This window comes from Pseudomonas sp. GW821-FHT05D12, from assembly GCF_059419825.1.
In genome coordinates, this window is sequence record NZ_JBWKSN010000008.1 from 270,488 (window position 1) to 327,248 (window position 56,761).

Annotated in this window: 46 protein-coding genes and 1 pseudogene (1 of these 47 only partly in view); 23 read left to right on the top strand and 24 right to left on the bottom strand. The window is 63.0% G+C overall.

Going from position 1 to position 56,761, the window contains the following annotated elements:
* Window positions 1–1,864: the 3' portion of an alpha-ketoglutarate dehydrogenase gene (gene mdeB, locus AC07SI_RS17405; RefSeq protein ID WP_495006167.1), read on the top strand. It extends 815 nt beyond the left edge of the window; only the last 1,864 of its 2,679 coding nucleotides appear in the window; the start codon falls outside the window, past its left edge; its stop codon occupies window positions 1,862–1,864.
* A gap of 48 nt (window positions 1,865–1,912) precedes the next feature.
* Here mdeB and AC07SI_RS17410 read toward each other — a convergent pair whose 3' ends face one another.
* Window positions 1,913–2,401, bottom strand: coding sequence for a DUF1289 domain-containing protein (locus AC07SI_RS17410; RefSeq protein WP_106804105.1), 489 nt, complete (start codon window positions 2,399–2,401; stop codon window positions 1,913–1,915).
* Window positions 2,402–2,639: 238 nt separating this feature from the next.
* On the opposite strand from AC07SI_RS17410, the gene AC07SI_RS17415 reads away from it, so the two are divergent.
* Window positions 2,640–2,939, top strand: a complete 300-nt coding sequence (locus tag AC07SI_RS17415) for a putative quinol monooxygenase (RefSeq protein WP_065906690.1) — start codon at window positions 2,640–2,642, stop codon at window positions 2,937–2,939.
* A gap of 63 nt (window positions 2,940–3,002) precedes the next feature.
* Here AC07SI_RS17415 and AC07SI_RS17420 read toward each other — a convergent pair whose 3' ends face one another.
* Complete coding sequence (locus AC07SI_RS17420; RefSeq protein ID WP_005788524.1) at window positions 3,003–4,253, bottom strand: ribonucleotide-diphosphate reductase subunit beta; 1,251 nt, start codon at window positions 4,251–4,253, stop codon at window positions 3,003–3,005.
* Between the two features lie 271 nt (window positions 4,254–4,524).
* Between AC07SI_RS17420 and AC07SI_RS17425 the strand changes: the two genes are divergently transcribed.
* The 5 genes from AC07SI_RS17425 to AC07SI_RS17445 all read left to right on the top strand — a co-directional run bounded on the left by AC07SI_RS17425 (window position 4,525) and on the right by AC07SI_RS17445 (window position 9,624).
* On the top strand, window positions 4,525–5,001 hold the full coding sequence (locus AC07SI_RS17425) for a GNAT family N-acetyltransferase (protein WP_495006168.1): 477 nt from the start codon (window positions 4,525–4,527) through the stop codon (window positions 4,999–5,001).
* A gap of 104 nt (window positions 5,002–5,105) precedes the next feature.
* Window positions 5,106–5,618 carry a formaldehyde-activating enzyme gene (fae, locus tag AC07SI_RS17430; RefSeq protein ID WP_065906694.1) on the top strand — a complete coding sequence of 171 codons (513 nt, stop codon included), beginning with the start codon at window positions 5,106–5,108 and terminating at the stop codon, window positions 5,616–5,618.
* A 10-nt stretch (window positions 5,619–5,628) separates the two neighbouring features.
* Complete coding sequence (locus AC07SI_RS17435) at window positions 5,629–6,663, top strand: aldo/keto reductase (protein WP_065906695.1); 1,035 nt, start codon at window positions 5,629–5,631, stop codon at window positions 6,661–6,663.
* Window positions 6,660–8,093 (top strand): NAD-dependent succinate-semialdehyde dehydrogenase, encoded by a 1,434-nt coding sequence (locus tag AC07SI_RS17440; RefSeq protein WP_495006169.1) that lies wholly within the window; start codon window positions 6,660–6,662, stop codon window positions 8,091–8,093. Before AC07SI_RS17435 ends, AC07SI_RS17440 begins: the two co-directional genes overlap by 4 nt.
* Window positions 8,094–8,247: 154 nt before the next feature.
* Window positions 8,248–9,624, top strand: a complete 1,377-nt coding sequence (locus tag AC07SI_RS17445) for an MFS transporter (RefSeq protein WP_120448429.1) — start codon at window positions 8,248–8,250, stop codon at window positions 9,622–9,624.
* Here the strand turns inward: AC07SI_RS17445 and AC07SI_RS17450 are convergent.
* The 6 genes from AC07SI_RS17450 to AC07SI_RS17475 form a co-directional block, all read right to left on the bottom strand.
* Window positions 9,571–10,446: a LysR substrate-binding domain-containing protein gene (locus AC07SI_RS17450; protein ID WP_495006170.1), complete on the bottom strand. Its 876-nt coding sequence runs from the start codon at window positions 10,444–10,446 to the stop codon at window positions 9,571–9,573. The genes AC07SI_RS17445 and AC07SI_RS17450 overlap by 54 nt on opposite strands.
* 141 nt (window positions 10,447–10,587) lie before the next feature.
* Window positions 10,588–11,757, bottom strand: a complete 1,170-nt coding sequence (locus AC07SI_RS17455; protein WP_120448430.1) for a hypothetical protein — start codon at window positions 11,755–11,757, stop codon at window positions 10,588–10,590.
* Window positions 11,758–11,841: 84 nt separating this feature from the next.
* Window positions 11,842–13,482 carry a dipeptide ABC transporter ATP-binding protein gene (locus AC07SI_RS17460; RefSeq protein ID WP_262134689.1) on the bottom strand — a complete coding sequence of 547 codons (1,641 nt, stop codon included), beginning with the start codon at window positions 13,480–13,482 and terminating at the stop codon, window positions 11,842–11,844.
* Between the two features lie 2 nt (window positions 13,483–13,484).
* A complete protein-coding gene (locus AC07SI_RS17465) occupies window positions 13,485–14,321 on the bottom strand; it encodes an ABC transporter permease (RefSeq protein WP_120448432.1) in 837 nt (278 codons plus the stop codon).
* Complete coding sequence (locus AC07SI_RS17470; RefSeq protein WP_201144220.1) at window positions 14,318–15,271, bottom strand: ABC transporter permease; 954 nt, start codon at window positions 15,269–15,271, stop codon at window positions 14,318–14,320. Before AC07SI_RS17470 ends, AC07SI_RS17465 begins: the two co-directional genes overlap by 4 nt.
* Before the next feature lie 49 nt (window positions 15,272–15,320).
* Complete coding sequence (locus AC07SI_RS17475; protein WP_495006171.1) at window positions 15,321–16,964, bottom strand: ABC transporter substrate-binding protein; 1,644 nt, start codon at window positions 16,962–16,964, stop codon at window positions 15,321–15,323.
* A gap of 256 nt (window positions 16,965–17,220) precedes the next feature.
* Between AC07SI_RS17475 and AC07SI_RS17480 the strand changes: the two genes are divergently transcribed.
* Window positions 17,221–18,153, top strand: a complete 933-nt coding sequence (locus AC07SI_RS17480) for a LysR substrate-binding domain-containing protein (protein WP_495006172.1) — start codon at window positions 17,221–17,223, stop codon at window positions 18,151–18,153.
* Window positions 18,154–18,257: 104 nt separating this feature from the next.
* On the opposite strand, the gene AC07SI_RS17485 is transcribed toward AC07SI_RS17480, so the two are convergent.
* Both AC07SI_RS17485 and AC07SI_RS17490 read right to left on the bottom strand, forming a co-directional pair.
* The gene (locus AC07SI_RS17485; protein ID WP_065906717.1) at window positions 18,258–19,562 is read right to left on the bottom strand and encodes an ATP-binding protein; all 1,305 of its coding nucleotides are present in this window, start codon (window positions 19,560–19,562) and stop codon (window positions 18,258–18,260) included.
* Complete coding sequence (locus AC07SI_RS17490) at window positions 19,559–20,299, bottom strand: response regulator (protein ID WP_065906718.1); 741 nt, start codon at window positions 20,297–20,299, stop codon at window positions 19,559–19,561. Before AC07SI_RS17490 ends, AC07SI_RS17485 begins: the two co-directional genes overlap by 4 nt.
* A gap of 237 nt (window positions 20,300–20,536) precedes the next feature.
* On the opposite strand from AC07SI_RS17490, the gene AC07SI_RS17495 reads away from it, so the two are divergent.
* From AC07SI_RS17495 to AC07SI_RS17515, 5 genes are all read left to right on the top strand, one after another.
* Entirely contained in the window at window positions 20,537–21,571 is a 1,035-nt protein-coding gene (locus AC07SI_RS17495) for an isopenicillin N synthase family dioxygenase (protein ID WP_495006173.1), read from the top strand.
* A gap of 13 nt (window positions 21,572–21,584) precedes the next feature.
* Entirely contained in the window at window positions 21,585–22,379 is a 795-nt protein-coding gene (locus tag AC07SI_RS17500) for a MetQ/NlpA family ABC transporter substrate-binding protein (RefSeq protein ID WP_065906720.1), read from the top strand.
* Entirely contained in the window at window positions 22,376–23,122 is a 747-nt protein-coding gene (locus tag AC07SI_RS17505; RefSeq protein WP_495006174.1) for a methionine ABC transporter ATP-binding protein, read from the top strand. Before AC07SI_RS17500 ends, AC07SI_RS17505 begins: the two co-directional genes overlap by 4 nt.
* Window positions 23,119–23,784 carry a methionine ABC transporter permease gene (locus tag AC07SI_RS17510; protein ID WP_106804093.1) on the top strand — a complete coding sequence of 222 codons (666 nt, stop codon included), beginning with the start codon at window positions 23,119–23,121 and terminating at the stop codon, window positions 23,782–23,784. Before AC07SI_RS17505 ends, AC07SI_RS17510 begins: the two co-directional genes overlap by 4 nt.
* A gap of 140 nt (window positions 23,785–23,924) precedes the next feature.
* Window positions 23,925–25,004 (top strand): sigma-54 interaction domain-containing protein, encoded by a 1,080-nt coding sequence (locus tag AC07SI_RS17515; protein ID WP_106804092.1) that lies wholly within the window; start codon window positions 23,925–23,927, stop codon window positions 25,002–25,004.
* Here AC07SI_RS17515 and AC07SI_RS17520 read toward each other — a convergent pair.
* The gene (locus AC07SI_RS17520; protein ID WP_106804091.1) at window positions 24,982–26,391 is read right to left on the bottom strand and encodes an aminotransferase-like domain-containing protein; all 1,410 of its coding nucleotides are present in this window, start codon (window positions 26,389–26,391) and stop codon (window positions 24,982–24,984) included. The two genes, AC07SI_RS17515 and AC07SI_RS17520, sit on opposite strands and share 23 nt — an antisense overlap.
* 123 nt (window positions 26,392–26,514) lie before the next feature.
* Between AC07SI_RS17520 and AC07SI_RS17525 the strand changes: the two genes are divergently transcribed.
* The 3 genes from AC07SI_RS17525 (at window position 26,515) to AC07SI_RS17535 (ending at window position 29,566) form a co-directional block, all read left to right on the top strand.
* Window positions 26,515–27,147, top strand: coding sequence for a LysE family translocator (locus AC07SI_RS17525; protein ID WP_495006175.1), 633 nt, complete (start codon window positions 26,515–26,517; stop codon window positions 27,145–27,147).
* An 82-nt stretch (window positions 27,148–27,229) separates the two neighbouring features.
* Window positions 27,230–28,288, top strand: coding sequence for a diguanylate cyclase (locus AC07SI_RS17530; protein WP_495006176.1), 1,059 nt, complete (start codon window positions 27,230–27,232; stop codon window positions 28,286–28,288).
* Between the two features lie 48 nt (window positions 28,289–28,336).
* Window positions 28,337–29,566 (top strand): M20/M25/M40 family metallo-hydrolase, encoded by a 1,230-nt coding sequence (locus AC07SI_RS17535; protein ID WP_106804088.1) that lies wholly within the window; start codon window positions 28,337–28,339, stop codon window positions 29,564–29,566.
* Window positions 29,567–29,742: 176 nt separating this feature from the next.
* Here the strand turns inward: AC07SI_RS17535 and AC07SI_RS17540 are convergent, their stop codons facing one another.
* The 5 genes and pseudogenes from AC07SI_RS17540 to AC07SI_RS17560 all read right to left on the bottom strand — a co-directional run bounded on the left by AC07SI_RS17540 (window position 29,743) and on the right by AC07SI_RS17560 (window position 35,446).
* Window positions 29,743–30,051, bottom strand: a complete 309-nt coding sequence (locus AC07SI_RS17540; RefSeq protein ID WP_495006177.1) for a contact-dependent growth inhibition system immunity protein — start codon at window positions 30,049–30,051, stop codon at window positions 29,743–29,745.
* A pseudogene (locus AC07SI_RS17545) lies at window positions 30,048–30,599 on the bottom strand (RNase A-like domain-containing protein); the annotation flags it as partial. The pseudogene AC07SI_RS17545 and the gene AC07SI_RS17540, both read right to left, overlap by 4 nt.
* Window positions 30,481–31,143: a hypothetical protein gene (locus AC07SI_RS17550; RefSeq protein WP_495006192.1), complete on the bottom strand. Its 663-nt coding sequence runs from the start codon at window positions 31,141–31,143 to the stop codon at window positions 30,481–30,483. The pseudogene AC07SI_RS17545 and the gene AC07SI_RS17550, both read right to left, overlap by 119 nt.
* Before the next feature lie 110 nt (window positions 31,144–31,253).
* Window positions 31,254–34,337 carry an efflux RND transporter permease subunit gene (locus AC07SI_RS17555; RefSeq protein ID WP_495006178.1) on the bottom strand — a complete coding sequence of 1,028 codons (3,084 nt, stop codon included), beginning with the start codon at window positions 34,335–34,337 and terminating at the stop codon, window positions 31,254–31,256.
* A gap of 2 nt (window positions 34,338–34,339) precedes the next feature.
* Complete coding sequence (locus tag AC07SI_RS17560; RefSeq protein ID WP_495006179.1) at window positions 34,340–35,446, bottom strand: efflux RND transporter periplasmic adaptor subunit; 1,107 nt, start codon at window positions 35,444–35,446, stop codon at window positions 34,340–34,342.
* 101 nt (window positions 35,447–35,547) lie between these two features.
* Here AC07SI_RS17560 and AC07SI_RS17565 point away from each other — a divergent pair, with 101 nt between their 5' ends.
* The 7 genes from AC07SI_RS17565 (at window position 35,548) to AC07SI_RS17595 (ending at window position 45,167) form a co-directional block, all read left to right on the top strand.
* The gene (locus AC07SI_RS17565) at window positions 35,548–36,753 is read left to right on the top strand and encodes a multidrug effflux MFS transporter (protein WP_495006180.1); all 1,206 of its coding nucleotides are present in this window, start codon (window positions 35,548–35,550) and stop codon (window positions 36,751–36,753) included.
* 76 nt (window positions 36,754–36,829) lie between these two features.
* Window positions 36,830–37,696, top strand: coding sequence for a pirin family protein (locus tag AC07SI_RS17570; protein WP_495006181.1), 867 nt, complete (start codon window positions 36,830–36,832; stop codon window positions 37,694–37,696).
* A gap of 166 nt (window positions 37,697–37,862) precedes the next feature.
* Window positions 37,863–39,308: a mechanosensitive ion channel domain-containing protein gene (locus tag AC07SI_RS17575; RefSeq protein WP_315413323.1), complete on the top strand. Its 1,446-nt coding sequence runs from the start codon at window positions 37,863–37,865 to the stop codon at window positions 39,306–39,308.
* A gap of 122 nt (window positions 39,309–39,430) precedes the next feature.
* Window positions 39,431–40,855, top strand: coding sequence for an aldehyde dehydrogenase (aldA, locus tag AC07SI_RS17580; RefSeq protein ID WP_106804081.1), 1,425 nt, complete (start codon window positions 39,431–39,433; stop codon window positions 40,853–40,855).
* 142 nt (window positions 40,856–40,997) lie between these two features.
* Window positions 40,998–42,311, top strand: a complete 1,314-nt coding sequence (locus tag AC07SI_RS17585) for an MFS transporter (RefSeq protein ID WP_495006182.1) — start codon at window positions 40,998–41,000, stop codon at window positions 42,309–42,311.
* 1 nt (window position 42,312) lies between these two features.
* Complete coding sequence (locus AC07SI_RS17590; RefSeq protein ID WP_065909902.1) at window positions 42,313–43,530, top strand: mandelate racemase/muconate lactonizing enzyme family protein; 1,218 nt, start codon at window positions 42,313–42,315, stop codon at window positions 43,528–43,530.
* A gap of 26 nt (window positions 43,531–43,556) precedes the next feature.
* Window positions 43,557–45,167, top strand: coding sequence for a GMC family oxidoreductase (locus AC07SI_RS17595; protein WP_495006183.1), 1,611 nt, complete (start codon window positions 43,557–43,559; stop codon window positions 45,165–45,167).
* A 198-nt stretch (window positions 45,168–45,365) separates the two neighbouring features.
* On the opposite strand, the gene AC07SI_RS17600 is transcribed toward AC07SI_RS17595, so the two are convergent.
* The 8 genes from AC07SI_RS17600 to AC07SI_RS17635 all read right to left on the bottom strand — a co-directional run bounded on the left by AC07SI_RS17600 (window position 45,366) and on the right by AC07SI_RS17635 (window position 56,471).
* Window positions 45,366–46,154, bottom strand: coding sequence for an ABC transporter ATP-binding protein (locus AC07SI_RS17600; protein ID WP_065909916.1), 789 nt, complete (start codon window positions 46,152–46,154; stop codon window positions 45,366–45,368).
* A gap of 11 nt (window positions 46,155–46,165) precedes the next feature.
* Complete coding sequence (locus AC07SI_RS17605) at window positions 46,166–46,927, bottom strand: ABC transporter permease (RefSeq protein ID WP_495006184.1); 762 nt, start codon at window positions 46,925–46,927, stop codon at window positions 46,166–46,168.
* A gap of 8 nt (window positions 46,928–46,935) precedes the next feature.
* Entirely contained in the window at window positions 46,936–47,688 is a 753-nt protein-coding gene (locus tag AC07SI_RS17610; RefSeq protein WP_120448455.1) for an ABC transporter permease, read from the bottom strand.
* 214 nt (window positions 47,689–47,902) lie between these two features.
* Entirely contained in the window at window positions 47,903–50,368 is a 2,466-nt protein-coding gene (locus tag AC07SI_RS17615; RefSeq protein WP_495006185.1) for a TonB-dependent receptor plug domain-containing protein, read from the bottom strand.
* 150 nt (window positions 50,369–50,518) lie between these two features.
* On the bottom strand, window positions 50,519–52,759 hold the full coding sequence (locus tag AC07SI_RS17620) for a TonB-dependent receptor (protein WP_495006186.1): 2,241 nt from the start codon (window positions 52,757–52,759) through the stop codon (window positions 50,519–50,521).
* A 329-nt stretch (window positions 52,760–53,088) separates the two neighbouring features.
* Window positions 53,089–54,147, bottom strand: a complete 1,059-nt coding sequence (locus AC07SI_RS17625) for an ABC transporter substrate-binding protein (protein WP_495006187.1) — start codon at window positions 54,145–54,147, stop codon at window positions 53,089–53,091.
* A gap of 102 nt (window positions 54,148–54,249) precedes the next feature.
* Entirely contained in the window at window positions 54,250–55,299 is a 1,050-nt protein-coding gene (locus tag AC07SI_RS17630) for an ABC transporter substrate-binding protein (protein WP_495006188.1), read from the bottom strand.
* A 20-nt stretch (window positions 55,300–55,319) separates the two neighbouring features.
* Window positions 55,320–56,471: an LLM class flavin-dependent oxidoreductase gene (locus AC07SI_RS17635; RefSeq protein WP_495006189.1), complete on the bottom strand. Its 1,152-nt coding sequence runs from the start codon at window positions 56,469–56,471 to the stop codon at window positions 55,320–55,322.
* Between the last annotated feature and the right edge of the window lie 290 nt (window positions 56,472–56,761).

Consider the following 56,761-nt stretch of genomic DNA (forward strand, 5'->3'; position numbering starts at 1 on the left):
CCTCGACGGGCCGGTGCGCGGCAACGGGCGCATCATCGACGAACTGGAGGCGTTGTTCGGCGGCGCCGGCTGGAACGTGATCAAGCTGGTCTGGGGTTCGGATTGGGACGCCTTGCTCGCCAAGGATTCCGACGGCTCGCTGGTCGATACGCTGTCGAACACCGTCGATGGGCAATTCCAGACCTTCGCCGCCAAGGACGGTGCCTACAACCGCGAACACTTCTTTGGCCAGAGCGAGGCCTTGGCCAGGCTGGTCGAGGGCATGAGCGACGAACAGATCGACCGTCTCAAGCGCGGCGGCCACGACATGGTCAAGATCCACGCCGCCTACCACGCCGCGCGCCGCGTCAAGGGCAAGCCCACGGTGATCCTCGCCCAGACCAAAAAGGGCTTCGGCATGGGCGAGGCGGGGCAGGGCAAGATGACTACGCACCAGCAGAAGAAGCTTGATCGCGAGGCGCTGATCGCCTTTCGCAATCGCTTCCAGTTGCCGCTGAGTGATGAACAGGCCGAGTCGTTGAGTTTCTTCAAACCCGAGGACGACAGCCTTGAGCTGCGTTATCTGCATCAGCGGCGCAAGGCCCTGGGCGGTTATGTGCCCAGCCGCAGCCAGCTTGCTGCGCCGGTGAGCATCCCGCCCATGGCGGGCTATGCCGGTTTCGCCACAGCGGCCGACGGCAAGGAAATGTCCACCACCATGGCCTTCGTGCGCATGCTCACCCAGCTGCTCAAGGACAAGGCGCTGGGCCCGCGCATCGTGCCGATTGTGGCGGACGAGGCGCGCACCTTCGGCATGGCCAACCTGTTCAAGCAGATCGGCATCTATTCCAGCGTCGGCCAGCGCTACGAGCCGGAAGACATCGGCTCGATCCTCAGCTACCGCGAGGCCACGGACGGGCAGATCCTGGAGGAAGGCATCAGCGAAGCCAGCGCGATCAGCTCCTGGGTCGCAGCGGCCACCAGCTACTCGGTGCATGGCCTGCGCATGTTGCCGTTCTACATCTATTACTCGATGTTCGGTTTCCAGCGCGTGGGCGACCTGATCTGGGCCGCCGCCGACCAGCGCGCCCGCGGTTTCCTGCTCGGCGCCACTGCCGGGCGCACCACCCTCGGCGGCGAAGGCCTGCAGCACCAGGACGGCAGCAGCCACCTCACGGCCGCCACCGTGCCGAATTGCCGCGCCTATGACCCGGCATTTGCCGGCGAATTTGCAGTGATCCTCGACCACGGCATGCGCCAGATGCTGGAGCACGACGTGGACGAGTTCTACTACGTGACCCTGATGAACGAAAACTACCCGCAGCCGAGCCTGCCGGAAGGGGTTGAAGCGGCGATCATCAAGGGCCTGTATCGCCTGCAAGGCACCGCCGGCGCCCAGGTGCGCCTGCTCGGTGCGGGCACGCTGGTGCGTGAGGCGCAGGCTGCGGCGCAGTTGCTGGCAGACGATTGGCAGGTGAGCAGCGAAGTGTTCAGCGTGACCAGTTTCAGCGAACTCGCGCGTGAGGCGCGCGAGGTGGAACGCTGGAACCGCCTGCACCCGCAGGAAGCCGCGCGCACCAGCCACCTCGCGGATTGCCTGCCCACCGGCGCGCCGGTGATCGCGGTGTCTGACTACGTGCGCGCAGTGCCGCAGATGATTGGCTCGTACCTGGACTCGCGCTACACCGTGCTCGGCACCGATGGTTTCGGGCGCAGTGATACGCGGGCGGCGTTGCGCGATTTCTTTGAAGTGGACCGCCATCACCTGGTGCTGGCAGCGCTGACGGCGTTGGTGGAGCAGGGGAGCCTGCAGCCGCAGGTGTGCCAGCAGGCGATTGAGCGGTACGGCCTGCAGGCGGAACGCGAAGCTTCCTGGACCCGCTGAACCTGCAGGAGCCCGGCTGGCCGGGCTCCTACGGGGCAGCGGTGTTGGTCAGAGGGTGGCGATCAGGGCCGGCCCAAACGCTTCTTTCAAGAAAACCGGGGCGATATACCGCTCGTAATGCGCCTCGGACAGCAGGAAAAACTCGCGGTCAATCGCATCGCGCAAATCCGCCAGGCTGCGCTCGCGAAACTCCGGCAGCAGCGCCAGGCCATACGCATCCAGCTTGGAGATCACCCGCGCACCCCGCGCGATCAGCTGGTAGGCCCAGCAATACGGCGACTGATGCGGCATGAAGCGAATCTTGCGGTCTTCCAGCTGCTGGCGCAGGCGCTGCGGGTCAAGCACTTCGAGCTTGCTGGCCATCACCTGCACCAACAGTTGTTCCAGGCGCAGCCACACCGCCTGCTTTTCATCGGCGTTGTAGCCATTCCACTGGATGACTTCATGGTGATAACGCTTGCACCCCCGGCAGACCAGGTCACCGTAGACGGTAGAGCACAGGCCGACGCAGGGCGTCTTGATGGTTTGATTGGGCATAAATAGCGACTGCTTTTCTAATCAAGAAAACGTGGGCTCATTTTCAATCTGGTGATGAAAGTGTTAGCGCGTTTTGTCGGTTTTTCTTTGTGGCTGAGCGGGCAAAGATGGGCGCATTCCACACCGAGTACCGATCATGAAACCCACCCTCAAACCCCTGGGATACTGGCTCTGCGCAGCGATGATTGCCGTTGCGAGCAGCGTCTCCGCAAGTCCGCCCTCTAACGGAGCTACCGTCATGAACAAACCGCTGGTATCGATCGCAGTCCTCAAGGCCAAGCCAGGCAAACAACAGGCGCTCAAGGAAGGCTTGTTGGCGCTGGTGGAGCCTACGCGCACAGAACCCGGCAACCTTGACTATGTGCTGTATGAACTGCGGGACGAGCCCGGCACGTTCTACATGCGTGAAGCGTTCAAGGACCAGGCGGCACTCGATGCGCATTTTGCGACGCCATACTTTCAGCGGTTTGCCGCGACGGCGGATGAGCTGCTCAGCGAGCCGTTGAAGCTGATCTTCCTGGAGCAGGTTTCCAACTGAGGAGCGATGGCGGTCTTCAGGGCGCTATCGCCGACTTGCCGGCGATAGCGTCCACAAGATCAATCAATCCCAGCTCAACGCACCGCCAGTCTGGTACTCGATCACACGGGTCTCGAAGAAGTTCTTCTCTTTCTTCAAGTCCATGATCTCGCTCATCCACGGGAACGGATTCGTCGTCCCTGGATACTCTTCCTTCAACCCAATCTGCGACAGGCGACGGTTGGCGATGAACTTGAGGTAGTCCTCCATCATCGCCGCGTTCATGCCCAACACGCCGCGCGGCATGGTGTCACGCGCGTATTCGATTTCCAGCTGAGTCCCTTGCAGGATCATCTGGGTCGCTTCTTCTTTCATCTCGGCATCCCACAAGTGTGGGTTTTCGATTTTGATCTGGTTGATCACGTCGATACCGAAGTTCAGGTGCATCGACTCGTCGCGCAGGATGTACTGGAACTGCTCGGCGACGCCGGTCATTTTATTGCGACGGCCCATCGACAGGATCTGGGTGAAGCCGCAGTAGAAGAAGATGCCTTCCAGGACGCAGTAGTAGGCGACCAGGTTGCGTAGCAGCTCCTTGTCAGTCTCGACGGTGCCGGTTTCGAACTTCGGATCGGAGATCGAACGGGTGTATTTCAGGCCCCAGGCGGCTTTTTTCGCGACCGATGGGATCTCGTGGTACATGTTGAAGATTTCGCCTTCATCCATGGCCAGCGATTCGATGCAGTACTGGTAGGCGTGGGTGTGGATCGCTTCTTCGAAGGCCTGGCGCAGGATGTACTGGCGGCACTCCGGGTTGGTGATCAGGCGGTACACGGCCAGGACCAGGTTGTTGGCGACCAGCGAGTCGGCGGTGGAGAAGAAGCCGAGGTTGCGCATGACGATGCGACGTTCGTCGTCGGTCAGGCCTTCGGGGTTTTTCCACAGGGCGATGTCGGCGGTCATGTTGACCTCTTGCGGCATCCAGTGGTTGGCGCAGCCGTCGAGGTACTTCTGCCAGGCCCAGTCGTACTTGAAGGGCACGAGTTGGTTGAGGTCGGCGCGGCAGTTGATCATGCGCTTTTCGTCAACGGCGACGCGGGCGGCGGAGCCTTCCAGCTCGGCGAGGCCTTCGGCGACGTCGAGTTTGTCGAGGGCGGCCTTGGCGCGGATGATCGCGGCGGAGTCGTTGGCCGTCACGTTGCGCGCTTCCAGCGCGGCGGCGGCGCCTGCGCCATCCAGGCGGTCCATGTTGGCTTCACTGGCGTGGCCGGCGTTGGCGCCCTTGATCACCGCTGCACCGGTGTCTTCGTTGTCGACTTCATCCCAACTCAGCATTGAAATACTCCTTCCTGGTCTGTTCTGACGGCGTGTGAACCCGTCCAAAAATATGTAATTTGCAGGCTACTAGGCATTGAAATACTGCGCGTAGTGTGGTCGGTAAATATCGATTCTGCACACTATGTAGTGGTCTGTTCTGTTTGTGGGCACACTATATGGTGTGTAACAAAGATGGTCAACGCACAAGATGTACGCTCTTGAGTGGCTGGCGTGACGTGGGTCAGCTATAAAGACCGGCATTATTGACCCGAATCAGGACCTCAAGGGAATGAGTCATTTATTGATCCGCGCCGCCCGTCTGGAAGACGCCGAAGGCATTTTCCAGGTGCATAAAGACTCCGTCGAAAGCCTCTGCCACGCCGATTACGGCCCCACCCAGATCAGCATGTGGCTGGATGGCCGCTCGCCCGAGACGTACCGCGAGGCAATCGTCGCCGGCAATGTGTGGCTGGCCTGCACGGACGTGATCCAGGGGTTCGTGGAAATCGATGGCCACGAAGTCAGCAAACTGTTTGTGCGTGGCCAGGCCGCCGGGCATGGCGTAGGGGCTCGCCTGCTGCGCGAAGCGCTGGCGCGCATCGAAGCCGCCGGTCATGCCAAGGCGTATCTGGAAGCGACCCTCACCGCCGAAAAATTCTATGCCGCGAGCGGCTTTCGCAAGATTGGCGAGGGCACCTTCAGCCGTGGCAACAGCCCGGTTTGCATCGAGATCATCAAGATGGAGCGTGCTTTCCCGGGGGCATGAGAAAAACTCACAGCCCCATGACTTTTAATGGTTACGCCCGCCCTCAGCGCCAGTGCTAAAAAATCGCCAACCAGCTCCCCATAACAACAAAGAGCGTTTGCGAAATGAAAACACTGGATCTGTACATCGGCGAAGGCTTTGAAGGCCCGGGCGTCAACGCGGCCCACATCAATATCCTGATCGGCCCGCGCAACGGCCCGGCCGGCCAGGCGTTCGCCAACAGCCTGGCGTCTCCCAGCCAAGGGCATTGCCCGTTCATGGTGATCGCCCAGCCGAACATCCCGGTCAAGCCCATGACCCTCTACGTCAACAAGGCCGCGATCGGCAGCGACCTGCACGGCAACGCCACCTGGGGCGCGTCCCAGGCCGGGATCGCCAAGGCCGTGCTCGAAGCGTTGCTGGACGGCACCTTGCCGGCCGAGGCCGAAGACGAGTGGGCCATCGTCACCGCCAACTGGGTCAACCCGGCCTGCGACGACCTCGACGCCGTCTACCTGAACAACTACAACGCCTGCCGCACCGCGATCCGTGCCGCCCTCACCGGTACGCCGTACACCGCGCAACTGGCGGACGTGGTCAACCAGATCAGCAACCCTTTCTACACGCCTAAAGCCTGAGGACATCCCCATGCAATACATTCGTTTGGGCAACTCCGGCCTGCAAGTCTCGCGCCTGTGCCTGGGCACCATGAACATGGGCACCCCGGACTGGAAACCGTGGATCTTCGACGAGAAGCAAAGCGAGCCGATCGTCGCCCACGCCCTGGCCAACGGCGTCAATTTCATCGACCTGGCCGACTTCTATTCCGCCGGGGTCGGCGAGGAAGTGGTGGGGCGCATCCTCAAGCGCGTCGCCCGGCGTGACGAGATCGTGGTCACCACCAAGGTCGGCTACGGCACCCGCAGCGGCATCAACGCCAGCGGCCATTCGCGCAAGCACATCATGGACAGCATCGACGCATCCCTCAGCCGCCTGGGCATGGATTACGTCGACGTGTTCATGCTGCATTACTTCGACGTGAACACCCCGGTCGAAGAAACCATGAGCGCCCTCAATGACATCGTGCGCTCCGGCAAGGCGCGCTACATCGGCGTGTCGACCATGCTCACCGGCCAGCTGGCGAAAATTCTCCTGGCCTGCGAACGCAATGGCTGGGTCAAGCCGATCAACATGCAGCTGCAACTGAACTGCGCCTACCGCGAGGAAGAGCGCGAGATGATCCCGTTCTGCCGCGACCAAGGCCTCGGCGTGTCGGTGTTCAGCCCGCTGGCGCGCGGCTTGCTCACCGGCGAGGTGCAATCGACGCGCAACCAGACCGACTTCTTCACCCAGCAGATGTACAGCGACCAAACCTCGTTCGATATCGCCCATTCGGTGCAGCGTGTGGCACGTGCCCGTGGCGTGTCCAACGCGCAGATCGCCCAGGCGTGGGTCGCCAACCATCCAGGTGTCGATGTGATGCTGGTCGGCGCCGACACCACCGCGCAGTTCGACAGCGCGCTGGCCGCCCTCGATACCCAATTGGATGCCGAAGAACTGCATGAGCTGGAACGCAACTACACACCGTGCGATGTGATCAACGACTACACCGCCGGCAAGCGCATCCTGCGTGCGGCCCGTCCGGGCCTGGACCGTTTCAACCTGATCGAGGCCGTGGCATGAACCCGCTGATCCGTACTGGCAACTACATCGATGGCCAATGGTCCAGCGGTGGCCCGACCTACCCGGTGCTCAACCCGGCGAATGGCGCGCTGATCGCCGACGTCCAACGCGCCGGCGCTGAGCACACCGACCTGGCCATCGCCGCCGCCCACCGCGCGTTGCCGGCCTGGCGCACGCTCACGGCCAAGGAGCGCAGCCAGCGCCTCAAGCGCTGGAGCGAGCTGATGCTCAGCCATCAGAAAGACCTCGCGCAGTTGCTCAGCCTCGAGCAGGGCAAGCCCTTCGCCGAAGCCATGGGCGAAGTGGTCTACGCCGCGAGCTTCCTGGAGTGGTTTGGCGAAGAGGCCAAGCGTGCCTATGGCGACGTGATTCCGAGCCACAAGGCCGATGCCCGCATCATCGTGACCAAGGAAGCCATCGGCGTGGTCGCGGCGATCACGCCGTGGAATTTCCCCCTGGCGATGGTCACCCGCAAGGTAGGCCCGGCGCTGGCGGCGGGCTGCACGATGATCCTCAAGCCCTCGGAAGAAACCCCGCTGTCGGCCTTCGCCCTGGCGGTCCTTGCCGAGCAGGCCGGCATTCCGGCCGGTGTGTTCAATATTGTCTCCGGTGACGCCGTGGCCATCGGCGGCGCGCTGCAGGCCTCCAGCGTGGTGCGCAAGCTGTCGTTCACCGGCTCCACGCGCACCGGCAAACTGCTCATGCGCCAGGCGGCGGACACGCTGAAAAAAGTCTCGCTGGAACTGGGCGGCAACGCGCCGTTCATTGTGTTCGACGACGCCGACCTCGACGCCGCCGTCAAAGGCGCGATGGCGTCCAAGTTCCGCAATACCGGGCAGACCTGTGTGTGCGTCAACCGCTTCTTTATCCAGGACGGCGTGTATGACGCGTTCACCACCAAACTTGCCGAGGCGGTCAAGGCCATGCGCGTCGGCAGCGCCCTGGACGGCGACACCGAGCAAGGCCCGCTGATCAACGCCGCCGCGCTGGCCAAGGTTGAAGCCCACGTGGGCGACGCCTTGGAAAAGGGCGCCAAGCTGTTGTGCGGCGGCCGGCGCCATGCGCTGGGCGGCACCTTCTTCGAGCCGACCATCCTCACCGAAGCCCACGGCGAGATGCTGATCGCCCAGGAAGAAACCTTCGGCCCGGTGGCGGCGTGCTTCCGCTTCAGCGATGAAGCCGAGGTGCTGCAGCGCGCCAATGACACGCCCTTCGGCTTGTCGGCCTATTTCTACAGCCGCGACATCGGCCGTGTGTGGCGCATGGCCGAAGGCCTGGAGGCGGGCATGGTCGGCATCAATGAAGGGATCATCTCCACCGAAGTCGCGCCGTTTGGCGGCATCAAGGAATCCGGCCTCGGCCGCGAAGGCTCCAAGTACGGCCTGGATGATTACCTGGAGATCAAATACCTGTTGATGGGCGGGCTGTAGAACCCAGGTTTGCAAACAGCAGAGGTCGACTGTGGGAGCTGGCTTGCCTGCGACAGCGGGACGCCAGCGCCCCATGCTTCGACCGATCCACCGCTCGCACCACAAGGCGCACGCCCACCGTTACTCCATCAAAAACAACAATAGGGAGAACACCATGACCGCCCAACCCGTCAATATCGACGACCTGCCGATCGGCCGCTTTCACCTGAAGATCGCCGGCCTGACCTTCGGCGCGCACTTCACCGATGGCTACATCCTCGGCCTGATCGGTATCGCTTTCACCCTGCTCAGCCCACAGATGCAACTCGACGCCTTGTGGCAAGGCTTGATCGGCGCCTCGGCGCTGATCGGGCTGTTCCTCGGCAGCCTGTTTTTCGGCTGGATCTCCGACACCCTCGGCCGGCAGAAAATCTTCCTGGTCAGCTTTGTGTTGATCACTGTCGCCTCGGTCATGCAGTTCTATGCCGAAACGGCCATGGGCCTGTTGTTGTGCCGCATCCTCATCGGCATTGGCCTGGGCGGTGATTTCAGTGTCGGCCATGCCATGCTGGCGGAGTTCTCGCCGAAGAAACATCGCGGCGTGTTGCTGGGCTCATTCAGTGTGATCTGGACCTTCGGCTACGTGGCCGCAACCTTTGTCGGCACGGCGATGCTCAGCCTGGGTGACGATGCCTGGCGCTGGATGCTGGCGTCCTCGGCGATTCCCGCCGGGCTGATCCTGATCGCGCGTATTGGCACCCCGGAATCACCGCGCTGGCTGATCAACCGTGGGCGCATCGCCGAAGCCCGCGCCATCGTCAAGAAGCACCTCGGCGAACACGTGGTCCTCGATGAAGAACCGTCGACGCAGACCCGCTCGGGCTACGGCGTCCTGTTCAGCCGTGAATACCGCAAGCGCACGGCGTTCAACTGCCTGTTCTTTGTGTGCATCGTGATGCCGTACTTTGCGATCTACACGTTCCTGCCGTCGATCCTGCAGAAGATGGGCCTGTCCCAGGGCTTTGGCACCGAACTGCTGCTCAACCTGCTGCTGATTGTCGGTGCGCTGATCGGCATCTGGTGCACGGTGAAGTTCTCGCGCCGGGGCTTCCTGATCAACTCGTTCATCATCCTCGCCGTCGCGCTGTTCCTGCTCGCGGTGTTGCCGGGCAGCATGGCCTGGCTGATGGTGCTGACCTTCGGCGTGTTCACCCTGGTGTTGTCGGCGGTGAGCAACCTGGTCGGGGTGTTCCCGGCAGAAAGCTTCCCCACCGAAGTGCGTGCCAGCGGCATCGGCCTGGCGACGGCGGTGAGCCGCCTCGGCTCGGCGGTCAGTACCTTCCTGCTGCCGGTGAGCGTGGCCGGCATCGGCTTGAGCCCGACCATGGGCATTCTCTCGGCGATCCTGGTGCTGGGCGCGCTCATTTCCTGGGCCTGGGCGCCGGAAACCAAGGCGTTGACCTTGAGCCAGGCGTGCAAGGCCGAGGCGCCCGTGCCATCAGGGATTGCTGACCTGGCCCAGCCACTGCGTAAACAGCCGAACCTTGGATAAGCCCAGCTTGTCCGGCGCCACATCCAGCCAATAGCCATACGGGCCGATCACCTCCACGGGGGTGATCGGCAGCAGGCTGCCATTGGCCAATTCCCGCTCGATCATCTGCCGGTCGATCACCGCCAGGCCACCGCCTGCCAGCGCGGTATGAATCACCTGGTCGAGGGTGCTGAATTCCAGGCCCTGGTCCGCATCGATGTCCTCCCGGCCCATGGCCGCCAGCCAGTTCTCCCAGACCTTCAAGCGCTTGCCGTCGTGCAGGATATGCAGCAGCGGGGCGCGGCGCAGGTCGGGCGGCTGGCCGTCGCTGAACAGCTCCGGGCTGGCCACGGCGATGTGGCGTTCCATCACCAGCAATTCACTGCTGCAATGCAGCGCCGGTTCCAGGCCGAAGCGGATCTGGCAGTCGATTTCCGCCAGGCTTGCGTGACTGTTTTGATGGGTGACGCTGAGGTTGATGTCCGGGTAGCGCTCGCAAAAGCGCCGCAAGTGCGCGGACAGCCAGCGCGTGGCCCAGGTCGGCGGCGCGACGATGCGCAGGCGCTGGCGCAGGTTGGGCACGCGCACGGCCTGCAGGGCTCGCTCGATATGGTCGAAGGCGTCACTCAGGTGCGGCGAGAGGGCAAAGCCGGCTTCGGTCAGGGCCAGGCCTTGCGGCGTGCGGATGAACAGAGCGACACCGAGGTAGTCCTCCAACTGCTTGATCTGCCGGCTGACCGCACCTTGGGTCACGTTGAGGCCGACGGCGGCCTGGCTGAAGCTGCGGTGGCGGGCGACTTCTTCGAAGACGCGGAGCATGTTGAGGGAGGGCAGTTGGCGCATGAAATGGATTCCACACCGGTTGTTTTTATAGTGCTTTTGGCGGCCTCTTCGCGAGCAAGCCCGCTCCCACATTTTGACCGCGGCGCCGATCAAATGTGGGAGCGGGCTTGCCCGCGAAGGCGTCAGTAATGACGCCGCCTATTAGAAGTAATACCCAATGTTCATGTACAGCTGATTTTCCCATTGGTTACTACCCCCAGCCCCCAAGCTCTGGGTATAGCTGCTCCCACCAATGTACGGATCGTTCTTGCCGATCAACCATTCCGTCGCCACCCACAACTTGCTGACCGAAAACGACGTCCCCAGAATCACCCGCTGCGAGGTCTTGAACTGATCCTCGGATTTATCGAACGCACTGTAGTTGGCATACAGCTTCACCCCACTGACCTGGTCGAACAGGTACTTGCCGCCGACGTCATAACTCAGGTCCGCCACATACAAATTGCCCCGGCTGGCCACGTTGAAGGTGCCGTCATAACCGCCCAACGTGACCACGCTGTCGGTGCCCGCGTTGCGCGGTGACATCTGTTGGCGCGCTGCCTGCAGCTGCAGGCCCCACGGGCCGTTCTTGCCCAGGTAGTGGACGGCTACTGCGTTGCGGCGGCCGTCGTTGCCGGTGTCTTTGTTTTCCAGGGTGGAGGTCAGGCCGGACACGCCGACTTCGGACTTCCAGCCGCCCAGGTCGAGGGCCTTGGCCACGCGCAGCACCACGGTGTTGCGTTCCTGGTTGTCGCTGCCGTCGGCGACGTAGCTGTCGGCGCCGGAGACCACGCTGGAATAGGTCACGCCCTTGCTGGTGCCTTTGCCTTGCCAGGCCGGACGCAGGTAGTAGCCGGCCTGGACGTTCCAGTCGCCGGTCTGCTGCACGTACTTGGCACCGACCTGCTGCACGTCTTCCAGGCCGATCACGTTGCCGAGGGTTTCATAGAAGGTGCTGCCGAAGTACGGCTGCAGCCCGAACGGCACGGTGTTGAGGCCGACTTGCACCTGTTGCTCGGGGTTGAACTTGTAGCCGACCCAGGCGAACTTGGCGAACTGGATATCGCCGTAGTTCTTGGTGTACTGGTAGGGGTACGAGCGCCCGTAGAACCGGTACTGCGCTTCGCCGATCCAGCTATCGGAGTTGTACTTGGCGCTGAGGTACACGGTGTCGAGGCCGAACTTCTGGATGTCGCGGTCCGGGTCATAGTCCCAGCGTGCCCGGATGGCGCCGCCGAGGTCGAGGTTATCGGTGACTTGCACGGCCATGGCCGGCGCCGCGAGGGCGCCGAGCACAGGGATAAGGGTGAAGTAGCGCATCGTTGGTCGCATGGTTTTACTCTCGTTTTTAGTTATTTTTGCCAACAGCAGCCCGTTGCCGCAGCGAACGCTGCGACGCGGGGAAAAGGTTTCAACTCAGTGCGCGGCGGGGCGGATCAGCCGTAGCGGCGGCCCGGCCGCCGGCAATTGCGACGCGCCGGGAGCCGCGGCGAGCAATGCCTGGGTGTAGGCGTTCTGCGGGCGCAGCAGCACCTGTTCGGCGGTGCCGTATTCGACCACCTCGCCCTGGCGCATCACCGCGATGTGGTCGCTGATCTGCGCCGCCACGCGCAGGTCGTGGGTGATGAACAGGATGCTCAGGTTCAACTGCTGCTGCAGCGTGGCGAGCAATTCCAGTACCTGCTTTTGCACCGACACATCCAGCGCCGACACGCTTTCATCGGCGATCAGCACTTCCGGGCGCATCGCCAGGGCGCGCGCAATGCCGATGCGCTGGCGCTGGCCGCCGGAGAACTGCCGAGGCTTGCGCTGCAGGGCGTCGCGCTTGAGGCCCACCTGCTCGAGCAGGTCGCCAGCTTCGGCCCAGGCATCCTTGGCCGACAGCCCACGCAATTGCGCGGCGCGCGCGATGATATCGCCGACACGGTGGCGGGGATTGAGCGAGCCATACGGGTCCTGGAAAATCATCTGGATACGCCGGCGATTGGCGGCCAAAGCCGCGCCGCGCAGGGCCAGGAAGTCGGTGTCGCCGACCCACACATGGCCACTGTCGCTGTCCACCAGGCGGATCGCGGCCTTGACCAGCGTGCTTTTGCCCGAGCCGGATTCGCCGACAATCGCCAGTGTCTTGCCGCGCGGCAGGTTCAGCGACACATCGCGCAGCGCCGCCACCGAACTGCCGCCGACCGTGTAGGTCTTGGTCAGGTGCTCGATGCGCAAGGCCATTTCGCCGTCCTCGCTCGGCACATGCAGTTCGGGGTGCAGCGCCGGCACCGCCGCAATCAGCTTGCGGGTGTAGGCATGAGCCGGCGCATTCAGTACCTGGTCACGTGCGCCGATTTCCACCAGGCGGCCACCTTCCATCACCGCGATGCGGTCGGCAATCTGTGCCACCACGCCAAAGTCGTGGGTGATAAACAGGATGCCGTGCTGCCCGCGCCCACGCAGGTCGCGCACCAGCTTCAGCACTTGGGCCTGGGTGGTCACGTCGAGGGCGGTGGTGGGTTCGTCGGCGATCAGCAGGTCCGGGTTCATCGCCAGGGCCATGGCAATCACCACGCGCTGGCATTGCCCACCGGACAACTGGTGCGGGAAGCTGTTGGCGATGCGCGGCGGGTCCGGCAGTTGCGTGGACGCCAACAGCGCAAGCATGCGTTCGCGGCGCTCGGCGGCGGGCATCTGCGGCGCATGAATGTCGAAGATCTCTTCGACTTGCCTGCCGATGCGAATCGCCGGGTTGAGTGCGGCCATCGGCTCCTGGAAAATCATCGCAATGCGGTTGCCGCGCAATGCCCGCAGGCGCGCGTCGTCGAGGCGGCAGATATCCTCGCCGAGGAAGTCGATGACCCCACCGGCATGCCGCAGGCCCTTGGCGTAATCGCCCATGATCGCCGCCGACAGCACGGACTTGCCCGAGCCCGACTCGCCGATCACACAGAGGATTTCGCCCTTGCGCACGTCCAGGCTGATGCCTTGCACGGCGTGGCTGCGGTCGGCGCCCTTGGGCAGTTCGACGGACAGGTTGTCGACTCGCAATACGGTTTGCTGGCTGCTCATGCTCAACTCCTTGCGCCTTGCTGCGCGTGTTCATCCAGCCCGTCGGCGAGCAGGCTCAGGCCGAGCATCAGGGTGGAGATGGCGATGCAGGGGAAGATCACCAGGTGCGGGAAGGAAATGGCCATGGCGCGGCCGTCATTGATCATGCCGCCCCAGTCCGGGGTCGGTGGCGGCAGGCCGAGGCCGAGGAAACCGAGGGCGCCGATCATGATCGCGGTGTAGCCGATGCGCAGGCAGAAATCGACGATCAGCGGCCCGCCGCAGTTGGGCAGGATTTCCACCAGCATGATCCGCAGCGAGCCTTCGCCCTGGGTGATGGCGCTGAGCACGTAGTCGCGCGAGCGGATGTCGATGGTCAGCGCGCGCATGATGCGAAAGATCGCCGGCGCGCTGGTGAAGGTCACCGCGATCAGGATGTTCAGCGCCGAAGCGCCGAGGGCGATGATGATCACGATGTACAGCACCAGCACCGGGAACGACAGCACGGTGTCGGCCACATACGACAGCACCGCGTCGACCCAGCCATTGAAGTAACCGGCGCACAGGCCCATGGCGATGCCCACGGCAAAGGCGGTGAGGGTGGCGAGGATCGACCAGAACAGCACGGTGCGCGTGCCCCAGATCAGCCGCGAGAGGATGTCGCGGCCAATCATGTCGGTGCCCAGCAGGAACCGCGCGCCGTCATCGCCGGCAGTCAGCGGGGTCAGCAGCGGCGTGAAGCTTTCCAGCGGATCATGCGGCGCCAGCCACGGCGCGCACAGGGCGATCAGCACCCAGCCGCCGACCAGCAGCAGGCCGAGCAGCGCCAGCGGATGCTTGAAGGATTTGAGCAGGTTCATGGGCGGCCTCCGCCGAGACTGCGCAGGGTGATGCGCGGGTTGAGCCAGGTGTAGGCGAGGTCCGAGAAGATCTTGCTGATGCCCACCACCACGCCGCTGATCATCGCGCAGGCTTCGATCAGGTAGACGTCATGGTTGAGCGAAGCGGTATAGAGCAGCGAGCCGAAGCCTTTGTAGGCGAAAAACACCTCCACCACGATCACGTTCGACAGCAGCCAGGGGATGTACAGCATGATCACCGTGACCGGCGCGATCAGCACATTGCGCAGCGCGTGGCGCAGCACGATGCGTGCAGTGGAGGCACCTTTGAGGCGCGCGGTGCGGATGTACGGCGCCTGCATCACCTCGACCATCGACGCGCGGGTGATACGCGCCAGGTAGCCGATGCCAAACAGGCACAGCACCATCAGCGGCAGCACCAGTTCCACGGCGCTGAAGCCGTCACTCATGCTGCTGACACCGGGCAGCCAGTTGAGCCAGAACACAAAGATCGCCGAGACGAATACGGCGCTGGCGAAGTCCGGGATCGAGGTGGTGACGATCGACAGGAACGACACCAGCCGGTCGACCGGCGAGCCCTGGCGGATCCCCGCGAGGACGCCCAGGGTCAGCGCCACCGGCACCATCACCAGCAAGGCCAGCCCGGCCAGGGTCAGGGTTTGCCAGAGGTTGGGCAGCAGCAGCTTGAGCACCGATTCGCGAAAGTACACCGAAGTGCCCCAGTCGCCGCTGACGAAATCCTTCAACCACACCAGGTAACGCCACGCGAACGGCTGGTTATAGCCGTGTTCCAGCAGCCACGCGGCGCGCTGGTCGGCGGCGGAGTAGGGGCCGAGAACGTTGATTGCCACGTCCTCGATATTCAGTTCCAGCGCCAGGAACACAATCAGCGACACCGACAGCAGGGTCGCCAGCAGCATCAGCAATTTGCGCAGTAGAAAATGAGCCATCAGGTGCACGCTCCGACGGGGGGATGGGAAGGGGTGTTGCGCCTGTCGATCAGGCGCTCAGCCAAACACTGCCCATGGGGTAGAAGTCGGAGGGGTGGACCTGGAAGCCCTGGACCTTTTTGCTCACGGCGGTGAACTTATCGCCCCAGAACGGCTGCACGATCACGCACGCGTCCTGCAGGATCTGCTCGACGTCCTGCATGGCCGCCGCGCGTTGCTTGGGGTCGATGATGCCCATGGCCTTGTCCAGGGCCGCATCAAAGGCCGGGTCGTGGTAGTGGCTTTCGTTCCAGGCGCCGCCGCCACGGTAGGCCAGCTCCAGGGACATCACCCCGAGCGGGCGGTGGGCCCAGTAGGTCAGGCTGAACGCGGCCTTGTCCCAGATCGGCCAGTACTGGGCCGCGGGCACCACTTTGAGGTTGATGCGGATGCCGGCTTCCAGGCAGTTCTGTTGCAGGATCTGTGCGCAATCCTGCTCATAGCGGCCCTGTGTGTTGCCGACGATCAGGTCGATGTCCAGGCCATTGGCAAACCCGGCCTCGACCAGCAGTTTTTTCGCCGCCGCCACGTCGCGCTCGCGCTTGGGCAACGCAAAGTACTCGGGATGAGAGGGCGCCACGTGGTGGTCTTCGCCGAGGGTGCCCATGCCGCGATAGGCGACCTTGAGCATTTGCGCGTTATCGGCGCACAGCACCACGGCCTTGCGCACCCGCACATCGGTGAACGGCTTCTGGTCGCAGGCCATGCGCATCACCACGGTCTGCGCGGATTTGCAGCTGAGCAGCTGCGCGCCCGGCAAGCGCTTGGCCAGGTCGAGTTCGGCCACGGTCACGCGGTACAGCACGTCGACCTGGCCGGCCTGCAGGGCGGCCAGGTGGGTGGACACGTCGGTGCCCATGTCGATATAGCGCACCTCGTCGAGATTGGCCGGCTTGCCCCAATAGTCGGCGCGCTTGGCGAACGTCGCCTGCTTGTTGACCGCGAATGACACCAGCTTGAATGGCCCGGTCGCCAGCGGGTTCTTGGCCCAGTCATCGCCAGCCTTGAAGCTGCGATGGACCATGGCGCAGGTGAACGCGTTGAGCATCTCCGGGATCGCCAGGATCGGCCGCTTGAGTTGCAGGCGGAACTGGTAGTCGCTGACTTTTTCGAAGGCCTTGATGTCCTGGAACGCCGTGCGGTTGACCGACTTGGAGTCCGCGGCGATCCAGCGCTGGATATTGTGCTGGACATCGTCGACGTTGAAGCTGTCGCCGTTGCTCCACTTCACGTCCTGGCGCAGGTTGAAGGTCCAGGTGGTGAGGTCGTCGGACGGGCTCCAGCTTTCGGCGAGGTACGGGTGGGTGATGTTGTCGGCGTCGACCCAGGTCAGGTATTCCAGCGCATTGCGCAGCAGGTTCGACGCTTCGATCCAGGTGATCAGCATCGGGTCCTGGATTTCCTGGATCGCGCAGGCAAAACGCAGGCTGCCGCCTTGGCGGGCCGGCGTGCCGTCGGCGGCCTGGGCATCGTTGCCGAGCAGGGCTGAGCCGATAAAGCTGCTGGCGCTGGCCACGGTGATGCCAAGGAGGGCGGCGGTGCGCAGGAATTGCCGGCGGTTGATCTCGCCGCTTTGCACCTGATTGCACAGGGCTTCGACGGCGGGGTGCGGCGCGTTACCGTCCAGGGTCGCTAAAACGTTGGAATCGGACATGGGGCTGCTCTCATGTTGTTTTTATTAGAGATGCCCGCAGTTTTGTCATCGGTGCGACGATCGACAAACGATAAATTCAGCGGTTAAACGTTCCTTAAACGCATGTTAGTCGGCGTGGCGGTGACGGTGTGTCGAGATAGACGCGCCGCTGGCGTGGCGATCGTTACTGCGCGATACAAAAAATCATGTTGGCTAGGAAAAAACTGCTGGCTCATGGGATGCTTGGCGCCTCGTCAGTCGTCCTCGAGTGCTTCCCATGAAACGCAAAATGCCCGGGCTCAATGCCCTCAAGGCTTTCGAAGTGGCCGGCAGTACCGGCAGTTTTACCCGGGCTGCCGAGCTGCTGAACGTGACCCAGAGCGCGGTCAGCCGCCAGGTCCGGCAGTTGGAAGACCAGTTGGGCGAGAACTTGTTGGAGCGTCGTCACCATCACCTCGAACTGACCAGCGCCGGGCGCGTGTTGCTGCGCGCGCTGCACCAGTCGTTCGACAAGATCGAGTTGACGGTGCGCAGCATCCAGCAGAAAACCCACTCCAACCGGCTGCACGTCAACGCGCCGCCGACCTTCACCAGCCGCTGGCTGATGCCCCGCCTGGGGCGTTTGCGCGAGGCCCATCCGGAGCTGGAACTGAGCATCACCACCTGTTTGCAGGACAGCCTGGCGCAGACCAGCACGCTGGATTGCGCGATTCGGTTTGGCAACGGCGAATGGGATGGCCTCGACAGTTCGTTGCTGATACAGGAGCGGCATATCGCCGTGTGCGCGCCGTCGCTGTATGCCCGTGAGTGCAGCGACGAGGGCGTGGACCTCAACCGCATGACCTTGTTGCATGTGCTGGCCAGCGAAGACCAGCGTTATCTGACCTGGAAACACTGGCTGGACGCGGCGCGCATCCACGGTGTGGATACCCAGGGCGGGTATGAATTCGACCTGCTGGACCTGGCCATTCGCGCGGCCACCGATGGGTTGGGGATCACCATTGCCGACTGGCATATGGTCGCGGCGGAGTTGGCATCGGGGCAGTTGACCCAGGTGCTGAACGTGCATGTGGAGGGGCATCAGTCCTATTGGCTGGTGACGCGGCCGGAGCAGACGGATTTGCCGCAGTTGCAGGTGTTCAGCCAGTGGTTGCAGGAAGAGATCTGGTTGGCGCAGCGGCAGTTGGAGCCGTCTACGGCGGCGAACTGACGGTTTTTCTGTAGGCGCGGGCTTGCCGGCGATCGCATCGACGCGGCAGGCCTGCTACACCCGGGTGTCTGCAGCGCTGGCAAGCCAGCGCCTGCGGGGGTATCTCACAAGCTGATCTTGATCTGCGCGCACAACCCGCCTTCCGGGCGGTTGCTCAAGGTCAGCGAACCGCCAATGGCCACCACCAGTTGCTGGGCAATCGCCAGCCCCAGCCCGGTGCCGCCGGTGCCACGGTTGCGTGAGCTTTCCACGCGGTAGAACGGTTGCATGACCTGCACCAGTTCGTCTTCGGCGATGCCGGGGCCGTCGTCCAACACCTTGATCGACAGCTCGCCCTCGGTCGTCGAACCGACTTCCAGCTGTGCGGCGCCGGCAAATTTGAGGGCGTTGTCCACCAGGTTGACCAGCACCCGCCGCAGCGCGTGGGGACGGGTGTCGAGCACCACCGCACTTTTGCCGCTGAGGCTCACCTGCTTGTGCATGTCCTGGTAGTCGAACACCAGGCTGTCGAGGAAGGCGTCGAGGTGGATGCGGTGGCTGGCTTCAGTGGCGCCGTGCACGCTGCGGGCATAGGCGACGCCTTCGCGCACCAGGTGCTCCATTTCGCTGAGATCACCCCAGAGTTTGTCGCGATCAGCCGAATTCTCCATGAACTCGGCGCGCAGTTTCATGCGCGTGATCGGGGTTTGCAGGTCGTGGGAAATCGCCGCCAGGATCTGCATGCGTTCCTTGAGGTATTCGGCGATGCGCTGCTGCATGGCGTTGAACGCGGCGGCCGCGTGGGCCACTTCGGTCGGGCCGTGTTCATCCAGTGGCGTCGGATGCGCGTTGGGGTCGAGGGTCTCCACGGCGCGGGCCAGGCGGGTCAGCGGGCGGATGGCGAGGCGCACGGCGAACCAGGTGCAGCCCAGCAGCAGCGCGAGTTGCAGCACCAGCACCACCGGCAGCCAGTAGGCCACGGGCAGGGCGGCGGGGCGCACGTCAAGGGTGATCGGGTTGCCGTCGGCCAGGGTCAGGTGCGCCTGGAAGTGCTTCTGCAACCCAGGGATCGTGCGAAAGGTCAGGGCGTACTGTTCGCCCAGGGCCTCGGCGATCGAGGTGGCGGCCATCGGGATGTCATCGTTGCGCATCGGCTCGCCGGGCTCGCCGGCGTTGAGCAGGTAGCGGTAGTTCTGCCGGTCGATGCGCGGCAGCCAGGCCGCGCGTTCGTTGGCGGGCAGACGGTCGAGGATCGCCACCGAGGTCGATACGTCGTTTTCCAGGTTGCCGAGCATGGCAGTGCGCGCGCTGATATAGCGCTCGTAGAACTGCGCACTGAAGGACAGGCCATGGGCACACACCAGGCTGATCAGGAAGATCAGCGACAACTGCGACGCCAGGGTGCGTGGCCAGCCGAGTTTGAAGGTCATTGATCGGCCCCGAGGATTTCCACCGCCAGGGAAAACACATAACCCTCGCTGCGCACGGTCTTGATATAGGCCGGCTCGCGCGCATCATCCAGCAGGCGCTGGCGCAGGCGGCTCACCAGCAGGTCGATGGAGCGGTCGAACAGGTCCGCATCGCGGCCCTGGGTCAGGTTGAGCAACTGGTCGCGGTTGAGCACTCGCTGGGGGTGGTCGAGGAACACCCGCAGCAGGCGGTATTCGGCGCCGCTCAGCGCCACCAGGGTGTCGTCTTCATCGAGCAGGTGGCGCGCGGTGGTGTCCAGGCGCCAACGACCAAACCGGATCAAGCGCCCGGTTTCGCTGACCACCAGGTTCGGCGGCAGCATCCGCGTGCGCCGCAACACTGCGTTGATGCGTGCGAGCAACTCGCGGGCGGCGAAGGGTTTGACCAGGTAATCGTCAGCGCCCATTTCCAGGCCGATGATGCGGTCGGTTTCATCGTTGCGCGCGGTGAGCATCAGCACCGGCGTGGCCTTGTGCTTGCCCACTCGCAGCTCGCGGCACAGCTGCAGGCCGTCGTCGCCGGGCATCATGATATCCAGCACGATCAGGTCGACAGGGGTGGTGTCGAGGAAGCTGCGCATCTGGCGGCCGTCGGCGACCACGGTGGTGCGCATGCCGTTTTTTTTCAGGTAATTGCCCACCAGTTCGCGGATCTCGCGGTCGTCATCGACGATCAGGATGTGATCGACATGGTCCATGCTGCCTTCCTCGTTAAATACTCATGGGCGGCAGTCTAGCCAGTGTCGGCGCGCTTGCCTTGTGCCCTTTGTATTGCAGTGTATCTGGCGATAAGGAGATACACGACGAAGCAAAAAACCAGCGCGGAAGGTAGGTCGACCTGCCTAAGCTAATTCTAAAAAGATATTTATTGCGGGTTTTTAAGATCGTTTAGCTTGGACGCTTCTCAAGGATTCTGTTCAAGGAGCGAGCCGCCGATGTCCCACGTGCAGTCCATCACCACGTTGCCCTTGCTCGACCTCTCGCAGCTCGATGGCAGCCCGCAGCAACGCCAGCAGTTCCTCGACGAGTTGCGCCTGGCGGCGCGGCATATCGGGTTTTTCTACCTCACCGGCCACGGGATCGACCCAGCGTTGCTGGCCGAAGTGCAGCAGCAGGCGCGCGCGTTCTTTGCCTTGCCCGAGGCCGACAAGCTGGCGGTGGGCATGCTCAATTCGCCGCACTTTCGCGGCTATAACCGCGCGGCCTCGGAGATCACTCGTGGGCAGCCGGACCTGCGCGAGCAATTTGACGTCGGCGCCGAGCGCGAGCCACTTGATGCGGGCCACCATCCGGCGGCCTGGGCGCGCCTGCAAGGCCCTAATCAATGGCCGGCAGCCTTGCCGCAGCTCAAGCCGCTGGTGCTCGGCTGGCAACAGGCGATGACGCAGATGGCGCTGCGCCTGTTGCGCGCCTTTGCCCAAGCGTTGTCGTTGCCGGAAAACGCCTTTGACCCGCTGTACGGCGACACGCCCAACGAGCACATCAAGCTGATCCGCTACCCCGGTCGTCACGCCCAGCAAAGCCGCCAGGGGGTGGGGGCGCACAAGGACTCCGGCTTCCTGAGCTTTTTGCTGCAGGACCAGCCCGGCTTGCAGGTGGAAGTCGAGGAGGGCCGCTGGATCGATGCGTCGCCGCGCCCCGACACACTGGTGGTGAACATCGGCGAGTTGCTGGAACTGGCCAGCAATGGCTACCTGCGCGCCACCGTGCACCGGGTGGTATCGCCGTCGCTGGGCAGCGAGCGCCTGTCGCTGGCGTTCTTCCTCGGTGCGCAACTCGACGCGGTGGTGCCGGTGTTCCCACTGGCGCCAGAGCTGCTGCGCGACGCCCATGGCCCGACCAGCGATCCGCGCAATCCGTTGCTGCGCGAGGTCGGCTGGAATTACCTCAAGGGCCGCCTGCGCTCGCACCCCGATGTCGCCCAACGTTTCTACGCCGACGCCACGCTTCCCCACGCACTGTCCGCCTGATCAGGAGATCACTATGTTGAAGAAATCTGCACTTACCCTGGCGGCGTTGCTGGCCTCTTTCAGCGTGTCGGCCGCCGACGCCTTGCGCGTAGCTGCCGACCCGATTCCCCACGCGCAAATCCTTGAATACGTGCAAAAGCTCGACCCGGGCCTGAAGCTGAAAATCATCGAGATCCCCAGCGGCGTGAACTCCAACGAGTTGCTCGCGCATGGCGATGTAGACGCCAATTACTTCCAGCACCTGCCGTACCTCAATTCCCAGGAGCAGGCGCTCGGCCAGAAGTTTGCGGTGGCGGCCACCGTGCATATCGAGCCGCTGGGCATCTACTCCCATCGCCACACCAGCCTCGCCCAGGTGCCAGACAAAGGCACCGTGGCCGTGCCGAACAACGTCACCAACCTCAGCCGCGCGTTGTACCTGCTGCAAGCCAACGGCCTGATCAAACTCAAACCGGGCTTCAACGACGCCTCCAAGGACCAGGCCACGCCCAAGGACATCGCCGAGAACCCCAGGCACCTGAAGATCCTCGAAATCGAGTCGCCGCAGATCCCGCGCGCCCTGGACGACGTGGACCTGGCGGTGATCAATGGCAACTTCGCCCTGGAAGCCGGATTGCAGCCGGCCAAGGATGCGCTGGGGCTGGAAAAGGCCGAAGGCAATCCGTATGCGAATATCCTCGTGACCACGCCGAAATTGCTCGAAGACCCGCGCATCAAGCAGCTGGCCAACGACCTGCGCTCACCGGCGGTGGCCAAGTTCATCAGCGAGAAATACGCCGGTTCGGTGATCCCGGTGGCGGCCGAATGATCGTCGTCGAGGCGGTCAGCAAAACCTACGCCGATGGCCAGCCACCGGCGCTGGATGACGTGTCGTTGCAGATTGCCGACGGTTCGGTCTTTGGCATCGTCGGGCGCAGCGGCGCGGGCAAAAGCACCTTGCTGCGCTGCCTCAACCTGCTTGAGCGGCCGACCTCCGGACGCATCCTCATGGACGGCCAGGACCTCACGCAACTGAGCGACAAGCAACTGCGCCAGCAGCGCCAGCGCATCGGCATGATCTTCCAGGGATTCAACCTGCTGCATTCGCGCAACGTGGCGGATAACGTCGCGGTGCCGTTGGAAATCGCCAATATGCCCAAGCCTGAACGTGCCGTGCGAGTCGCCGAGTTGCTGGCATTGGTGGGCTTGAGCGACAAGGCCCAGGCCTTTCCCTCGCAGCTGTCGGGCGGGCAGAAACAGCGCGTCGGCATCGCCCGTGCATTGGCGGCGCGTCCGGCGTATCTGTTGTCGGATGAGGCCACCAGCGCCCTTGACCCGGAAACCACGGCGTCGATCCTCGAATTGTTGCGCGACATCAACCGGCAACTGGGGGTGACCATCGTGCTGATCACCCACGAGCTGGAGGTGGTCAAGGCGATTTGCGACAGCGCCGTGTCCCTGGCCGATGGGCGCGTGGTGGAAAGCGGCAGCCTGGTGCAATTGCAGGCCGACCCATCCTCGCGCCTGGGCCGTTCGCTCGCCCCCAGCCTGCAAGTGGTGAGGGCCGTATGAAAACCGACTGGCAGGACATCCTGCAATTGCTCCTCAACGCCACCGGCGAAACCCTGTACATGGTGCTGCTCGCGGGGTGGTTCACCCTGCTGATCGGCCTGCCGCTGGGCGTGCTGCTGTTTATCAGCCGGCGTGGCGGGCTGCTGCCGTTGCCACGGGTCAATCGTGTGCTCGGCGGGGTGATCAACCTGGGGCGCTCGTTGCCGTTCGTGGTGATGTTGATTGCGCTGATTCCGCTGACCCGCCTGATCGTCGGCACCACCCTGGGCAGCACGGCGGCGGTGGTGCCGATCACCATCGGCGCGTTTCCGTTTTTTGCGCGGATTGTCGAGACCGCGCTGGATGAAGTGGACAAGGGCCGCATCGAAGCCATCGTGGCCATGGGCGGCGATATCCGGCATGTGATTCTCAAGGTGCTGTTGCCCGAAGCGCTGCCGGCGCTGGTGGCCGGGGTGACCTTGACGCTGGTGATGTTGATCGGCTTTTCGTCGATGGCCGGGGTGATCGGTGGCGGCGGGCTGGGCGACCTGGCGATCCGCTACGGTTACCAGCGTTTCAACAACCAGATCATGGTGGTCACGGTGATTGTGCTGGTGGTGCTGGTGCAGGGCGTGCAAAGCCTGGGTGATCGGTGTGTACGCTCATTGGCGCACCGTCGCTGAGGGGGATGCGCGGCTATCGCAGGCCAGCCAGCGTCTAGGGCTTATGGTTATTTGCTAATGAATTTTAAATATTTTCGGTTATAACGAGGAGTCAGTACAGTCACGCTTCATCTTCCATCCTTGCCGCCGGGAAATTGTTCATGAGCCGTCCCCACGGGCACCCCACGCCGATCCTGACCTTGCCCCAGGGCGAAAAGGATCCGCTGTCGATTCGCGCCAAGGCCCTGGTGTTTTCCGACCCGCGCTCACTGCAATTGCTCGACTACCTCAAGCGTGTCGGGCCCAGCGAAGCGCCGGTGTTGATCAATGGCGAGACCGGTACCGGCAAGGAGTTGGTGGCGCGCTACATCCACAGTGCCAGCGGGCGCACCGGCGCTTTTGTGCCGGTGAACTGCGGCGCGATCAGCGAGAACCTTGCCGAGAGTGAGTTTTTCGGTCACGAAGCCGGTTCGTTTTCCGGGGCGTCCGGGCGGCGCATCGGCTGGTTTGAAGAGGCAGATGGCGGCACGCTGTTTCTCGATGAGATCGGCGACCTGCCACTGCCTTTGCAAGTGAAGTTGCTGCGAGTGTTGCAGGAACAGGAGGTGGTGCGCGTCGGTTCGCGCAAGCCGATCAAGATCAATATCCGCCTGGTCACTGCGACCAACATCGACCTTGAGCAAGCTGTGGAAGCGGGCAATTTCCGCCTCGACCTGTTCTACCGCATCAACGTTGCCCAGGTGCAGGTGCTGCCGCTGCGCGAACGGCCGCTGGATATCCTGCCGTTGGTGGAGCACTTTCGCCGGCTGTACAGCGCCAAGTTGAAAATCGCCGAGCCGATGCTCTCCGAGTCCGCCACCCAGGCACTGCTCGATTATCCGTGGCCGGGCAATATCCGCGAGCTGGAAAATGTCGTGCACCTGGCACTGTTGGTGGCCGGCGACAAACCGATCATGCCCAACCACCTGAAGTTTTCCGCCGGGCTCAGTGCCCTGCATTCGAGTGCCAACAGCAGCGCGCCGCGCATTCCCCAGGAGGTGATGCGCGAGCAACTGCTGCGCCTGTTCGAGGTGCCGGGGGATACCTTGCTGCACGACATCGAAGACTTGATCGTGCGCGAGGCGTTTGCGTTCTGTGGCTTCAACCAACTGCGAACCGCCGACTTGCTGGGGATTACCCGCAATGCGATGCGCACGCTGCTGGTCAATCACGGCATGCTCAAGGGGCGCGCGAAGCCCTGAGCAACTGTTCGAACAGCTGCTGCACCCGTGGCTCGTCACTGTGGGCCACATTGAAACGCATCGAATCACGGTGCGCCGGGTCGTAGCCGAACAAGGTGCCCGGTGCCAACACCATGCCTTGCTTCAGCGCGGCCTGGGCCAATTGCTCGCCGTCGACTCCGGCGGGTAGCCGCGCCCAGATGAACATCCCGCCTTCAAACCCCATTGGCAGCTCGCAACCGCAGCGCTTGAGCCATTGCTCGACGCGGCCACCGGCTTCCATCAAGCGCTGGACCATGCGCTTGCGGTGCTTGCCGTAGCTGCCTTCGCTGAGCATGCGGTAGACGATCTGCTCGAACAGCTCTGAAGTCACGCCGCCGCTCATCAATTTCATATTGGTCAGGTTGGCCGCCAGTTGCGGCGCGGCCACCACGTAGCTGACGCGGGCGTTGGCACTGAGAATCTTGGAGAACCCCGACAGGTAGGTGACCTGCTCCAGGCCGGCGAGGGCGGCCAGGCGTGGCGGCGGATTGGGGTGCAGGTCGCCGTAGAGGTCATCCTCGACGATATGGCAGTGGTACTGCTGGGTCAGTTGCAGCAGGCGAAACGCCTGGCTGGGGCTGAACGAATGGCCGGTGGGGTTGTGCAGCACGCTGGTGGTCAGGTACAGGCTGGGACGGTGTTCGGCCAGCAGGTGTTCGAGGGCGGTGAAGTCGAAACCGTCGGGGCGACGTTCGAGGGTCACCACCTTGACCCCATGCAAGGCCAGGTTGGCGTGGAAATTGAAGTAGCAGGGTGCGTCCAGCAGCACCGTGTCGCCGGGCCGCGCGAGCAGGCGCATGAGCATGTCCAGGCCTTGCACGGTGTTGGGCGTGGTGATGATCTGTTCCACCGGCACCGACAGGCCTTCCGTGTGCAGCTTCTGTTGCAGGGCCTGGCGCAACGGTAGCAGCCCGGCCGGCGTGCCCAGCCCGGCGATGCGCAACGAGGGCGCACGCACGGTGCTGCGCATGGCTTGGCGAATCGGCTCGGCGTCCAGCCATTCCTCCGGCAAGTGGCCGCCGCCGGGGCGCAGATCGCCGCCGGCGGTGGCCAGCGGGCGGCGCAACACGCTGAGCAGGTCCTGGGGCAGTAGTTCGACCCAGGCTGCCGAGGCCGGGCGCACGCGGTCTATCGCCACGAAAAAGCCACGGCCCTGGCTGGAGGTGAGCAGGTTGCGCCCGCGCAGGCGGTCCAGCGCCTCATTGAGGGTGAACTTGCTGACGCCCAGCACCTGGGTCAGTTCACGCACCGACGGCAACTTGCTGCCGGGCGCCCATTCACCGTGCTCGATGGCCTGGCTGAACGCCTCGACGATCTGCTGCACCTTGGGCACGCCCGGTACAAAGGCAATGGCGGATACCAACATGGACCTTCCTTGTGTTTGCTGGTGATTTCACCGGTAAAGTCAGGGCGGATTAGGCCTTACTTTACCTGCCTTGTACACGGCTGCTTGCCTAGACTGCAGGTCTTCTTACCCAAGGTCCACGCCATGACCAGCGCATTGACGCTTTCTTCGTTTCTCTACTTCCTGCTGTTTTGCGCCACCATGACCTTCAGCCCTGGCCCCATGACGTTGCTGCTGTTGAGCCTGGGCCTGAAGGCCGGCCTGCGCAGTTCACTCCCGGCGCAGCTCGGCGCCAGTGTGGCGTACCTGATTTCGATCCTGGTCTTTGCCGTGGGCTTCTCGGAATTGATCAAGGGCAACCAGGCCATCACCCAAGGAATCCAGCTGGTCGGCGTGGCCTACATCCTTTACCTGGCCTACCGGCAGTGGACCAGCAGCGGCGTGTCGATAGACCGGATGGGCGCCGTGGACGGCGCGCGCGGCCTGTTCGGCAAGGGTTTGCTCACCGGGTTTTCCAACCCCAAGACCCTCATCATGTTCAGTGCCGTGTTCCCACAGTTCGCCGGGGCAGGGGAGCACAGCTCGATGACGGACATCGCCATCCTCGGGCTGACGTTTCTGCTGCTGCAATTTACCAGCGGCTGCCTGTATTGCTATTTCGGTCAACGCATCAAGCACCTGCTGGAAAATCCCCGGCGCCGAGTGCTGTTGCAGCGGGTCACGGCAGTATTGCTGCTGGGGGTGGCGCTGATGCTGGCGCGTGGCTTTGCACACTGACGGTGACAGCCTTATGAGCGGTAGTGGCGATCTGCCCGTGCCCTGATAGACTCCAGGCATTCCTCCAGGATCTCACCCCACCATGTCAGCTGCAGAAGGAAACGGACTTCCGCTCGCTTCACGGCTGTACAAATCCCGTACCCTGGGGCTGACGCTCGGTTTCGTCTGCGTGGTGTTCGGCATGTATCCGCTGAACCCACCTGCATGGCTGTGGGCCTGGATGCTGATCAACGCGTTCGTGTGGCCGCACCTGGCCTTTCAACTCTCGCTGCGCAGCGCCCAAACGCTGCGCAGTGAACGCCGCAACCTGTTGTTCGATTCCTTCTGTGGCGGGTTCTGGGTCGGCGCCATGCACTTCAATCCACTGCCCAGCGTGACCACGCTGTCGATGATGACCATGAACAACGTGGCCATCGGCGGCCCGCGTTTCATGCTGGCGGGCTGGGTGGCGCAGGCACTGGGTATTGGCAGCTCGATGCTGATCCTGACCCCGGCGTTTATTGCGGTGACCACCGAGACCCAGCTTTACGCGTGCCTGCCGATCCTGATGCTGTACCCGCTGGCCCTCGGCTGGATCTGCTATCGCCAGGCGGTGACGCTGGCCCGTCACAAACGTGAGCTGCTGGCGTTGAGCCGCACCGACAGCCTGTCCGGCCTGCTCAATCACGGCGCCTGGAAAGACCACCTGGAAATCGAATTCCAACGCTGCCGCCGCGAGCAACAGGGCGCCGCGATTGCGTTGATCGACATTGATCATTTCAAAGTCATCAACGACACCTACGGGCATGTCACCGGCGATATCGTCCTGCGCCAACTCAGCAAGGTGCTGCGCCAGAACCTGCGCGCCACTGACCTGGCCGGGCGCTATGGCGGGGACGAATTCTGCGTGATCCTGCCGGACATGCCGCTCAACCGCGCGACCGAAGTCATGGACGCCTTGCGTGATCGCTTCAATGCGCTGGCCTACGCCCAGGACCCGACCCTGCGCGTCAGCCTGAGCATCGGCCTGGCGCCGTATCATTCGGCCCACGCCGATTCCACCAGTTGGCTGAACGACGCCGACCAGGCGTTGTACGAGGCCAAGAGCAGTGGGCGTAACCGCGTCAGTTCCGTACAAGGGAGTTGGTTGCGATCGATCTAGTGGGGTAGGGTGTGGCGGCACCTCCCAATAAAAAACAAGGATCGGTCCATGCTCTTCAACTTTCCACGTACCCTCCTGGCCGCCACCCTGGCCTTGTCCTTCGCGATGCCGGCCTACAGTGCCGAACCTCACAAACAGATCCAGGCAGACGCCGAACAGTACAAGGCCGAGGCCCTGAAACTGCTGGAGCGCCTGGTGAACATCGACTCGGGCTCCGGCTACGAGCCGGGCTTGACCCAAGTGCGCGACATCGCCGTTGATGAACTCAAGCAACTGGGCTTCACGATTGAGCTGGTGCCGGACAAGGCCGCCAATAACAGCCATGTGATCGCCACCCTCAAGGGCACCGGCAAGGCCAGGATCCTGCTGATGGCGCACATGGACACGGTGTTCAAGGAAGGCTCGGCCGCCGAGCGCCCGTTCCATATCAAGGACGGCCGCGCCTATGGCCCCGGCGTGATGGATGACAAGGGCGGCATCGTCGCCGGCATCTATGCGCTCAAAGTCCTGAAAAACCAGGGCTTCAAGGACTACGCGCAAATCACCTTCCTGCTCGACGCCAGCGAAGAAACCGGTTCCGACGCCGCCTCGGACCTGATCCGCAAAACCGCCAAGGCCCACGACGTGACCCTCAACCTCGAACCCGGGCGCCCGGCGGATGGCCTGGTGGTATGGCGCAAAGGCAGCGCCACCGCCGTGGTCGAAGTCAAGGGTAAGGCCGCCCACGCCGGCGTCGCTCCGGAACTGGGGCGCAACGCCGCCATGGAAGCCGCGCACCAGATCCTGCAACTGGGCAAGCTGGGCGACGAGGAGAAGAAAACCACCATCAACTTCACCGTGCTCAAGGCGGGCGACCGCGTCAACGTCATCCCCGACCAGGCCACGGCCAAGGCGGATGTACGCGCGGCGCTGCCGGAAGAGTTTGATCGGATCGAAAAAGACCTCGCGCGAGTGTCGGCGAACAAGCTGATCCCCGACACCGAAGTGAAGACCAGCCTGCTGCGGGGCCTGCCACCGATGCCGCAGACGCCGGAGTCGGACAAACTGGTCGCGATTGCCCAGGGCATCTACGGGGAATTGGGCAAGAAGCTGACAATTGAAGGTAGCGGCGGCGCGGCGGATGCGAGTCTTTCCGCCGGCGTGGGCACCCCGACACTGGATGGGTTTGGGATCGTCGGCGGGAATATCCACACACCGGAGGAATACGCGGAAGTGGAAAGCGTGGCGCCGCGTATTTATCTGCTGAGCCGGATGATTATGGAGCTGTCGAAGCGCTGATTTTCCGCTGAGCGACTCTCTTTTGTGGTGAGCAGGCTTGCCCTGCGTGGGGCTGCGCAGCAGCCCCAGAATCGACAAATACTGATTTACCTGAAAGTACCCACTGCCTGCACTGGGGCCGCTTCGCGGTCCTACGTGAGCACGCGCGCTCGCGGTGATCAGATTTAAACGCTTCACTACTTTTCGAGTAAGTAGTTGTCGAACTTATGAATCACATGGTTCAGCCATAGTGGTCCGGATGCCCACTGACTGGGGTAGTAATAGTAGCAATATTGCTCGTGCAGCAGGTTGTCTTGAAAGTCTGACTCGTTCTTGTAAGAGGTAATTAGATCCAGGATTTCACGCCTTACCGCAGAGATCACTTCTTTCGATGAGTCTAGTAAAAAGGTGTCAATGACCTCGTCGGCTGAGGCATGATCCTCTGGCCAGTCTTGGTTAAAATAGGCGCCAAAGAATTGCTGAAGTTCAGTTAGTTGGTTATTCATTTTTCTATGGGATATCCAGTCAGTAATAGGTAGCCGTCTGGCATTTCAGGTTTTCGAATCAAAACTAACATAAACTTATAGGCAGGAATCGACTCTGTTGTGCCTCTTATAACGCTCAGTCCCACTGTTTGGGTGGAGTGTTCTCTAATAATATGTTTGTTTTTTGTTCCTGCTAGAAATTTGGAAATCTCCTTCTGGCGAGAGACCAAACTTATAGACACAATAGCATCCGCTTCCTCTAGTGTTCTGAATGTCGATGCCGCTGGTATGTGCGGCTCCGTATTAAGCCTTTCAACTAATTGCGCATCGGTCTGTTCTACGTGTTTCCTAATCAGGTGCCCGCCAGAATTTTCATGCTTATGTAAGACTCCTTCGGATACCTCTTTCGTTTGATTAGGATCAACGTCTTTACCAGGGCACGCACCACTCTTACAACTTAGTCCCAGCGGATCTACCCACCCCGTTGGATTGGGCACGTACTGGTATGCATTGATCCCACCCGCCAACTTCACCGGGTCCGGCGTCAGGTAGCGGCCAACATCCGAATTGCGGTTTGGCAGCCTCGACATGGCCCTGCACACGAGATTTCCCAAATTGCCTGGCCAGCTGTTTGAACCACTGGCGCGCACGACGAGACTTGATGCCGTCCAGGACCTTGGCGCTCATGCCTATCGCCACGCCCATCGCACCGGTGGCGAGGGCCAGCAGCAGGTTGATCAGCACTTCGGCGCTGATTTCCCCGAGCAATTCATTCATGTACGGCGGCGGCATCATCCGCATCCAACTGACCAATACGAACCTCGAACTCTGGAACATGTGCACCAGCGTCAAGGTGCCGTTGGCCTGGCACGCGGCGACGGTATTGCTGGGAAGGATCGAACGGTTGATCGGCGCGACAAGCGCCACCTCACGGCCGACCTTGAATACCTGCTCGACCTCCAGCGCCGAAGAGCTGAGGACGCTTTGCGCCAAGGTTTCGTAGGAATTGAGGCAGCGCCTGAAGTCGCTGAGCACGGCTTCGACGTCACGCGTCTTGGCATCCATGGCCGTCAGCAGCAGGAGGCCGATGGTTTGGCTGGTGGCGTTGATCAAGGCGCACCCACCAAAACGGCGGGGCTATCGAAAAAAAACATCTGCAATCCCTCGCACTGTGTGATCAGGCGAGGGACTTTGCAGCGGTTTTTAAGTGATATCTGTAGTGCTTATCCGGCAGTCAGGTGGGATGTTTCAGCGGCAGTTGTCTTCTCCCGGCCCAGCACCAGGCTGCAGAGTGCCGGCAGGAACAACAGCGTCAACACCGTGCCTACCAGCACCCCACCAATCAGCACATACGCCAGGGACGACCAGAACACCGACAGCGTCAGTGGAATGAACGCCAGTGCCGCCGCCAGCGCCGTCAATATCACGGGCCGTGCACGGCGGACGGTGGCTTCGATGATCGCCTCGCGGATCGGCATGCCATGGTCCTGGTTCTGACGAATCTGGTCGGTAAAGATCAGCGTGTTGCGCATCAGGATCCCGCCGATCCCGATCAGCCCCAGGATCGCGTTAAACCCGAACGGCTGGTTGAACAGCAGCAAGGTCGGCACTGCGCCGATCAAGCCCAGAGGGGCAGTGGCGAAGACCATGAACATCACGCCAAACGAGCGCACCTGGAACATGATCACCGTGAGGGTCAGCAGGATCATGATCGGGAACAGCGCCGCGAGCGCGACGTTGGCCTTGGCGCTTTCTTCTACCGGGCCACCGATGTCGATCTGGTAACCGGCAGGCAGCTTCGCGATCAGCGGCTGCAGGTCTTTGTACACGGCCATTTCCACGTCGGGCGGCTGCACGCCGTCGATGATGTCGGCGCGTACTTCCACGGTTGTCGCGCGGTTGCGGCGCTTGAGAATCGGTTCTTCCATCACCGCCTGGAAATGCCCGACCTGGGCCAGCGGCACCGAGGTGCCCGCGCTGTTGGTCAGGGTCATGTTGTTGAGGTTACCGAGGTTCTCACGCTGGTTGCCCTGGGCGCGGGCGACCACCGATACCGTGCGGTTGCCTTCGCGCACCTCGGTGATCGGGTTGCCGCTGAGCAAGGCGTTGAGCTGGGATTTGACCTCGTTCGGCGTGAAGCCGAGCAGGCGCAGGCGGTCCTGATCGAGGACCAGGCGATAGCCGCTGGTGCGCTCGCCCCAATCGAGGAACGCGTCCTTGGTCAGCTTATTCGCGGCGACGACCTTGCGTACCTGCTCAGACACCCCGCGCAGTACATCCAGGTCCGGGCCGCTGACGCGAAACACCACCGGGAACGGCACCGGCGGGCCGAACAGCAGTTGCGTCACGCGCACTCGTGCCGCTGGAAACTCACCTGCGGCAATCCGCTCGCGCATGCGCAATTTCAGGGCGTCGCGGGCGTGGGAGTCCGGGGTCTGCACGATCAGTTTGGCAAACGCCGGGTCCGGCAGTTCGGGGTTCAGCGAGAGGAAAAAGCGTGGCGCGCCGCCGCCCACGTAGGTGTCCACCAGGTGGGTCTGCGGCTCTTGCAGCAGCGCTTTTTCCAGCTGCGCGGCCACCGCCTCGGTGCTCTTGAAGGCACTGCCGGGCGGCATGTACACCTCAAGAATCAGCTCGGACCGATCAGAGTTGGGGAAGAACTGCTTCTTCACCACGCCCATGCCCAGCACGCACAACACAAACGCCGCGACCACCAGTCCCGTCACCAGCCAGCGCCGCTGCACGCAGGTTTGCACCAGGGTGCGCAGTTTCTGGTAGTAACGCCCGGCATAAATCGCGTCGTGGCCGCCGGGTACCGGCTTGATCTGCGGCAGCAACTTCACCCCCAGGTACGGCGTGAACACCACCGCCACCAGCCACGACGAAATCAGCGCGAAGCCGACGATCCAGAAAATATTGCCGGCATATTCCCCGGCGCCGGAACGCGCGAAGCCCACGGGCAGGAAGCCGATGATGGTCACCAGCGTGCCGGTCAGCATCGGCGCGGCTGTCGAGCTCCAGGCGAAGGTGGCCGCGTGGATGCGGTCGAAGCCTTCTTCGAGTTTCACCACCATCATCTCGATGGCGATGATCGCGTCATCCACCAGCAACCCGAGGGAAATGATCAGCGCGCCGAGGGTAATGCGGTCGAACTCGCGCCCGGTGAGCAGCATGATCACAAACACCACCGACAAGGTCAGGGGCACCGCAGCGGCCACCACCAGGCCGACGCGAAAGCCCAGCGCCAACAGGCTGATCACCATGACCACCGCCAGGGCGACGAAGAATTTCAGCATGAATTCGTTCACCGCCAGGCTGATGTTTTTTGCCTGGTCGGAGACTTTGGCGAAGTTCACGCCGAGCGGCAGGTCCGCCTGGATTCTGGCTTCCTCGGCCCTGAGGCTCTTGTCCAGTTCCAGGCCGTTCCAGTGTTTCTCCATGATCACGCCGAGCATCAGCGCCGGGTCGCCCTGGTGGCGGATGCGGTAACTGGGCGGGTCCTCATAGCCGCGGCTGACGGTGGCCACGTCGGCGATGCGCAGCACGCGGCCGTTGACTTCCAGGGGCACGTTTTCGATCAACGCCAGGCTGTCGAACGCGCCGTCGATACGGATATAGGCGCGCGCACCGGCGGTTTCCACAAAGCCCGACGGTGCCACGGCATTTTGCGCGGCGAGGGCAGCGAAGATCTGGTCCGGCTTGATGCCCAGGGTCGCCAGGCGTTCGTAGGAGAACTCGACAAAGATCCGCTGGGCCTGCTCGCCGAGGATATTGACCTTCTTCACGCCCGGCAGGTTGAGCAGGCCCTGGCGCAGGTCTTCGGCCATCTGCACCTGTTGCCGATGGGGCAGGTGCTCGGCTTCCAGGGCGTACAGGGCAAAGTACACATCGGAATATTCATCGTTGAAAAACGGCCCGATCACGCCCTTGGGCAGTTTCGCCGCTTCATCGCTGAGCTTTTTGCGCGTCTGGTAGAACAGGTCCTGGATTTCGCTGGGGCGCGTGGACTCCTTGTAGGTCATGCGCATCGACACAAAACCCGGCTGGGCGATGGTCTCGACGCGGTCGTAGTAGTCGAGTTCCTGCAGGCGTTTTTCCAGGCGGTCAGCGACTTGCTCCTGCATTTCCTGGGCCGTGGCGCCGGGCCAGGCGGCGGTGATGGTCATGACCTTGACGGTAAACGACGGGTCTTCGGCGCGCCCCAGTTTGCCGAACGAGAAGATCCCGGCGGCGAGGATCGCAATGATCAGAAACAGCGTGACCGCACGGTGCTTGACCGCCAGTTCGGAGAGGTTGATCCCGCGCATGCTCAGTGGTCCTGTTTGCGGTTGAGGGCCAGTACCTGGGCGGGCAGCAGGCGTACGGCGTCGCCGCTGTGCAGCAGGTGCGCGCCGAGGGCGACGATGGTTTGGCCGGGGGCCACGCCGCTGTCGAGCAGGGCATCTTCCTGGCCGAGGCTGGCGACTTTCACCGGGGCGAAGCTGACCTTGTCATCAGCGCCGATCAGCCACACGCCAGTGCCTTGCCCTGCGTCTTGCAGTGCGCCGATCGGCACGCGGGTTTGCTGGGCCTGGCCGTCGCCTTGCAGGCGCACGGTGATGGTCGAGCCGAGGGCAAAGCGGTCGACAGCGCCGTGCAGCACATAGCGGGCGCGGTAGGTACGGGTCACGGGGTCGGCGCTGGCCGAGAGTTCGCGCAAGGTCGCGGTCACCGCCTGGTCGGGGGCGCCGAACGGGAAGGCCAGGGCTTTCTGCGAGGCCAGGTCGCGCTGGTTTTCCGGGAGATTGACGATGGCTTCGCGCGCGCCGTCATGGGCCAGGCGCGCGACGATTTGCCCTTCGGCGACCACTTGGCCGCGATCCACCCGCACGTCGGTGATGATGCCGTCACCGTCAGCCTTGAGCACGGAGTAGGTGCGGCGGTTTTCAATCTGGCTGGCATCGGATTGCGCCGCGGCCAATTCGGCTTCGGCGACACGCAGGTTGGTGGCCGACTGGTCGAAGATCTGCCGCGACACCGCGCCGGTATTGGCCAGGCGCTGGTAGCGGTTTTCATCATCGCGGCGCTGGCGCAGTTGCGCCTGGGCGGCATTCACGCGGTTTTTGGCCGAGCGCAGGGCCAGCTCGAAGTCGCCGATGTCCAGCACCAGCAGGGTATCGCCACGGGACACGTGCTGGCCGGGGTCGACCTTGCGCTCGATGACCTTGCCGCTGACGCGGAAACCCAGGTCACTCTCGGTACGCGCCGCGACCACGCCGGTGTAGGCGTTCTGTTGCGTACCGGCAGCCTCGACCTTGGCGGCGAGAACCGGGCGCGGTGGGGGCACCTCGACGGCGGTGTCGGCTTTGCTGTTGCAGCCGCTGATGACGATCATCAGGGCCAGGGGCGTGAGAAGACGCAGGGGGAGAGGGTGCATGGCGGGCTCCGGGGAAAACCTGTGGGGAAAAAATTATGGACATAATTTTTTACTCATATTATGGTCGAAATATAAATTAATCCAGCCCCCGGATATTCCCCATGGCAAACGCCCCGGCACCCTCGCGAAGCCTGCTGTTTTTACTGGTGGCCCTCACGGCCCTGGGTGAAGTCTCGACCCAATTGATCATCCCCGGCCTGGGTGTGATCGAGCAGGCATTGGTCGCACCGCCGGGTTCGGCATTGATGGCGCTGTCGGCGTTTGTCGCCGCATTCGGCCTGGGCCAACTGGTGTTCGGGCCGCTGTCGGACCGCATCGGCCGCCGTCCTGTGCTGATCGGCGGGCTGGTGCTGTATGTGCTGGCAACCTTGTCGATGCTGCTGGTCGGCGACATCCAGCAATTTATCGCGGCCCGCGTGGTGCAGGGCCTTGGCGCCTGCGCTGCACTGGTATTGGCGCGCACGGTAGTGCGTGACGTGTGGAAGGCCGAAGCGGGGCCGGCCCTGGCGCTGACCATGATCGGCATGCTCTACGCCATTGTGGTGGCGCCGATGGTTGGCGGCCTGCTGATCAAACTGCTGGGCTGGCACGCACCGATCCTGCTGGCGCTGGTGATTGGCAGCGTGGTGTTGCTGCTGGCCCTGGTGTTTTTTCGCGAAAGCAACCACTACCTTGACCCCAAGGCCGGCCATTGGCGCACCCTCGGCGGGCAGTACCTGGATTTACTCAAGGGCCGCCAGTACCGCGCGTTCGCCGTGGCCCTGGCGTGCACCTATGGCGCCATGTTTGCGGTGATCGCCGGGTCGTCAGCGGTGTTTATCAACCTGCTCGGCTTCAGCAGCCTGGAGTACGGCATCAATTTCGGCCTGATCGTGTCGATGCTGATCGTCGGCTCCACTTATACCCGGCGAAACATCCTGCGCCTGGGACCGCAGCGGATTGTAGCGATGGGCGTGACGCTGGTGGCCATTGGCGGTATCGCGGCCATGGGCATTTATGCGGTGTTCGGCCTGTCCGTGCTGGGGCTGGATATTCCGATTGCCCTGGTAACCCTCGGCGGTGGCCTGGTACTGCCCGGTGCGGTCACCGGCGGGGTGATGCCCAACGCGCACCGCGCCGGCTTGGCCGCGGGGCTGATGGGCTTTGCGCAGATGTTCGGTGCGACCGGCAGCGGCCTTTTGCTGAGCCACTGGCGCGACGGCAGTGCCACGCCGATGATCATCATCCAGGCGTGTTTTGCGTTGACGGCATTTGTGGCTTTCCACTTGCTGCGCCAACGTCCGGCCAAGGGATTGTCCTATATATAGGACGTTCAGGGCCGCTTTTGCCGGCTAGTACTCAACACCTTGTGGACTTATGGTGTACTCACTTTGGAGGTACACCATGAAAAAGTTGATTGGCATCTACACCAGCCCGCGCGCCCATTGGGTCGGCGATGGCTTTCCGGTGCGCACGCTGTTTTCCTACGATTCGATGGGCAAACACATCAGCCCATTCCTGCTGCTGGACCACGCCGGCCCGGCGGATTTCACCCCGACCGAGCAACGTCGTGGCGTCGGGCAACACCCGCATCGCGGCTTTGAAACCGTGACCATCGTCTATGACGGTGAAGTCGAGCACCGTGATTCCACCGGCGCCGGCGGCAAGATCGGTCCTGGCGATGTGCAATGGATGACGGCCGCCAAGGGCATCCTGCACGAAGAGTTCCATTCCGAAGCCTTTGCCCGCAGCGGCGGGGTGATGGAGATGGTGCAACTGTGGGTCAACCTGCCGGCCAAGGACAAAATGGCCGACGCGGGCTACCAGACGATTGTCGACGCTGACATCCCGGTGCTGCCGCTGCCCGACGACGCCGGGCACCTGCGCCTGATCGCCGGTGAGTTTGCCGGCTCCCGTGGGCCTGCACGCACCTTCACCCCGATCGACGTGTGGGACCTGCGCCTCAACGCCGGCAAACCCGTGGCATTGGCGCTCCACGCCGGACGTAACACCGCCCTGGTGATCCTCAGCGGCACGCTGTTGATCAACGGCGAAGAGGTTGCGCGCCCAGGCCAATTGGCGTTGTTCGAGCGTGACGGCAGCCAACTCACCCTGGAGTCCAATGACGACGCCAAGGTGCTGCTGCTCAGCGGCGAGCCCATCGACGAACCGATCGTCGGCCACGGCCCGTTCGTGATGAACACCGAGCAGGAAATCCATCAGGCATTTGCGGATTTCCACTCGGGCAAGTTCGGGCAGATGCACGCCTGACGACCCGCTGCAAAACCCTGTGGGAGCTGGCTTGCCGGCGATAGCATCAGCGCGGTGTAACGCATACACCGAGGCGCCTGCATCGCAGGCAAGCCAGCGCCCACATTTTGTTTCCAGCGTTCCGATTTCATGCGATCTTCCCGTCATTCGCCCTGGAGTCGCCTGGATGCCCTCATTTATCGCCGATCACCCGATGTTATGCGCCGTGGCGCTGATCTTTATCGACATCGCCGTGTGGCGCCTGATCTCCGCCAACCTCGCCAACTGGAAGCTCGCCGCGCGCCTGGCGATCTTCGCGGTGTTCAGCGCCGTGCTGTTCAACGACGGCATGAACCCCATGCAACTCGCGCCCTACACCGACAACACCGCCTTGCACCTGGCCGCCACGGCCTTGCAGATCGGCTGGTGGCTGTTTGCGGCGCGCACGCTGACGGTGTTGCTGGGCACCGTGATGATGCAACGGGTCGGGCATACCGGGCGGTTGTTGCAGGATTTGATGGGCGCGGTGATTTTCCTGATCGCGATCATCGCCGCGATGGCCTACGTGCTCGACCTGCCGGTCAAGGGCGTGCTCGCCACGTCCGGGGCGGTGGCGATCATTGTCGGCCTGGCCTTGCAAAGCACCTTGAGCGATGTGTTTTCCGGGATCGTCCTCAACACCACCAAGCCTTATCAGATCGATGACTGGATCTCGATTGACGGCACCGAAGGCCGCGTCACCGATATCGACTGGCGCGCCACGCGCCTGCAAACCTCCCAGGGCAGCATGGCGGTGATCCCCAACTCGCTGGCGGCCAAGGCCAAGATCATCAATTTCTCGCGCCCGGCGGACATGTTCGGCCTCGCGGTAAGCCTGCAGGTCAGCCCCCATGCACGCCCGCAAACCGTGATCGAAGCACTCGAGCGCGCAATGCAGGGCTGCCGGCCGCTGCTGGCGACACCCGCGCCGAGCGTCGCGTTCAAGACCTCCGCCAGTGGCGGCGTCGAGTATGAAATCAGCGGGTTCGTGCCGGCCATGGCCCTCAAGCGCGAGGTGCGCAACCAGCTCTACGACCTGGCGTTCCGGCACCTGCAGGCGGCGGGCGTGGGGTTGCTGTCGGCCACGGAAAGCGGCGCGCCACCGGCCATGTCCGCCGCGCGGGCGTTGCTGGAGCGTTCGTCGATTTTCTCGACCTTGCGCCAGGAGGAGAAAGACACCTTCAGCCAGAACATGACCCTGCACACTTACCGCGCCGGCGAGATGATCCTGCCGGCCGGGGAGGTCAGCGATCATTTGTTTATCGTCGAGTCGGGGGTGGTCTCGGTGATGCTGACCAAGGGCAGTCGCAAATTCGAAGCCGGGCGCATGGGCCCGGGCGAAGTGATTGGCGAGGCGGGGATCCTGTCGGATGAGGCCGCGTTGGCCGACTTTTCGGCGAAGACCTTTTGCACCCTGTACCGCATCGAGAAGGAATACTTGAAACCGTGCCTGGATGCGCGCCATGACATCAGCGAAGCCATGAAGGCGCTGCTGGATTTCCGCGTCCACGCCGCGCAGGCCTTGACCCAGGAGGCGCCGGTGGTGCCGGCCAAGAAGGGCTTCCTGCAGTGGCTGCGCCAACGCGGCCTGTGAGGTGTAAAACCGACTAACCTGCGTTTTTCGCACGTTACCCCGCGCAATAAATCGTTTGTCCAACGGGTGGCCGATGACAAAACTGCATGTCACTCGGATAACAACAACGTTGGGCGAACCACATGCAACTCGAGCGCAATTTTTTCAACGGTCACTTTGTCGAACCTGCCAGCGATGCCCTGATCGCCGTGTATAACCCGGCCACTGCAACCGTGGTCGGCCACGTCAGTGCCGCCACCGCCGATGAGGCGATTGCCGCCGTCGATGCCGCCGCCGTCGCGCAGAAAACCTGGGGAAAACTCACCAGCATCGAACGCGCCGAACACCTGCGGGCATTCGCCGATGCCCTGGATGCCTGCGCCGAGGCCATCGGCACTGCGCTGGCCAGCGAGTCGGGCAAAAGCCTCAGCGACGCCAGCAACGAAGCGCGCTACGCCGCGCAGATCACCCGCTACCACGCCGAATGGGCACGGCGCATCGAAGGCGAGATCATCCCCAGCGATACCCCGGACGAAAACCTGTTCCTGCAACGCGAGCCGATTGGCGTCGTCGCCTGCCTGATTCCGTTCAACTACCCGGTCTACACCCTGTTGCGCAAAATCGCCCCGGCGCTGATCGCCGGCAATACCGTTGTAGTGCGCCCGAGCAACAACACGCCGCTGTCGGCGTTTGCGATTGCCAGGGCAGTGGTCAAGGCCGGGATTCCAGCCGGGGTGATCAACATCCTGACCATGGACCACGCCACCGCCGCCAGCGTCTGCACGCATAAGGCGGTCGGGCTGATTACGCTCACCGGCAGTGTGAATGCCGGGCGCATCGTGCTGGACTACTGCAAGGCCAATATTGCCAAGCCGTCCCTGGAATTGGGCGGCAAGACCCCGGCGATCATCGAGGCGGACGCCGACCTGGAAACTGCCGCCAGCGCCATCGTCGCCTCCAAGACCACCCACTGCGGCCAGCTGTGCACGGCGGTTGAGCGCGTGTACGTGCACGAAGCCGTCTACGATCGCTTCCTTGCCTTGCTCAAAGCCAGGATCAGCGCGGTGAAATTCGGCGACCGCGCCCAGGATCCCAGCCTGATGGGGCCACTGGTCAATGCCAGCGCGCAAAAGACTGTCCATGCCATGGTCGAGCGCGCCGTCGCCGCCGGTGCTGTACTGGAAAGCGGCGGTGTACTGCCAGACGGCCCCGGGCATTTCTACCCGCCGACCTTGCTCAGCGGTTGCCGCCAGGACATGGAGATCATCCAGGAGGAAATCTTCGGCCCGGTGCTGCCGGTGCTCAAGTACCGCGACATCGACGAAGCCCTGGCGATGGCCAACGACCATCAGTTCGGCCTGTCATCGGTGCTCTATACCGAGAACTACCGCACGGCAATGAAGGTAGCGAATGCCATCGAGGCCGGCGAGTTGTACGTCAACCGCACCCCGGCGGACCCGTACCAGGGCTTCCACGCCGGTTGGAAACGCTCGGGTCTGGGCGGCGATGACGGTAAGCACGGGATGCTTGAGTTCACCCAGACCCGCCTGGTGGTCATGAAGTACTAGCCAAGCAGCTACAAGTGTTGAGCTGCAAGCTCCAAGTCAAGGCGCGCAAGATTTACTGGCCGCCTGAAGCTTGAGGCTGGCAGTTGCCTCTATAAAAACAATTATCAGGGCATCCGCACAGTGGGTGCCCGAGGTCATCAAGATGTCCAAGCCTGCACCCGTTGCCCCGGGTTTCGCTGCCGTGCCCGCGGCAAAAAACAGCGACACTGCCAGTCGCTACTTCCAATTGATGTTGCTGGTTCTCGCCGCCGGAGCGATCTACCCGATCCTCTACCTGCGCCAGGTCTACCAGACCACCATGCTCGATGTATTCCAGATCAATCACAGTCAACTGGGCTACCTGTACTCGATGCTCGGCACGAACTTTCTGCTCAGCTACCTGCCCAGCGGCTGGCTGGCGGACCGGCTGCCGCCGCGCTTCCTGATCTTTTTCTCACTGGTCGCCACCGGCGCGCTGGGCCTGTGGTACTCCAGCGTGCCGTCCATGACCGGCTTGATGATCATCTTCGGCTGCTGGGGCCTGACCACCGGCCTGACCTTCTGGGCCTCGGTGCTCAAGCGCGTGAAGATGATTGCCCACCACAGCGAGCAGGGCCGCTTCTTCGGCATCCTCGATGGCGGTCGCGGCCTGGTGGAAGCGCTGCTGGCGACCGTGGCCCTGGGCCTGTTCGCCTTTGCCACCGAAACCCGGGGCGAGTCGGCGGGCGAGGGCTTCAAGCATGTGGTGTACCTGTATTCCTTCACCTGCATCGCCATCGGCTGTGTGCTGGTGCTGTTGAAAGACCCGAAATCCATGGCTGAAACGCCGGCGGTCGAGAAGGGCAAGTTCAACCTGATCGCCGACCTGGCGACCCTGGTGAAGATCCCCGAGCTGTGGCTGGTCACCGCGATTGTGTTCTGCGGCTACCACATGTTCTGGGCCACCTACAGCTTCTCGGACTACCTGCAAGGCAGCGGCATGACTGCCGTGATGGCTGGCACCATCACCACCATCAAGCTGTGGATGCGCCCCATCGGCGGCATCGGCGGCGGCTGGCTGGGTGACAAGTTCTCGAATATCTCGGTACTGATCGTCGCGCTGGCCCTGGTAACCCTGGCCATGCTCGGGCTGATCGTGTTCCCGGCCTTCAACAGCCTGGGCCTGCTGATCGGTACGGTGATCTTCATCGGCCTGATGACCTACGCGATTCGCGGCCTGTACTGGGCCATCCTCGACAGCTGCGACATCCCGCTGCGCATCACTGGCCTGGCCATCGGCATTGTCTCGGTGGTGGGTTACCTGCCGGACACCTTTATCCCGCTGATCAACGGCTACCTGACCGACACCTACCCAGGCAAGGCCGGTTACAACCTGTATTTCGGCTACATCGCCTTCATCGGCGTGCTCGGCACCCTTGCGGCCCTGACCCTGCGCGCCCGAATCAACCGTAAAAAATTCAACCAGACAGGTGCCTGAGATGAAAATCGTCGCCCTTGAAACCCATATCGTTGCTGTCCCGCCGCCGCACATCGGTGGCATGTACTGGCTGTTCGTCAAACTCAAGACCGACTGCGGCATCGAAGGTGTCGGCGAGATCTACGCCGCGACATTCGGCCCCAAGGCCATGCTGCCGATCATCGAGGACGTGTTCGAACGCTACCTGCTCGACCATGACCCGCACCATATCGAGCGCTTCTTCCGCCAGGCCTACTCGAGCGGTTTCACCCAGCGCCCGGACCTGACCATGATGGGCGTGGTCAGCGGCCTGGAGATGGCCTGCTGGGACATCATCGGCAAGGCCGCCAACAAGCCGGTCTACGAGCTGCTGGGCGGCAAGGTCAACGAGCGCCTGCGCTCCTACACCTACCTGTACCCGGTCAATAGCAAAGGCGAGTACGACTACGACGACCCGGACCTGGCCGCCGAATGCGCCATCGACAACATGAACAAAGGCTTCACCGCGGTGAAGTTCGATCCGGCCGGCCCTTACACCGCGTATTCCGGCCACCAGATTTCGCTGGAAGTGCTGGAACGCTGCGAGACGTTCTGTCGCAAGATCCGAGAAGCGGTGGGCGACAAATGCGACCTGCTGTTCGGCACCCATGGGCAGATGGTGCCGTCGTCGGCAATCCGCCTGGCCAAGCGCCTGGAAAAATACGACCCGCTGTGGTTTGAAGAGCCAGTGCCACCGGGCCAGGAAGACGCCATGGCCCAAGTCGCGGCCAAGACCAGCATCCCGATTGCCACCGGCGAACGGCTGACCACCAAGTATGAATTCTTCAAGCTGCTGCAGGCCGGCGGCGCGTCGATCCTGCAGATGAACGTGGCGCGCTGCGGCGGGCTGCTCGAAGCCAAGAAAATCGCGAGCATGGCCGAGGCGTACTACGCGCAGATCGCGCCGCACCTGTACAACGGGCCGATTGGCGCGGCGGCGAGTTTCCAGCTGGCGACCTGCACGCCGAACTTCCTGATCCAGGAAAGCATCATGACCTGGGGCGGCTTCCACGCCGAAGTGCTGACCAAGCCGCTGCAATGGGAGGACGGCTACATCATCCCGTCCACCGAGCCGGGCCTGGGCGTGGAACTGAACATGGACGTGGTGCGCAAACACACGCCGTACAGCGGTCAGCGCCTGCACCTGCAAATGGCGCCGACGCCGGCTGACGTCAAAGACACTTCGCCCGCCAAGGGCTAAAAAAACGACTTACGCGGTAACCGTGAATGACATATGACTACATCATCGCCGGCGCTGGCGCCGCAGGTTGCATCCTCGCCAACCGGCTGTCCGCCTCGGGCGAATACTCGGTGTTGCTGCTCGAAGCCGGCGGCAAGGACAGCTCCTGGTGGTTCAAGATCCCGGTCGGATTCGCCAAGATGTATTACAACCCGACCTTCAACTGGATGTATTACAGCCAGCCGCAAAAGCAGTTGGCCGGGCGCGAAATCTACGCGCCACGCGGCAAGGTGCAGGGCGGCTCGGGCTCGATCAACGCGATGATCTACGTGCGCGGCCAGGCCCATGACTTCAATGACTGGGCCGCGAACGGCAACGACGGCTGGGGCTTTACTGACGTGCTGCCGTACTTTCGCAAACTGGAGAATCATCCGCTGGGCGACACCGAGTACCACGGCGGCAGCGGCCCCATCAGCATCACGCCGATGAAGGGCCAGACCCACCCGATCTGCGACGTGTTCCTCAAGGGTTGCGAACAGCTCGGCTACGCCCACAGCGACGACTTCAACGGCCCGAACTTCGAAGGCGCCGGCCTGTATGACGTCAACACCCGCAACGGCGAACGCTGCTCCAGCAGCTTTGCGCACCTGCACCCGGCGCTCGGCCGGCCGAACCTGACGGTGGAGCTGCATGCACTGGTCGACCGCGTGCTGTTCGACGACCAGCAGCGCGCCACCGGCATTGCCGTCACCCAGCACGGCGTGGCGCGCACCTTCAGCGCGCGCAAGGAAGTGATCCTGTGCGCCGGTGCAGTGGACACGCCGAAGATCCTGCAATTGTCCGGGGTTGCCGACCGGCACCTGCTGGCCGAGCATGCGATCCCGCTGGTCAAGCACCTGCCGGCGGTGGGCGAGAACCTGCAGGACCACCTGTGCGCGAGCTACTACTACAAGGCCAATATCCCGACCCTGAACGACGAACTCAGTTCGCTGTTCGGCCAGTTGAAACTGGGCCTCAAGTACCTGCTGACCCGCAAGGGCGCGCTGGCCATGAGCGTGAACCAGGCGGGCGGATTCTTTCGCGGCAACGAGGCGCAGAAGGACCCGAACCTGCAGCTGTACTTCAATCCGCTGTCGTACCAGATCCCGAAAAACAACAAGGCCAGCCTCAAGCCCGAGCCGTATTCCGGCTTCCTGCTGTGCTTCAACCCGTGCCGGCCAACCAGCCGCGGCACCATTCGTATCGCCTCGAAAAACCCACGGGACGCGGCACTGATCGACCCCAACTACCTGAGCACCGAGAAGGACATCGACGAGGTGATCCAGGGCAGCCGGTTGATGCGCAAGATCATGCAGGCGCCCGCGCTCAAGGGCATCACCGTGGCCGAAGTATTGCCCGGCGATGCGGTGCAGACCGATGAGCAGATGCTGCAATACTTCCGCGAAAACAGCGGCTCGATCTACCACCTGTGCGGCTCCTGCGCCATGGGCTCGGACCCGCAGGTGTCGGTGGTCGACAAACGCTTGAAAGTGCACGGCCTGCAGGGCTTGCGCATCGTCGATGCATCGATCTTCCCCAACGTGACCTCGGGCAACACCCACGCGGCGGTGCTGATGGTGGCAGAGAAGGGCGCTGACCTGATTCTTGAGGATGCTTGAGTGTGGGAGCGTTGTGAAGCCTGGATTTTGGCGGTGTGGCTGAAATTGCCGGGCCTTGCACAGTATTAATGGACGATGCATTCCCCAATGTGGGAGCGGGCTTGCCCGCGAAAGCGGTGGATCCGTCAGCACTTCCAGCGACTGACACACCGCCTTCGCGAGCAAGCCCGCTCCCACACTTTTCAGGGGCAGGACAGATCAGTGCCCGACCAATTCTTCCAGCAACTGCTCCTTATAGCCCTGCAACACCGGCGAGGCGCGGTCGCGCGGGTGCGGCAGGTCGACCTGGATTTCATGCTTGATCCGCCCCGGATGGGCATCCATCACGATCACCCGGTCGCCCAGGTACAGCGCTTCTTCGATGTCGTGGGTGACCATGATCACCGTGCAACGCTGCTGCACCCAGATGCGTTGCAACTCACGCTGCAGGTGCACGCGGGTCAGGGCATCGAGGGCGCCGAGGGGCTCGTCCAGCAGCAACACCTTGGGCTTGTTGATCAACGCACGGGCAATGGCCGCGCGCTGGGCCATGCCGCCGGAAAGCTGGTGCGGGTAGGCATTTTCAAAGCCGCTTAGGTTGACCAGGGCGATATGTTCGGCGACCTGGCGGTCTTTTTCGGCCGCGGGCAGCGCGTGGTTTTTCAGCGCCAGGGCGATGTTCTGGCTGACGGTCATCCACGGGAACAGTCGGTGGTCCTGGAACACGATGCCGCGCTCCAGGCTGGTGGACGCGATGCGTTTACCGTCGAGCAGGATGTCGCCTTCGTATTCGGCTTCCAGCCCGACGATCAGGCGCAGCAAGGTGGATTTGCCGCAGCCGCTGGCGCCGACGATGCTGACGAATTCACCCGGGCGTACGTCGAGGTGGATGTCCTGCAGCACCGGCAAGGCGCGGCCTTCGATTCGATAAGCTTTGTTCAAGCCGCGAATCTGCAGGGCGCCGGTCTGCACGTGTTGATGAAGGGAAGCGTGGGCGATTGCATTCATATCGAGGCCTTTCAACGGAGGTTGCGCCAGCGCAGCAGGTGGCGGCTCAGCAGGGTGAACAACAGGGTCATCAGGTAGCCGAGCAAGCCGATGCACAGCACGCTGAGCACGATGACTTCCATGCGCGAGCCGGCCTCGGCGTTCATCATCAGGTTGCCCAGGCCGGCACCCGAGGACAGGAACAGCTCACTGCCGATCGCCGTTACCCAGGCAAACGCCAGCGCGTGCAGGACACCGGTGGCGATGCTCGGCAAGGCTGCCGGCAACAGCATCTGGGTAAATTGCTGCAGCGGGGTGAGGACCAGCACCTGGCCGACTTCGCGGTAGCGGCGCTCGACGTGGCTGAAGCCCTGGTAAGTGTTGAGCACCATCGGGTAAAACGCCGCCAGGCTGACGATCAGCACTTTGGAGAACTCGCCATTGCCGAACCACATGGCAATCAGCGGGATCCAGCCGAGCATCGGCACCTGGCGAATCGCATGGAACAACGGACCGATCAAGCGGTTGGCCACGCTGGACAGCGCCATCAGCACCCCCAGCGTTACCCCGAACAGAATGCCCAGGGCCAGGCCACTGCTGGTGCGCGCCAGGCTCGCCAGCAGGTTGACCAGGAGTTCGCCGTTGCCAAGCATCTCCAGCAGCGCCGAGCCAATTGCCGACAGTGGCACGAACGCATACGCGCCGGCGGCGTCCTGGCGAGAGGCATATTCCCAGGCGAGGATCAGCAGCAGCGGCAGCAACAGCCCACGGGCTTTTTTCAATACAGGCAGCATCGGAACTCCTAGCGGGTTTGCCAGCGGAACAGGCGTTGTTCGATGCGGCGAAAGGCATAGTCGAGGGTAAAACCGATCACTCCGGTGACCACCACGCCGACCATCACCACGTCGATGCGCAGCATCTGCCGCGCCATCTCGATCATCTGGCCCAGGCCGCTGTCGGCGGCCAGCAACTCAGTGGCCACCAGCACCACCCAGGCGCGGGTCAGGCTGATGCGAAAGCCGGTGATGATCGGCGGCGCCGCAGCGGGCAGGGCCACCAGGCGAACAAAAGTCGGCCAGCGCAGGCGATACACGTCCGCCACTTCGAAATAGCTGCGCGGGATGCCCCGTACACCTTCGCCAGCGGCCAGTGCCACCGGGAAGAACGCGGTCTTGGCGACGATGATGATCTTGAAGGTTTCGTCGATGCCGAACAGCAGCACGAACATCGGGATCAAGGCGATGCTGGGGATCTGGCGCAGGGTATGAAACAGCGGGCCGCAATACGCCTCGACGTTTTTCGACAGCGCCATCAGCACACCGAAAGCCAACCCGCACAACGAGCCGATGCCAAAGCCGAGTCCCAGGCGCGACAGACTGTTGCCGAGGTGTTCGAGCAGCTCGCCACTGGCCAGCAGGTCTTCGAAGGTCTGCAGCACCTGGGCGGGCGGTACCAGCAGGTTGCGCGGGAAAATCCCGAGGTGGGCCACCAGCGTCCAGACGGCCAGCAGGGCCACGGGCGAGATAAGCCAGGTGAGGTATCGAAGCAGGCGCATGGCAAGTCTTAATTCAGCTGAATACCCAGCGACTATCGCAAGACATGTGCCACATCACCGAATCTTCCTGTAGGCGCTGGCTTGGCGGCGATGGGGCCTGCAGGTGTGCGCATTTGCGGAGACATCATCGCCGGCAAGCCGGGCTCCTACAGGGGGAGGTCGCTGGGAAATGGTGATCGGGTGCTGCTGGAGCAGCACCCATTCAGCAGTCTTCTCAGAAGTCGTAGCTCACACTGGTGTAGTAGAACGCACCCTGCGCGCCTTCCGGGCTGGTGATCGAGTACTTGGGCACGCCATACAGCTGCGCGCCGTCAGCCTTGTCCGGGTGCGAGTCGAACAGGTTGATCGCGCCCACCGAGACCTTCACGCCCTTGTGGAAGGTGTAGGACAGGTCCAAGTCAGTCACCCATTGCGGGCTGTAGGTCTGGTCGAGGTTGGGGTTGGTGGCGTTGATGCTCTTCCACTCGCCGTAGCGGCGCTGGGCAATGGTCAGCCCCCAGTTTTCATACAGCCAGTTGGCGCTCAGGGTCAGCTTGTTTTGCGGGGTGCCGTCTTCGATCAGGCCTTGGGTATTGCGCCCGATGATCTGCGAGCCCTTGATATTGCCGACGTCGCGCAAGCCGGTGATGGTGGTGTTGTTCTGCGCAAAACCACTGCTCAGGTTCAGGCGACCCCATTGCTGCAGGTCCCACTGGTAGTTGCCGGTCAACTCGACGCCGTCTGTGCGGGTGTCGGCCACGTTGGTGTAGAACGCCGCGCTCTGGATATTCGCGTAGGGCGTGCCGGCGAAGATCGGCGAGACCACGCTGGCGGGCAATTGGTCGGAGAGGGTGATGCGGTTATTGATGTTGATCCGGTAGGCGTCCACCGTCACCGAGGCATTTTCCAGTGGGCGCCACACCAGGCCCAGGGAGTAGTTGGTCGACTCCTCGGGCTTGAGCGCCTTGCCGCCGAGTGCCTGGGCCTCCGGGCTGTTGGCACGCAGGGTGCGTTGCTGCACCTCGACGTAGTTGCCGCTGCCCGGCGGTTGCTCCACCACCTGCACGCTGAATGAGGACATGCCGCTCTGCACCAGCGACGGCGCGCGGTAGCCGGTACTGGCGGTGGCCCGGGCGGCGATCTGTGGGGTGAAGTCATAGCGCAGCGACAGCTTGCCGTTGGTGGTGTCGCCAAAGTCCGAATAGTGCTCGGTGCGCACCGCCACGCCGGCCTGGAATTTCTCGGTGATCTGGCCTTCGACGTCGATGTAGGCACCGAGCACCTTGCGGTCCAGCGAGGCCGCATCGACCTGGGTGATGCCCGAGTAATAGCCCGGAATGCGCCGCCCGGTGATCGGGTCGATGGTGTTGAACAGCGGCCCGTTCTGCCAGCCGGCGGCTTCGCCCGCGCTCAACTGGTAGTTTTCCTTGCGCCAGGCCAGGCCTGCCGACAGGGTCAGTGGCTTGAACAGCAGGTCGGTGGGGAAGTCGCGCACCCAGTCCAGGGTCAGGTTGGTCTGGTCGTTTTCGCGCTTGCCGGTGTAGATCGATGACGGGCTGTTCACCCCATAGCTGGGGTTGATCGCATTGCGGTCAGCGGACTCGAGTGTGTTGTTGCCATGGTTCAGGGCCAGGTCGAACTTGCCCAGTTGGTCGTTCTCGAAGCGCAGGCCGCCGGTGACCGCATAGTCTTCCAGGCTGTAGCGAGTGATCGGCAAGCGACCGTCCGGGTAACGCTGCAACGCGGTGCTGCCGTAGTTGTTGCGCAGGGTGGTCGGCGGGTCGAAGAAGCCTTCGGCGTCGGTGTTCTTGTGGGCATAGGTGGCAAAGCCATAGGCGGTCAGGCCCTCGCCGACGCCGATCTCGCTGTTGGCGACAAAATTGTACTGGTCCGAGACATTGCCCGCGCCCCAGCGCCAGGTGCGGTAGCGGTTGTTCTGCTCGCGGGGCGTGTTGACGCTGGTGTCGCCGGGGTAAAAGATCCGGTTGTCGGGGTTGGTATCGCTGGCCGGGTCTTGGCTGCCGGCGTCGAAACTCAGGGTCAGGAAACCGTCGTTGGGCAACGCGAAACCCTTCCAGCCGCTGAGCTTGCGCTGGATACCGTCGCCCTTGTCGTAGCCGCCGAAGCGGTAGCCGAGGTTGCCGCCGTCATCGTTTTCCTTGAGCACAATATTGATCACCCCGGCGATTGCATCCGAGCCGTACTGAGCGGCGGCGCCGTCGCGCAGGATCTCGACGCGCTGGATCGCGCTGAGTGGGATCAGGCTCAAATCCACCGCCGCTGCGCCACGCCCGTTCACCAGGCTCTGGCGGGTGATGTTGGCGCTGCTGTGGCGGCGCTTGCCATTGACCAGCACCAGCACCTGGTCCGAGGCCAGGCCGCGCAACGAGGCGCCCTGGGCGATGGAACCGGCGAAGGCACCCTGTGGCGACTGTGGGAAGTTGAACGATGGCGACAGGGCGGTGAGGGCACCGGACAAATCGGTGGCGCCGGTCTGTTGCAATTGCTCACCGGAGAGCACGTCCACCGGTGCTGCGCTTTGCAGGGCGGTCAGGTCGCTGCGCCGGGTGCCGAGGACCACCACGGTGTCGAGGTGATCGTTTTTTGCGGTCGGTTGGGTCTCGTCTGCCGCGACGACGGGCAGGGCAAGGCTGCCCATGACCAGCGCGATGGCGCCGGCCAACGGAGTACGTTGGAACATGGAAGTGGTCCTTTCAACAATAGAATGACTGGATAGTGGCGATGGCGGGCCGGGTGTCGTGGCTCAAGCAATGGGGGCCAGTTGTGGGCGCTGGCAAGCCAGTTCCCACATTGATCCTGCTAGGCGGATAAATACCCTCCAGCCTCTGGCTTAGAAGCGGCTGGTCACGCTCAGGCCCACGGTGCGCGGGTCGCCATAGGTGATCACGTATTGGCCGAGGCCACCGTTGGGCCGGCCATGCACTTGGTAGCGGCGATCGGTAAGGTTGTTCACGAACCCGGTGACGCTGAGTTTTTCATCCGCGCTGTACCAGGTCAGGCGGCTGTTGGCCAAGGTGTAGTGCGCTTGGCTCAAGTCCTTGTCGGCGCTGCTCTGGCGGTCGGCGAGAAAGTATTCCTTGTCACGAAAGCTCACGTCGGCACCGGCCACCAGCTTGCCGCCGATCTCCAGCGGGAAGGTGTAGTCGCCGCCCAGCGACACCACGTTGCGCGGTGAACGCACGAAGCTGTTGCCGCTGTAGTCGCCGGTGACCGCGCCCGTGGTCGGGTTGGTGTTCTTGAAGTCGGTGTACTCGGTATCGAGGAACGACACCGCCGCGCGCAGGTGCAGGTAGTCGGTCGGCTGGCCTTCGAGTTCCAGCTCGGCACCCTTGACCTTGCCCTTGGCGCCGTTGGTCAGTGCCGTGGTCAGCACGCCGTTGTTGACCGTCAGCAGGTTCACCTGAATGTCCGAGTAGTCGTAGTAGAAGATGTTCGCGTTGGCCGTGAGGCGGTGGTTGAACCACTCGGACTTGACGCCGAATTCGTACGCGTCGAGTTGTTCCGGGTCCACCGTGGTCAACTGCGACAGGCTGGTCGACAGCCCGGTGTTGAAGCCGCCGGACCGGAAGCCGTGGGCATAGCGCAAGAACACGCGCACGTTGTCGTTGATGCGGTATTCCGGGGTCAGGTCGTAGGTCCAGGCCTCCCAGGTCTTGTTTTCCTGGCGATTGCCGTTGCTGCCGGCAGCGGCCAGCGGGATCAACGGGCCGTTGGCGGTGGCGCGGGTCAGCTGCGCGAGGTTGAGGTCGATGTCTTTCTTTTCCTGGGTCCAGCGCAGGCCACCGGTCACGCTGAAGTTGTCGGTGAAGTCGTAGGTCAGGTTGCCGAACAGCGCGTAGCTGTCGGTCTTGTGGTCGTAGCTCAGGTCACGAAAGTCCGTGGCGCCGTTGATCTGGTTGGAGCCGGTGCCGTTCGGTGTCGGGCCAGGCTGGATAAACCGCCCGGCGCTGCTGTCGAGGTCTTCGTGGAAGTAATGGGCGCCGGCCAGCCAGCGCAGGGTTTCCTGCTGGGGCGAGGCCAGGCGGATTTCCTGTGAATACTGGGTGTATTTGTTGTCGGCGGTGGACGTGCCGTTGACCTCATAGGGGGTGTAGTCGGCGTCGCCGCTGGACTGGCCGCGAATGTAGTCGTAGGCCGTGATCGACGTCAGCGTGTAGTCGCCCAGGTGCCAGTTGAGCGTCAGCGAGGTGCCGTCGTGGTCGAGCTTGGAATCGTCCTTCACGTTCAGCGCGATATTGCGCCCCAGCGGGCGCTGGTAGCCGACGTTGTAGTAACGGCCCAGGGTCAGCGCACCGTTGGCACCATCGCCCTTGAACTCGCGGGCGTGGATCTTCCACAACGCGTCGAGGTCATCATTGAGCTGGGCGAAGAATTGCAGGCGCACGGCCTTTTTGTTCACGTCGCCGTAGGTGCGATCGTCCACCAGGTTCTTCTGGAAGCCGTCGCGTTCCTCGGAGTACAGCGAGATCCGCGCGGCGAGTTTTTCATCCACCAGGGCACCGCCCAGGGCGCCGCTGAGGATGCGTTCGTTCTTGCTGCCAAAGCCGATAGTGCCGAACCCGTCGGTGTCGAAGGTCGGCTTCTTGGAGATGATGTTCACCGCACCCGCCGTGGTGTTCTTGCCGTACAGCGTGCCCTGTGGTCCGCGCAGGATCTCGATGCGCTCCAGGTCCCAGAGCGGCCCGCCGCCGGCAATCGGCGCGTTCAGGTAGACGTCATCGGCATAGATGCCCACCGGGTAGACGGTCGCCGCGCCGGTATCGCCGGTGCCCAGCCCACGGATGTACCAGCGCGGCCGCCCGTCACCGTCCGGGTTCTTCGCCGAGGCGTTGGGAATGAAGGTGGTGATGTCGCCCATATTGCGAACGCCGTCGGCGACCAGGGTGGTGCCCTGGACCGCCGACACGGCCACCGGAACCTCTTGCAGGGTTTCCTCGCGGTGCTGTGCGGTGACGGTGACGGTCTTGAGTGACGGCTCGGTTTTAGTGGTGTCTTCTTCAGCGGCGTGCGTGCCACCGGCGACCAGTAAAGCCAGCCATAAGCCCTTGGTGATTGGATTGATTTTATGCATTGCAGTCTCCCCCGGAAAAGTGTCCTTGAAGGGGCTAGAGCAGAGATCGTGCCAAGAGGATTTCAGTGTTGATACAAGCGCATAAGCTGTTGAATATAAACACTAAAAAAACAGGTTTGGGTGGAAATAAGCAGGCGAAAAAAGTCCTCGGGACAGGCCTGTGGAACAATCAGCAGAAAGTGCTTGGCGGGTGCTGCTGGAGCAGCAGGAGAGGTGTTGCCAGGCCAACACAATTAGCCCTGGGTTCAGCGGATTTGTAGAAACCCGGCTTGTCGAATCGTCGCACCGCGGCGATGGCGTCATCGAGATCGCCATCGCCGGTGCGAGGGTTACACGGCGACGCGAGAGGTGGAGCCGATGACTTTTTCCAGCACGCTGAAATCGATCCAGTCGCGCACATCAAAACGGCGTGGGATGAAGTTCCAGCGGAACAGGAAATCGGTGAAATCCTGCAGTGCTTCAATCGAACGGGAGTCGAGGGTCGTGCGCAGACGCCGATGCGCGTCCTCGCCATACGCCGCCGTGACCCAGTACTCGCTGGTATTGAGTTCCTTGGCGAGAAAACGCCGGGTTTCGTCCGGGTTGGCCCAGGCCCACTGCTCGGTGCGCAACACCGTGTCGACGATCTTCACGCTGGCATCGAAGTGCTCCTGCAGCAGGTGGATATCCACCGTGAGCGTGCGGGGCGTGCCATTGTTGGAGCGGATCAGCGGATCCGGGTGCGAACCGGTGTCGACCACCACATGCAGGCCGAACTCGTTGGCCAGGTGCACGGCATGCGCGCCCTTGAGGAAGATCGCGTCGATGTCGCCGCGCAGCAGGCCGATCAGCTCGTTGTTGCGCCGGCTGAAACGGCTGACGCCCAGGCTGACTTCCGGCCCATAGACGTAGGAGGTCTGGTTGTCGCTGTAGGTGCCGCCGTAGGGGTAGTCCACCAGCTCCACATCCGAGACCTCCAGGCCTTCGAGCTTGAGCGCATTTTCCAGCCCGCGCAGCGCCTGGGCACGGGTGAAGTCGATTTGCACGTTGGCCCATTTCGGCAGGCCGAAGCGCCGGTTCTTCAGGTCGCGCACGCTCTTCACGCCGCTTTCGGCGGTGGTCAGGATCAACTGCACTTCATCACTCCACGACAGCCCCAGCACGCGGGTTTCGACGCCGCTGGCATAGGCCCAGATCGCCGGGATATTGCCGCCGTGGCGCACCGAATTTTGCAGGTGATGGTCATAGTGCGCTTCACGCACTTCGCGCTCGGTGGACTCGCGCAGCGATTGGATATTGGTGCCAAAGGGCAGGAAGGCTTCGGCGAGTCGCCCGGACTGCACCGCAATGCCGAGCCCGGTAGGCACCGGGCTGTGGGTGTACCAGAGAGTATCGAGTGGTTTGCTCATAAAATTCTTCGTTCCAATCCATGAAGTCTTCTGTGGGCGCCTGGCTGGATGGCGATGGCGTCCGCAAACACGCTATCGCCGGCGAGCCGGCTCCTACAGGGGTTAGCCGGCGAGTGCAGTGTTGCCTTCGAGCAGCGCATGCAACGGCCGCGCGTCAATCCATTCGCGCACATTGAAGCTTTGCGGGATAAAGCGCCACCGGTGCAGGAAGTGAGTGAAGTCCTGCAAGGCCGCAATGGCTTGTTCATCCAGCCCGGTACGCAGGCGCAGGTGGGCATCGTCGCCATAGGCGGCGGTCACCCAGTATTCGCTGCTGTTGGTTTCCCGCGCGAGGTAGCGCCGGGTGTCTTCCGGGTGGGTGTGCGCCCACTGCTCGGCACGCAGCACGGAGTCGAGGATGCCGGTGGCCACGTCAAAATGCTGGTCCAGCAGGTTCAGGTCGACCGCCAGGGTGCGCGGGGTGCCATTGTTGCTGCGGATCAGCGGGTCGGGGTGGGCGCCGGTGTCGATCACCGTGTGCAGGCCGAAATCATGCGCGTGCTGCGCCGCGCTGGCGCCTTTGAGGAAGATCGCGTCGACTTCGCCGCGCAGCAGGCCGATCAGCTCCAGGTTGCGTCCAGTCGTCTGCGTGGTTACCGGTGTGCCGGCCACGTTGCGCACTGCGCTGTCGCTGAAGGTACCGCCGTATTGAAAGTTCTTCAGCTTGACGTCGCCGACCTTCAGGCCTTCCAGCGACAGGGCGTTTTCCAGGCCACGCAGGGCCTGGGCGCGGGTGAAGTCGATCTGCGCGCCGACCCAGTCCGGCAGGCCGAAGGTGCGGCCCTTGAGGTCCTTGACGGTCTTGATGCCGCTGTCCTGGCGGGTCAGGATCAATTGCACTTCGTCCGCCCAGGACAGGCCGATCACACGGGTTTCACGGCCTTGGGCGCGGGCCCAGATTGCCGGGATATTGCCACCGTGGCGCACGGAATTCTGCAGGGTGTGGTCGAAGTGCGACTCGCGCACCGCCTTGTCATTCGACTCGCGCAGCGACTGCACCTCGGTGCCGAGGGCACCGACAGTGTCTTGCAGCCAACCTTTTTGCACGGCAATGCCCAGGCCGGTCGGCACAGGACAACGGGTGTACCACAGGGTGTCGAGAGGTTGCGTCATCAAAGGGGCTCCCCCAGCGTTCAGGCGCTGGCTTTCAAAGGTTGGACGGCCGGGCGTTGGTGCACCAGCGGCAAGACTTCCTGGCCAATGCGCAGGGCTTCTTCCAGGTGCGGATTGCAGGCGAGGATAAAGGTCGAGAAACCGGCGTCGCGGTATTCCACCAGGCGCTCGGCAATGTTTTCGTGGCTGCCCACCAGGCCCACGGTCGGGCCCGGCTTGGCCTTGGCAAAACCGGCCCAGAGGTTGGGGCCGATGATCAGGTCATCAAAGCGGTCGACGTTCTGGTGGTAGGCGGTTTGCCGGGCGGCACCGACCGAATCCGAGCCGCTGGTAAAGCCCTTGGCCACGGCACTGGTCTTGCCATCGAGCTTGTCGAACTGGCGGCGCAGGTCCTTCCAGGCCAGCTCTTCGGTTTCGCGGGCGAACAGGTCGACGCGCAGGCCGAAACGCACGGTACGCCCCTGTTTATCCGCCAGTTCGCGCACCCGGTCGATGTGCGGCTTGAGCTTGTCGATCGGCTCGGCCCAGTTCAGGTAGACGTCGGCATGTCGGGCGGCCACACCCAGCGCGGCCTCGGAGAACCCCGAGAAATACACCCCCGGCTTGCGTTCGTTGTGCAGGCCGGCGGGCAGCGAGCCGTTTTCCAGTTGGTAGATATCGCCGTCATAGGAGAATTTCTGGTTTTCCCAGAGGCCCTGGATGATGTCGAGGAACTCGCCGGTGCGCTTGTAGCGCAGGTCATGTTCGAGAAAGTCGCCGTTGGCGCGTTGGCTGGCCGGGTTGCCGCCGGTGATGATGTTCCACTCCAGGCGACCACGGCTGAGGTTCTGCAGGATCGCGGCTTGCTGCGCGGCATAGGCGGGCAGGGTCCAGGTGGCCTGGAAGGCGATCAGGAACTTGATGCGCCGGGTTTCCCGGGCGAGTGCCGCGGCGGCAATCCACGGCTCGGGGCCGGTGGGCAGCAGTGCGCCTTCGAAGCCTGCGAGTTCGGCGGCCTTGGCCACTTGGGCGATGTAGTCGATGTAGGTGAAGTCATCGGGCTCGCCATTCGGCAGGCGGCCGGGGGCGATATGGCCGGGGCGGTAGTCCGGGTTGCCCCGGTTGTGCTTGTCGGTGGTCAGCTGCGGGCCGTCGGTGCCCAATGGCAGGCGCCAGAAAAATTCAGTGCTCATGGGTGCTCCTGATTTCAGTCGTGCAAGGTGCGTGGACCTGATTGAGGGGATGTGTGCAACGGGCATGCCATTGGGGGTGGAGGTAATGGTTGCGGGGGGTTGGGGGGGATTTTGGGGGAGGGGTGTTGCTGTGGCAGCAGTCTTGCAGCAGTGGGTGTTCAGGGGGCAGCAGGGGGTGGGGGCATATCCGTTGCTGCGGTTGTGGCGGCCTATGGTTCCGCCCTTACGGCGGGTCACTTTTGGAAAAGCCCCAAAAGTAACCAAAAGGGCTCTTGCCCCAACACTCGGCA

Excerpts from the sequence above, each read along its gene's own strand:
- AC07SI_RS17495 (WP_495006173.1), top strand. The coding sequence starts at position 20,537 with ATGTCCCACGTGCAGTCCATCACCACGTTGCCCTTGCTCGACCTCTCG.
- AC07SI_RS17440 (WP_495006169.1), top strand. The coding sequence starts at position 6,660 with ATGAACCCGCTGATCCGTACTGGCAACTACATCGATGGCCAATGGTCC.
- AC07SI_RS17615 (WP_495006185.1), bottom strand. The coding sequence starts at position 50,368 with ATGTTCCAACGTACTCCGTTGGCCGGCGCCATCGCGCTGGTCATGGGC.
- AC07SI_RS17450 (WP_495006170.1), bottom strand. The coding sequence starts at position 10,446 with ATGCGCCAACTGCCCTCCCTCAACATGCTCCGCGTCTTCGAAGAAGTC.
- AC07SI_RS17480 (WP_495006172.1), top strand. The coding sequence starts at position 17,221 with ATGAAACGCAAAATGCCCGGGCTCAATGCCCTCAAGGCTTTCGAAGTG.
- AC07SI_RS17555 (WP_495006178.1), bottom strand. The coding sequence starts at position 34,337 with ATGCGCGGGATCAACCTCTCCGAACTGGCGGTCAAGCACCGTGCGGTC.
- AC07SI_RS17620 (WP_495006186.1), bottom strand. The coding sequence starts at position 52,759 with ATGCATAAAATCAATCCAATCACCAAGGGCTTATGGCTGGCTTTACTG.
- AC07SI_RS17600 (WP_065909916.1), bottom strand. The coding sequence starts at position 46,154 with ATGAATGCAATCGCCCACGCTTCCCTTCATCAACACGTGCAGACCGGC.
- AC07SI_RS17575 (WP_315413323.1), top strand. The coding sequence starts at position 37,863 with ATGCCCTCATTTATCGCCGATCACCCGATGTTATGCGCCGTGGCGCTG.
- AC07SI_RS17455 (WP_120448430.1), bottom strand. The coding sequence starts at position 11,757 with ATGCGACCAACGATGCGCTACTTCACCCTTATCCCTGTGCTCGGCGCC.
- aldA (WP_106804081.1), top strand. The coding sequence starts at position 39,431 with ATGCAACTCGAGCGCAATTTTTTCAACGGTCACTTTGTCGAACCTGCC.
- AC07SI_RS17530 (WP_495006176.1), top strand. The coding sequence starts at position 27,230 with ATGTCAGCTGCAGAAGGAAACGGACTTCCGCTCGCTTCACGGCTGTAC.
- AC07SI_RS17635 (WP_495006189.1), bottom strand. The coding sequence starts at position 56,471 with ATGAGCACTGAATTTTTCTGGCGCCTGCCATTGGGCACCGACGGCCCG.
- AC07SI_RS17505 (WP_495006174.1), top strand. The coding sequence starts at position 22,376 with ATGATCGTCGTCGAGGCGGTCAGCAAAACCTACGCCGATGGCCAGCCA.
- AC07SI_RS17490 (WP_065906718.1), bottom strand. The coding sequence starts at position 20,299 with ATGGACCATGTCGATCACATCCTGATCGTCGATGACGACCGCGAGATC.
- AC07SI_RS17420 (WP_005788524.1), bottom strand. The coding sequence starts at position 4,253 with ATGCTGAGTTGGGATGAAGTCGACAACGAAGACACCGGTGCAGCGGTG.
- AC07SI_RS17500 (WP_065906720.1), top strand. The coding sequence starts at position 21,585 with ATGTTGAAGAAATCTGCACTTACCCTGGCGGCGTTGCTGGCCTCTTTC.
- AC07SI_RS17445 (WP_120448429.1), top strand. The coding sequence starts at position 8,248 with ATGACCGCCCAACCCGTCAATATCGACGACCTGCCGATCGGCCGCTTT.
- AC07SI_RS17565 (WP_495006180.1), top strand. The coding sequence starts at position 35,548 with ATGGCAAACGCCCCGGCACCCTCGCGAAGCCTGCTGTTTTTACTGGTG.
- AC07SI_RS17415 (WP_065906690.1), top strand. The coding sequence starts at position 2,640 with ATGAACAAACCGCTGGTATCGATCGCAGTCCTCAAGGCCAAGCCAGGC.
- AC07SI_RS17460 (WP_262134689.1), bottom strand. The coding sequence starts at position 13,482 with ATGAGCAGCCAGCAAACCGTATTGCGAGTCGACAACCTGTCCGTCGAA.
- AC07SI_RS17485 (WP_065906717.1), bottom strand. The coding sequence starts at position 19,562 with ATGACCTTCAAACTCGGCTGGCCACGCACCCTGGCGTCGCAGTTGTCG.
- AC07SI_RS17570 (WP_495006181.1), top strand. The coding sequence starts at position 36,830 with ATGAAAAAGTTGATTGGCATCTACACCAGCCCGCGCGCCCATTGGGTC.
- AC07SI_RS17630 (WP_495006188.1), bottom strand. The coding sequence starts at position 55,299 with ATGACGCAACCTCTCGACACCCTGTGGTACACCCGTTGTCCTGTGCCG.
- AC07SI_RS17585 (WP_495006182.1), top strand. The coding sequence starts at position 40,998 with ATGTCCAAGCCTGCACCCGTTGCCCCGGGTTTCGCTGCCGTGCCCGCG.
- fae (WP_065906694.1), top strand. The coding sequence starts at position 5,106 with ATGAAAACACTGGATCTGTACATCGGCGAAGGCTTTGAAGGCCCGGGC.
- AC07SI_RS17475 (WP_495006171.1), bottom strand. The coding sequence starts at position 16,964 with ATGTCCGATTCCAACGTTTTAGCGACCCTGGACGGTAACGCGCCGCAC.
- AC07SI_RS17520 (WP_106804091.1), bottom strand. The coding sequence starts at position 26,391 with ATGTTGGTATCCGCCATTGCCTTTGTACCGGGCGTGCCCAAGGTGCAG.
- AC07SI_RS17525 (WP_495006175.1), top strand. The coding sequence starts at position 26,515 with ATGACCAGCGCATTGACGCTTTCTTCGTTTCTCTACTTCCTGCTGTTT.
- AC07SI_RS17510 (WP_106804093.1), top strand. The coding sequence starts at position 23,119 with ATGAAAACCGACTGGCAGGACATCCTGCAATTGCTCCTCAACGCCACC.
- AC07SI_RS17465 (WP_120448432.1), bottom strand. The coding sequence starts at position 14,321 with ATGAACCTGCTCAAATCCTTCAAGCATCCGCTGGCGCTGCTCGGCCTG.
- AC07SI_RS17410 (WP_106804105.1), bottom strand. The coding sequence starts at position 2,401 with ATGCCCAATCAAACCATCAAGACGCCCTGCGTCGGCCTGTGCTCTACC.
- AC07SI_RS17625 (WP_495006187.1), bottom strand. The coding sequence starts at position 54,147 with ATGAGCAAACCACTCGATACTCTCTGGTACACCCACAGCCCGGTGCCT.
- AC07SI_RS17540 (WP_495006177.1), bottom strand. The coding sequence starts at position 30,051 with ATGAATAACCAACTAACTGAACTTCAGCAATTCTTTGGCGCCTATTTT.
- AC07SI_RS17595 (WP_495006183.1), top strand. The coding sequence starts at position 43,557 with ATGACATATGACTACATCATCGCCGGCGCTGGCGCCGCAGGTTGCATC.
- AC07SI_RS17515 (WP_106804092.1), top strand. The coding sequence starts at position 23,925 with ATGAGCCGTCCCCACGGGCACCCCACGCCGATCCTGACCTTGCCCCAG.
- AC07SI_RS17425 (WP_495006168.1), top strand. The coding sequence starts at position 4,525 with ATGAGTCATTTATTGATCCGCGCCGCCCGTCTGGAAGACGCCGAAGGC.
- AC07SI_RS17535 (WP_106804088.1), top strand. The coding sequence starts at position 28,337 with ATGCTCTTCAACTTTCCACGTACCCTCCTGGCCGCCACCCTGGCCTTG.
- AC07SI_RS17610 (WP_120448455.1), bottom strand. The coding sequence starts at position 47,688 with ATGCGCCTGCTTCGATACCTCACCTGGCTTATCTCGCCCGTGGCCCTG.
- AC07SI_RS17605 (WP_495006184.1), bottom strand. The coding sequence starts at position 46,927 with ATGCTGCCTGTATTGAAAAAAGCCCGTGGGCTGTTGCTGCCGCTGCTG.
- AC07SI_RS17560 (WP_495006179.1), bottom strand. The coding sequence starts at position 35,446 with ATGCACCCTCTCCCCCTGCGTCTTCTCACGCCCCTGGCCCTGATGATC.
- AC07SI_RS17470 (WP_201144220.1), bottom strand. The coding sequence starts at position 15,271 with ATGGCTCATTTTCTACTGCGCAAATTGCTGATGCTGCTGGCGACCCTG.
- AC07SI_RS17435 (WP_065906695.1), top strand. The coding sequence starts at position 5,629 with ATGCAATACATTCGTTTGGGCAACTCCGGCCTGCAAGTCTCGCGCCTG.
- AC07SI_RS17590 (WP_065909902.1), top strand. The coding sequence starts at position 42,313 with ATGAAAATCGTCGCCCTTGAAACCCATATCGTTGCTGTCCCGCCGCCG.